We start from the raw sequence: 56,779 nt of genomic DNA, 5'->3' as shown, positions 1-56,779 counted from the left end.
ACCGAAAAGCGGGCGCTCTGGGTTTCACCGTCGGCCCATTGCACGGCTTTCGCTCCGGGGCCGTGTTCCTGCAACAACGCGCGGTAATGGGCGATCAGATCTTTGCTCATGTGCGCACTCCGTCAAACCGGGATTTCAGAACATCGTCATAATGGGTCATGAACGCCAACCGTCCGCGATAGCCAAAGGCGATCCCTGAAATGCGCGGGCTGACGGCGGCGATCATGCCTTGCGTGCGCTCATGCGCGGGGCGCCAGCCGCCCCTGGGCAGGGTGAACGCGACCGGATGCGCCCAGGATGTGGCATCATGGTATTGGGCGTCTGGTTTCACATATCCAACATTTTTCATGGATTCCCACGCCTTTTCGGCGCTTTCCTTGGACAAAACTGATTTCAGGTCTTTCGGATGCCCCGGCACTTCGCAGGTTACATAGGTCTTGCCGTCTGGCTTTGTCTGATTGCTGTAAACCCCCGCCTTGTTATAGCGGAACGGCAGGCGATCAGCCGAATAATCATGAAGATAATCGGGGCCAAGAATGGCGTCCTGATCCATCTCAAAGGCGAAAAACGCGGTCCCGACCGGGATCGCCGCTGCCATCAGATCGACATCAAGATCAAGAACTTTGGCCAATATGGTATCGGGCATGGACCAGAACAGGTGCGCGCCGGTCAGGGTTGCGTCGGGTGTGCTCACCTTGATCCTGTCCGATGAATCGGCAACCTCGGTGACGGGCGCGCCCAGAAACAGATCGACGCCAAGGGCGCGCAGGCGCCGTTCAGCGGCGTCGCAAAAGCCGCTCAGGCCCTTCTTTGCCGGAAAGGCATAGCGTTTGTTGGCATTGCGCCCGATGAACCGGTCATCGCCACAATAAAGCGATACGCCAAGCCGGTCGTCCCAGAACGGATCGGCGGATTTGAGGGCGGACATCTCGGCATCCGACCCCAGCCGCACCCGCGAAAACATGCCAAGCACCCCACGGGCATCCCTTGAAAATTCGCCGGGGTGGCTGCCCACATATTTTTGCATCATCGGGATCACCCGGTCGGCCAATAGCGGCCCGAAACGGTTGCGGTACTCCTCGGCAAAGGTGGTGGCGGGGGCCGGGGCAGGCGCGCGGCGCACCCCGTCAAGCTGCGCCAATGCGGCGGCGCAAAAGGTGGGATCGTCGTCGAACGAGGGCAGTTCAAACCCGCTGACCCATGTTTGATCGTTCGTGGTCGCCCATTGCTGATCTTCAAAGATCAATATGTCGTCACCCAGAATATCGGGATAGAATTCCTGTCCCAATGGCGTGCGCATATCGAAATTATGTGTCCCGTTATCAAGCCAATAGCCATTCCATTGGCGTGAATTCAGATTGCCGCCGACCTGTGGTGCGGCCTCGACCAGGGCAACCTTTGCACCGTCGCGGGCAAGACGCCAGGCGGCATAGATCCCGGCAAAACCCGCCCCCGCGATGATGATGTCATGGTGGCTCATGTCTGTCCTTTCAGATCATCCAGCGTCAGATCATGGCGCACACCCGCACGCACCAGCGGCAAGAACCCGTCCGGCCCGACATTGGCCAGGGCATCAAGCGCCGACAGGTGGCTGGTGAACGGGCCAAAGCGTTGGGGATAGGTGGGGTGGTCATAATTGAGGAACCGCAGGGCGATTTCGGCCTCGTCAAACGTGGTGTCTCCGGCCAGATAGGCCGCTGATCCGATGGGCGAAAGGTAACGGTTGGCATTGCAGGACCGGCACAGACGGATCAGCCGGTCGGTTTTCTCGCCACTGCCAACCCCCAGCGCGGTGGTGGTCTGGCGTGGCGTGTCGATGCCTGTGGCGGCGCAGATGCCCGCGATAATGGTAATGTTCAGGCGGGCAAGGCTGCCCTCGGCCTGCGCAAACCCATCACGCAGAATGGTCAGGGCAAGGGGCGCGTGGGGCGTTTTGGCCAGCAGGTTTTCGGCGCTGGCGATCAGGCCGGTTTCAAACCCGGTATCGGCCAGCCGCGCGTCGCGGATCAGGGGGCGCGATGGTTTGCGCGCCACGGACAGGGGCAGGGTGACTGGCCCCTCTGGCCCTTTCAGGCGGTTACGGCTTTGCCAGCTTTGGCGCGAAAACTGCACATCATCGAGATAAAGAAACTGATCCACCCGGTCGATCAGGGCGAAATAGCCCAGCCATGGCAGAAAGGTGGGCTGCATGATCGCGATGGTGGTCACGCAATATCCTCAGGGGTGATCGGATCGCCGCCCTTTACGGCGCGGGTCAGGGTCGCGCCACGCACCAGATCGGGGCGGTTGGCGGGAATGCCGGCGCCGGGGCGCACAAAGCGGAAATCACCCGCGGTAATTACATGGCCCGCTGGCAAATCGCGCAGGGCAAAGGCCGAGCGGCGCCCGACGGCCTTGCTCACCTCTTCGGCCTTTGTGGTGTGTTTCAATCCGTTGCCCTGTGCGGCGTGAATTTCGGCCACGCCGGTGGCGATTTCGGCCATCACATCGGGGGTGGCGGAAAACCGGTGATCGGGGCCTTTGCGGCTGGGATCGTTGGTGAAATGTTTTTCAATCGCCACAGCCCCCATGGCGGCGGCGGCAAGGGGCGCGCGCGCACCTATGGTGTGGTCGGAAAACCCCACCATCCGGCCAAAGGCATCGCCCATGGCGGTCATGGCGCGCAGGTTGATCTGGTCCAGCGGCGCGGGATAGCTGGAACAGCAATGGAGCAGGACAACCGGCCCCGCATTGCCCCGGTCCAGCACATCGAGCGCATGGGCGACCTCATCCATGGTGGCCATGCCGGTGGACAGGATCACGGGTTTGCCGGTGCCTGCAACGGCGCTCAGCAGATCGTCGAATGTCATCTCGAAACTGGCGATCTTATAGACGGAACAGCCCAAGCCTTCGATGAAATCCAGATCGCGCGGGTCATAGATTGACGTGAACGGCAGCAGGCCGCGTTCGCGGGCGCGGTCAAACAGCGGGCGGTGGAATTCCATCGGCATGCCGGCGGTCTGATACAATTCATACAGGTTTTCACGGCCCCAGACCGGATCAATCGCCATCGAGGGGTGGTTTGACGGGATCGTCAGGGTGTCGGCGTCATAGGTTTGCAGCTTCAGGCAATCCCACCCCGCATCGGCGGCGATATCCACCAGCGCCAGCGCCTGATCAAGGTCACGGTCGTGGTTGGCGCTGATTTCTGCGATCAGCAGAGGCTTGGCCTCGGGGCTGATGGTTTTGCCTTCAAGGGTCAGGTGCATGTTCCGGGTCCGTCATTGCTGCAACACCCGATCAACCACATTTGCGGCGCCATTTCCATGCACGGCGTCCATTGCGGCGGTGTTGAGGGTGAAAAATCTGTCTTGCACCGCCGGATCGGCCAGGGTGGCGAGATGTTGAAGAAAGCGCGCATCGCCATCGGGGGGATCGGCAAAGAACACCTCGGCGAGTCCGGCATGGGCGAAATTCTCAAGATAGGCGCGGTATTGTGGCCCCTCGAACAGGTAAATCCCGTGCCGCCCCAGCACCGCCGCCTGATAGCGCAACAGCCCGATCCGCCCCACCACCAACCCGCAGGTTTCCAGCAGGGCGGTCAGCCCCGGTTGCGGGCCGTGCAGGGCAAGGTTGGGGTGATCTTTGGCCACATCGGCAAGGGCGCTGCGCGTTTCGGCGGGGTAAAGCGGCCCCATCACCAGATCAATCCCAAGGCCGGTGGGTGCCAGATGCCGCGCCACCCGCAGGGAGAGGCCGGTGGGATCAGAGCCGCCGCAACTGACCAGCACCCGCCGGGGCAGGGGCGGGGCAACGCGGGCGCGGGCGGCAAGATAGGCGGCATCCATCACGGCGAATTCGGCCCCTGCCGCCCAATCCGGCGTGCGGGGGGCGGGCGCAGGTGGATAGCGCCCAGATAGGGGGTGATCACACAGGCGGGCGGTGTGGCCCCCGCAGGCGTGACAAAGTGATCGGGGGGCATGGAATCAATCACGGTAACGGGGCGGCCCGTGGCCGTCAGCGTGGCGATTTCCCGCGCCCCGGCCTGCGCATTGCCCGACCACATGATATCGGTCACGATATGGCTGGGCGCGATGCGGGTGGCCCAACCGCTGTCGGCCTGCACGATTTGGTCCGCCACAATCCCCTGAGTGCGCAGGATCGGCGCGGTGTCAGGTAGGCAGGCATAGATGTGGGCAACCCCGCGCCGCGCCAGCTCGCGCCCCAGATCGCGCAGGCGGATCAGGTGGCCCATGCCGATGGCGCGCGAGGCGTCGCCGCGCAGGGCGATCAGCGGCTCAGCCATCGCGCACCCCCAGATCGTGCAGCGCATCGGCGCTGCGCCGGGCTGCGCCAAGGTGGCGTTCGGTCAATCCGGCGGTGCGGGTGCGAAACGCGGCCAGTTCAGCGGGGTCAGAGAACAGCGTAACCAGCGTATCGGCCAGCGCCGGACCATCGGCACAGACCCGCAGCGCGCCACAGGCAATCGCCTCTTGCGCCGGAGTCGGGATGCCATAGACGCTTGGCCCGGTCACGACAGGGCGTTCCAGCGCAAGGGGTTCGTTCACGTTGTGTCCGCCCATATCGGCAAGGGTCGCGCCCACAAATACCACATCGGCCAGGGCATAGGAAAAATCCATCTCGCCCAGGCTGTCGGCCACCAGAATATCCAGATCGTCAGGGGCAGGGCCGTTGAACGCCGCGTCCCAGATCACGCTGCGCCGCCCCACGCGCCAGCCGTCCTGTTCCAATCTGTCGGCCACGGCACCAAAGCGTTGGGGGCTGCGCGGCGCCCAGACGATCAGGGGCGGGGTGGGCAGCCGGTCGTGCAGGGCGCGGATCACGCCGTGCAGCGCGTCTTCCTCGGCCTCGATGGACGACGCGATCATCCAGACCGGGCGGTCACCCGCCAGCGTCAGGCGCAGGGTCAGCGCATGGTCGATCAGATCACGGCGCGGGGGCAGGTCGAATTTCAGCTCGCCCACCAAAACAATGCGCGCCGGATCAACCCCCGCACGGGCATAACGATCAACGTGAACCGGCGTTTTGGTCAGCACCCGCGCCAACCCCTTGAGGAAAAACAACCGCAAACGCCCGGCGCGGGTGGCGCTGTCCCGTTGCAGGGACCGTTCGGTCAGATTGGCGTTGACCTTGGCCACCGGCACCCCGGCGCGCAGGCAGGCGGCGATATGGGCGGGCCAGATTTCGGCCTCGACGATCAGGGCCAGCGCCGGGCGGATGCGGCGCAGGGCAAGGCGCAACGCCCAAAACAGATCGACCGCCATATAGGTCTGGGTCAACCGGCCCGCGGCGATGTCATCGGGAAACTGGCGCCGCCCTTCTTCCAGCCCCGCCGGGGCGCTGTGGGACAGAATGATGTGATGGCCCCGTGCCATCAATTCGCGCAACAGCGGTGTCACCGCGCGGGTTTCGCCCAACGAGGCGGCAAACACCCAGATGCCGCCGGGTGCGACAGGGGGCAGAAACCCGAACCGGTGACGCAGATGGGCGGCATAAAGCGGTTCGCGCCGGGCGCGCAGCAGGACAAGCCCCAGCAGCAGCGGCAACAGCAAATGCGCCGCCACCTGATAGGCGGCATATCCGGCCCGCAAGGGCCAGGTCCACGGAAGGCGGGCGGGGGGCAAGGGAGAAACCTGGCGCATGGGGTCGCTTATGAAATTCGGCGCCACGCCGCAAGATGGCACCTAGGATGCCGCGCCGGGGGCAACCTGAGCAAGATCGTCAAACGACCCGTCCGAAGCGGCACACAACTGGGCATAAAGCCCCCCTGCAACCAGCAATTCATCGTGGGTGCCCTGTTCCACAACTTCGCCGGCCTGCAACACGATGATCCGGTCGGCATCGCGGATGGTGGCCAGACGGTGGGCGATGACAAGGCCGGTGCGCCCCTCAAGCAGCCGCGCCAGCGCCTTTTGGATCAGCATTTCCGTATAGCTGTCGATGCTGGCTGTCGCCTCGTCCAGCACCAGAATCTTGGCATCGGCCACCAGGGCGCGGGCAAAGCTGATCAACTGGCACTGGCCCAGTGACAGTGACCCGCCCCGTTCGCCCATCATCGTACCGTACCCTTCGGGCAGGGCGGTGATAAACCCATGGGCGCCCACCGCTTTGGCCGCTTCCTCAATATCGTGTTGGCTGATGTCGGGGGCGTTATAGCGGATGTTTTCGGCAATGGTGCCGGTGAACAGATAGGGTTCCTGCAACACCATGGCGATGGAACGGCCCAGCGAGGCCTGCGTCACATCCCGCACGTCCTGTCCGCCCAACAGAACGGCACCGCCCTGCACATCGTAAAACCGGTGCAACAGGGCCATGGCGCTGGATTTGCCCGAACCGGTCGGGCCGACAAGGGCAACGGTTTCGCCGGGATTCACCTTGAAATTCACGTCTTTCAGAACCGGATGGGCCGGGTCATAGCCGAACCGCACATCGCGAAATTCAACCGATCCATCCATGTCAGCAGGCAGATCGACCGCATCGTCAGCATCGGTGATATCCACCTTTACCCCCAGCACATCGATCAATCGCTGCCCCGAGGCCATGGCCCGCTGCATCACCGAATATTGCATGGTAAGCGAACGGATCGGATCAAAGAACCGCTGAATATAAAACAGAAAGGCCACCATCACCCCCACATCAAGGGTGCGGCCCAGAACCTTGGCCCCGCCCACCACAACGACAACCGCCATGGCAATGCCGGTAAGGGTGTCGACGATGGGCACCATGGTTTGCGCGTATTTCGCGGCGCGGCGGTGGGCGTTCAGGGTGTTTTGTATCTTGTCGTTGTAAAGCGCCGAATTCACATCCTGACGGTCCATTCCCTGCACTGTGCGCACCCCGTGAATCGCCTCGGCCAGTGCGCCGTTGGCGATGGATGTTGCCTCGTGGGCGGCCATGAAGGCGACGCGCGCCCGGGGCAGCCAGATGATGCGCACGATGGCCAGCACCGGCAAAACGCAGATCGTCAGCAGGCCCAACTGCCAATCCAGCCAGAGCATCGACACCACGATACCCACCAGCAAAACAATGTCACCGATGGACAGCACCGAGGTTTCCAGAAACTCCTGCATCGCGTTCACATCACCCTGAAGGCGCGACATGAGGCGGCCCACCTCGGTTTTGTCCATGAACGACAGGGACACGTCCTGAAGGTGGCTGAACATGGCGGTGCGGATGTCGAACAGTACATTTTCCGCGACCTTGCCCACCACGCTTTCCTGAATGAAACTGGCCCCGAAATTCACCAGAATGATCACGCCGAACACCGCCATGGACAGCAGCATCGACGGGCTGCCGCCAACCTTGGCGGCCAGTTCGCTGTCGATCACATGGCGGATCACCAGCGGAATCGTCAGTTGCGTGGCGGTAAACAGCAGCACGGCGATGACCGCGACGATCAGTTGTTTGCGATAGGGATGAACGAAAACGCCGATCCGGTTGACGATCTTGCGATCAAACACGGCACCGAAGATATCTTCCTCCATGCGGTGCGATCCGACCACCGCACGGGGCGGGCGGCGCCCGTCGTCGCGGATGTCGTTGCGTTCAACTTCGAGTTCGCCGGCTGTCATGCTGTTGCTCCGGTTTTGGCGGTCTTATCGACCGGGGTCATTTGCAGATCATGCAGCGCCTTGTAACGTCCGCCCAATGCCAGCAATTCGGCATGGGTGCCGCGTTCGACGATCCGGCCCTCTTCGATGAACAAAATCCGGTCGGCGTGCATCAGCGAATTCAACCTGTGCGCCACGATGATCGTCACCCGCTCTGACGCCTGCGCCTGAATGGTGCTGCGGATGCGCCGTTCGGTGCCGGCATCCACGGCGGCGGTGGAATCGTCGAATATCAGAACCGAAGGGCGCAGCATCAGGGTGCGTGCGATGGTCATTCTTTGCCGTTGGCCACCCGACAGGGACGCGCCCCGTTCGCCCACCACGGTTTCATATCCGGCGGGCAGGGTCGCGATGAACTGATGCAACTGCGCCGAGGCGCTGGCATCGGTGATCTGGGTTGGCGGCGCCCAGGGGTCGCCATAGGCGATGTTGTTTTCCAGACTGGTGGTGAAAAGATAGGCATCCTGCTGCACCGAAACGACGGCCCGGCGCAGGGATGACACAGTCACATCACGAATATCCTGTCCGTCGATGGTGATCCGTCCGGCGGTGGCGTCGTAAAACCGCGGAATCAGGTGGGCGATCGTGCTTTTGCCGCTGCCGGGGGGCCGACGATGCCCACGGTTTCACCGCGCCGGGCCTCGAACGAAATATCATGCAGGGCGCTGCGGGTGGTGCCGGGATAGGCAAAGCCGACGTTTTCGAATTTCAGCACCGCGTCGCTGACCTCGATATCCCTGGCACCGGGTTTGTCGTCGATGGCCAGATCCAGATCGAGCAGGGCAAAGATCCGTTCACCACAGGTGGCGGTGCGGGCAAGGGAATTGACCAGCATCCCCAACTGGCGCACCGGCATTTGCAGGATGGTCATGAACGTCAGGAACGAGGCCAGCGTGCCGACGGTAATGTCGCCCGAAATCACCTTGTGCCCCCCAACCCAAAGGACAAGCCCCATGGCGGTGAAAAACGACAGCGTCATCGCGCTGGTGTTGCGCACGCGGATGCCCACCCGATCATGGGCCAGCTCCAGCGCGCTTTGCGAGGCGGTGTTGTATTTGCCCAGCTCATGCCGCTTGGCGGTAAAGGCGCGCACCACACGGATACCGGCCAGATTTTCCTCCATCACCCGGCTGAGAACCGACAGCCGGTTCTGAAGCTCAAGCCAGGTGCCGCGCAACCGCATCTGAGTGACCGAAGACCGCCACGCCACGAACGGCACAAAGCTGAGCGCGACAAGCCCGAGGGTGAAATCGGTGGACAGCAGCATCGCACCACCGATGCCGATCAGCACCGTCAACAGCAACAGCCGCACAAGGCCGGTGGAAAAGAACATCCGCACGCCCTCAAGGTCCAGCATCCCGAGAGTGATCAGGTCGCCGGAATGAACCCGGTCGTGAAACCCGAAGCTGAGGGTCTGGATCTTCTGATAATAGGCGCGGCGCAGGGTATAACCCACGTGATGGCCCACGGATTCGCTGAAATAGTTCTGAAACGTGGTGAACAGCCCGCGCAGCGCCGACACCACCAGCACCAGAAGGGCGGTTGCCAACAGCGCATCCGACGCAGCCTGTGGATCGGCCCCGGCCAGTTGCTGGGTCTGGTCGATGGCCCGGCCCAGCAGGATCGGGATGCTCAGTTGCAGCGAGGCGGCGATCAGCGTCGAAACCAGGGCAATGGCCACCGCCCATGGGGTTTTCAGGGTCAGGCGGATCACCCGCCAGATCGTGTTGATCGCACCGGCCCAGCCGACAGTATCGGTCTGGCGCATGATTTCATCGTTCACAGCCATCATGGCCCCATGTCTGTTGGCGCGGAGGAAAATCAGTGTCGGACAGGGCGTGTTTCCCCGACCGGCCGCGCCGGTGATGGTGCGGCATTCTGCACCTTCTGAATGTTGAACACCCTGCACAGCGCCTGACCCTGATGTCGGCGCTTTGCAATGGCAGGCCGGGTGACGGGCGGGAATGGGCAGGATGTTGGCGCAGAGAAATTTGTTTGCGCTAAATCGCGCTCAGCCTATCGGCCTCCTGTCCGGGACGCAAGGCGCCTTTCCGGCGGGGCAAGAACACGCTCAGGCTGCGGCGGCGCGCGCCAAAGTCGCCATGCTGCCCAGATCGACGCCCGGGGTACTCAGGCGCGGATCGCCCAGCCGTGCCAACAGGGCGCCGTGCCGGGGGTGATCGGGCGCGCAGACATCCATTTCCGCAAAGCTGGCAGCATCGAAATGCCCCCAGTTGCGCAGCCGCAGGAAATAAACCCTATCGGCCCCCACCTGCCGGGCCAGATCGGTGAAATCGCCCATTTCATCGAAATTCATATCCTGCACCACGAAATCCAGCCGGAAACTGTCAATCGCGCCGCTGTGGCGCAACCGCCCCAGAAACCGCAGATTGGGCAGCAGGGTTGCCATTTCCCCGCCGCGCCGCACCACCCGATAGGTTTCAGGATCGGCGGCATCAATCGACACCCAGACCGACGATACATGCCCCCAAAGGCCCAGATCGTTCCAGGCGCGTTCATTGGCCAAAAGGGCGTTGGTGTGCAGTTGAATCCGTCGCTCGGGGGGCATGGTATCGGTCAGTTGCTTCATCAGGGTGCGGAAATGGCGGCTGCCAAACGGATCGCCCGAGCCAGTCACCTTGACCACCTCGGCGGCGCGCACCAGCGGCAGCATCTTTTCCTGAAACAGGGTGTTCAGCCGCTCGGTCGCTGCATGATCGAGGGTTATCACCTCGGTGCGGCAACTGGGGCATGAAATGTTGCACGACCGGTCATGGGACAGGATCACCCGGGTGGGTCCATGATCGACCCGCAACGCGCGTTTCGCGGTCGCATCGCGGGCGGGCAGGCGGCGCCCGGCGATGGCGGGGCAATGCCAGCGGCTGCAATGGGAAAAGTCGCCCTCCTGCACCGACCGGCGGATTTCCCTCGCGCTGGGCGAATTCCAGAATCCGTCGTCGCCCGTGGCATTCAATGGCCCGATGGGGGCGGGTTGCCAGGCGGAACAGCAGAAATGCACCTGCCCGTTGGTGCGCGATTCCATCTCGTTGAAGGGTGCCGCGCAGGTTCGACTGGCCAGCCAACGGTCGGTTTCAGTAATCAGATCGGCGGCCTGTTCGGCGGCCGCATCGACCAGACGTTGCGCCAACAGATCGTGGTGATCGCGGTTGATGGTTTCGCGCGCCAACCTGTCGGCCAGCGCCCATTCGCGCCGCTCCAACGCTACCCAGGATGCGGTGTTCAGCGTGACAATGGGGGCGCTGGCACGCGCGCTTTCCACCTGTTCCAGCCAGCCGGCAACCTCCTCCGCCTCGGCCAGAACCCGGGTTTTCAGGGTTTCGACCAAGGCCTGCGCCGTCTGATCCGGCCCTTCCAACAGCCGCCTGCGCCGCAGATAGCTGGCCGATTGGGCGGCGATCTCGGGGGTGGGATCAAAGCCCATTGAGCCGCTGTTCGCTGGCGATTTTCGCGTCGATCCGCGCCACCGCATCCGCCCCCAGATCGGCACGAATACCGGTGATCAGATCATCAATGTCGCGCACCTTGCCGATTTCGGCGCGCCGCGCGTTTTCATAGGCGCGGGGCAGGTCGCGCTTTACCAGTTTACCCTCGGAATAGGCGCGGGCCAATTCGCGGAACCCGTCCAGAAACCCGCGATCCGCCGACAGGCGGAACAGGTCAAGCACGCGGTCGGGGTCATCCTTGGCGGCGCCGCTGGCGATCAGATCCTGCGCGTAAAAGCGCGGCGCAAAGCGATCCCCCGCCGCCACCGCCCGTTCAAACCACAGGTGCGATTTCCCCCGATCCTTTTGCGTGCCCCAGCCATGGGCATAGCTGCGCCCAAGGGCGTTCATCGCCTCGCGCTGGCCATTGGCGGCGGCCAGTTGATACAGCGACAGGGCGGCCTGTTCGTCTTTTTCAACGCCAATCCCCTTGCGATAAAGATCGGCCAGCGCATTCTGTGCATTGGCCCACCCCATCCCAGCGGCCAGACGATACCACAGCACGCCTTCCTCGGGCTGCGCGTCGCGCCCCTGTCCGCGAATATACATGGTGCCCACATTGGTGCGCGCCCGCAGATTGCCCAACGCCGCCGCGCGCCGGTAATAGGTGCCTGCGGCGTCATAGTTCCGCGCGCCGCCGCGCCCCCGGATCGCCATATAACCAAGGTTGGTCAGCGCGGCGGAATAGTCGCGAAACGCGGCGCGGTTGTAATAGGTGCGCGCCCAGTCATACCGCCCGGCCACGTCAAGGATGCGCCCGAACTGAAACAGCAGCCGGGGGTTTTCGGGATCATTGCTGAGCGCCGCCGCACAGGCCCGCGCCGCATTGCGCAGGTTCACCAGCCCGTCACGGGTGGGGGGCGCCACGCGCTGTGGATCGGCGGGGTCCGAGGCCAGAACATCGCATTTGGTCACGATTCCGTTCAATCCCCCGGGCGCATCAGGCAGGGTATCTGGCCAGATCGCGAACAATTCCGCCGGAATTGTGTTGTTCACTTCGGTTTCGCCAATCACTTCGGCGGCCTCCGAGGCGCGGGCCAACCCTTGCAGGGTGGCGGCGGTCACGGCCCCTCCGACCAATGTCAGGCCGCGGGTGCTGTTGTTGTCGGTCGCTTCGGCAATCTCGCCAATCCGGCGGGTGGCGTCGGGGGTGTAACGGCTTTGGGGAAAGATGCTGACGAAATCGCGCAGCCCATCGGTGGTCAGGTCATGTTGCAGAAAATACCACAGCACCTCGTCCAGGCTGGGGCCATCGGCACTGGCCACCTGCACGGCATCGCTGCGTTCGGTGTCGGGGCCGAACGTGGGATCAACCTCGATCGAGCCGACAACCCAGGGGATTTGCAGCCCGTCCGTGGCAACGCGCACATCCCGGCGCACGGCACGCAGGGCCGATGAAATGGTCGTGCCTTCGTTGCGGATGGCGCGCGACAGGGCCAGGGCATAGGGGCCGTTGCCGCCCTTTGGCCCGTCAAAGGCCAATTCGCCCGCGCTGGTGGAATAGGCGATCAGGGTCTGGGCGCCGCCGCTTTCCTGAAACGAAATCCCCCGCGCATAGGATGAATCGAGCGCCGAAAACGGATCGTTCCGGCAGGCATCGACAAACACCACGCGCAGGGCGTCACCCGTTGCGGTTCCGGGGGCGACGGCGACGGCCTGCATGACATCGCTGAGGGGAAACCGCTTGGCGTTGATCTGATCGGCGGTCAGTTCGGTCACATCCACGGCCAAAAGTTGATTCTGGCCGTCGAACTGAAACGCGTGGCCTGCATAGTAAACAACGCCGATCTCGGCACCGTCGAACTGGGCGCGGATTTCATCCAGAACCCGGGGCATATCAGCGCGCTTTATGTCAAAATGGGTGGATACCGCAAACCCCGCCTCGGCCAATGCCTGTGCCACGGTGGTGGCGTCACGCGCGGCGTTGGCCAGCGGTGCGGCGGGATAGCTGACGTTGCCGATCACCGCCGCCTCGAACCGGGCGGCAAGGGCGGGCGCGGCGGCAAGGCACAGCACAAGGGCGGCGGCAAAAAGACGGGGGTGGTTGGCATGGCAGGCACCTCGCGGTTTTGTCAGCATGACCCAAGGTAACATCAAATGGCGGTGGCGGTGATGGAAAATCTGCAAGGGCGGCGCGCGATTGCGACTGCCGGTCAGATCGTTAAGGTCAGAAGCTGACACTCAAAAGGAATATCCCATGTCAGACATCGTTCACGTTATTGCCGTTCTGGAAACCAAACCCGGCGCGCGCGATGCCGTTCTGGCCGCATTTGCCGATCTCGTGGATGAGGTGCGGGCCGAAAAGGGGTGCCTGAAATACATCCCTTCGGTGGATTCAGGGGCGGGCAACGCGCCTTATGGCGCCGATACGATCGTGGTGATCGAAGAATGGGCCACACAGGCCGATCTGGATGCCCACGGCGCCGCACCCCATATGGCGGCGTTCGGAAAGCTGGTGAATGACAAGATGGCCGCGCGCCAGATTCACATCATGACGGCGGCCTGACGCCAAACGAAAATGCGGCGCCCCGGTGCATGGGGTGCCGCCCTGCCGGGCCATGGCGGGCCATATTGCTCTTGCGCTGGACACGCCGCGCGCTCTGTCTCATGATCCACCCGGACAGATGCGAGGATCCCCCCATGACCGCCGGATTTGACGATATTCCCGAAACTGCCCTTGCGTGGCACCGTGCCGGCAAGGGGGCGGCCTTGGCCACTGTGGTTGAAACATGGGGGTCGGCCCCCGCCCGGTGGGCAGCCAGTTGGCCATCTCGGGCGAGGGCGAAATCGCCGGGAGCGTGTCCGGCGGCTGTGTCGAGGGCGCCGTGGTGGTCGAGGCGCTGGAGGCAGTGGAGCAGGGCGGGCCACGGATGTTGGAATTCGGCGTCAGCGATGACGAGGCCTTTGCCGTCGGGCTGGCCTGTGGCGGGCGTATCCGGGTGCTTGTCGAGGCGATAGAGCGGGATATTCCGGTGCCGCTTTTGGCCGATCTGGTGAAACAGCGCGCCGAACGGGCGCAAGTGGCCTATGTGGTGAATACCGCCGATTGGTCGCGCCGTCTGGTGGGGGCAGAGGCATTTCCCGACCGGTTCCGGCTGGATCGTTCGGGGTTTGAAGAAGACGGCGAAACCTTTGTCGGCATTCACAACCCGCCCCTGCGGCTGGTGGTGGTCGGGGGCGTGCATATCGCGCAACCCCTGATGCCCATGGCGGCGATGCTGGGCTATGACGCGGTGCTGGTTGACCCGCGCGAGGCGTTCGCCTCTGCGGCGCGGTTTCCCGGTGAAACGCTGATCCACGACTGGCCCGATGCCGCCCTTGCGGCGCATGGGCTTGATGCGCGCACGGCGGTTGTGACCCTGACCCATGATCCGAAACTGGATGATCCGGCGATCATCACGGCCCTTGGGGCACCGGTATTTTACATCGGGTCGCTGGGGTCGCGCCGCACCCATGAAAAACGCCGCGCCCGTCTGGAACAGGCGGGGTTCGATGCGGCGGCCATTGCCCGGATTCACGCCCCGGTGGGCCTTGATATCGGGGCGCGCAGCCCGGCGGAAATTGCCGTGGCGATCATGGCTGAAATCACCCAGTGCCTGCGGCAAGGCTGATGGAATTTTCAACTGTCCCACTGGATATGGCCGAGGGCGCGATTTTGGCGCATTCGGTGGACCTGCCCAAGGGCCGGCTGCGCAAGGGGCGCTGGCTGAACGCCGAGGATATTGCCGCGTTGCACGGTGCGGGGGTTGATGCGGTAACGGTGGCGCGCCTGACCCCGGGCGATGTTCACGAAGACGTTGCCGCCACCCGGCTGGGGGCGGCGTTGTTGCAGGGGGCGGCGGGGTTGCGGGTTTCAAAGGCGGCGACGGGGCGGGTCAACTTTTACGCGACGGCGGGCGGGATCGTTCAGATTGACGCCGCCGCAATAACCGCCATCAACCGGCTGGACCCGGCCATCACCGTGGCCACCGTGCCCCCCTGGCATTGGGTGGATGACCGGGTGATGATCGCCACGATCAAGATCATCCCCTATGCCGTAGACGAAACGCCCCTGAAACAGGCCGAAACGCTGGCCCCCGGCGCGCTGACCCTGGCCAGTCCGGCCCTGCGCAGCGCCGGTTTCATCGAAACCACAGGCGGGCGCGATCTGGGCGACAAGGGCGCACGGGCGGTTGCCGCGCGCCTGTCGGCGATGGGGGTTTCGATGGAGGATCGCCAAAGGGTGCCCCATGATGAAGCGATGCTGGCCGATGCGATTGCCCGCGCCACGGGCGACATGATTTTGATCCTGACGGCCACGGCCACGTCGGACAGCGATGATGTGGCCCCTGCCGCTCTGCGCCGGGCCGGGGGGCGGGTGCAACATTACGGGATGCCGGTCGATCCGGGCAATCTGTTGTTTCTGGGCGATCTGAACGGGCGCCCGGTGATCGGTCTGCCGGGCTGTGTGCGTTCGCCCGCCCTGAACGGGGCGGATTGGGTGCTGCAACGGGTGATCTGCGGCGTGCCTGTATCGGGGGCCGATATCATGGGCATGGGGGTGGGCGGATTGCTCAAGGAAATTCCCAGCCGCCCACGACCGCGCGAGGGTGGCTAAGCGGCACCGTGCCCGGTGTCGGGGTGCCGGGTGTCAAGTGAAAAGAGAGGTTCTCAATCCCCGGAACCCGTGGTTTAACTCGGCCAAGCAAGATCAGGAGAGCTGTAATGTCCAAGGTATCCATGCGCGTGAATGGCCGCGCCGTCAGCGGTGAGGCCGAAGGGCGCACCCTGCTTGTCGAATTTCTGCGCGGTGATCTCGGGCTGACCGGCACCCATGTGGGATGCGACACCAGCCAATGTGGCGCCTGCGTGGTGCATGTGAATGGTGCGGCGGTGAAATCCTGCTCCATGTTTGCCGCCGAGGCCGAGGGCGCCGAGGTGACCACCATCGAAGGCATGGCCAACGCCGATGGCTCGCTTGGGGTGATTCAACAGGCGTTCCGCGACTATCATGGGCTGCAATGCGGGTTTTGCACCCCCGGCATGGTGATGAGCGCGGCGGCCCTGCTGAAAGACAACCCCAAGCCCAGTGAGCAGGACATCCGCGCCTATCTTGAAGGCAATTTCTGCCGCTGCACCGGCTATCACAACATCGTCAGGGCAATTATGGCCGCCAGTGGTCAGGACGCCGGCGCCATCGCCGCCGAATAGGTTTGTTGACGGCGGTTTTTGAGTATTTGGACCAAGACGAAGCCGGGGCAATCGCCCTTTCTTCGGACACAAGGAAAATGACATGTACGCATTCGAGATCGAGCGCCCGTCGACCATCGCCGAGGCGGTTTCCGCCCTGGCCACAGACGACGCCCAGGCGCTGGGTGGCGGGCAAACCCTGATTCCGACCCTAAAGGCGCGGCTGGCAATGCCGGGCAAGCTGGTGTCGCTGTCGGGCATTGGCGAAATGCAGGGCATCCGCACCGATGATGACGGGCGGCTGTGCATCGGTGGCGGCACCGTTCATCGTGCCATTGCCGAACAAGACGTCTTTCCGGGGCTGGCGGGCATGGCCGCGCGGATCGGTGATCCGGCGGTGCGCAACCGCGGCACCATTGGCGGGTCGGTGGCCAACAATGATCCGTCCGCCTGTTACCCTGCGGCAGTTCTGGGCACCGACGCCACGGTCGTAAGCGACCGGCGCGAAATTGCGGCAGATGATTTCTTTCAGGGCCTGTTCACCACCGCGCTGGACGAGGGTGAAATCGTGACCGAGGTGAAATTTCCGGTGCCTGAGGTGTCGAATTATCAGAAATTCGCCCAGCCCGCATCGCGGTTTGCATTGGTCGGGGTGTTTGTTGCCAGGTTCTTTGATGGGGTGCGTGTTGCGGTGACAGGCGCGTCGGAAAGCGGCGTGTTCCGCTGGTCCGAGGCCGAAGCGGCGCTGTCGGATGATTTCACCGCCGGGGCAATCGCCGGGCTTTCGGTTTCGGCGGCGGGCATGATTGCCGACACCCACGGCAGCGCAGCGTATCGCGCGCATCTGGTCAAGGTGCTGACCGGGCGGGCGGTAGAGGCCGCCGCCTGATTGGCCACAAAAAGACCGCCCACCAAGGTGGGCGGTCCAGTTGGTGCTGTCTGACCCGCTTACTTGGGCAGCAGCACACCGTCGATGACATGGATCACGCCGTTTGACTGATTAACGTCTGCAATCGTAACTTTTGACGCATTCCCGCTTTCATCGAAGATATAAACAGCGCCCGACGGGGTGACCTTGGCCGACAGGGCGTCGCCCGACAGGGTGGTAAAGTTGAAGAACCCGCTGCGTGATGCTTTGGCCTTGGCCACGATATTGGCAGCCGACCATTTACCAGCCACCACATGCGCGGTCAGGATCTTGGTCAGCGTTGCCTTGTTTTCCGGCTTGAGCAGGGTTTCGACCGTGCCATCGGGCAGGGCGGCAAACGCCTCGTTCGTGGGGGCGAACACGGTGAACGGCCCGGGGCCTTTCAGGGCCTCGACCAGACCGGCGGCTTTTACGGCAGCAACCAGAGTAGTGTGATCGGCCGAATTCACCGCGTTGTCGATGATGTCCTTATCGGCAAACATCGCGGCGCCGCCGACCATGGGGTTATCGTTCATGGCCATTTTGCCGTCGGCCATCTTGTCCTTGTCCATGCCGGTTTCCATCGGCATGGTTTCCGCCATCTTGTCATCCGCCATGTCGGTTTCCATCGGCATCGCTTCGGCCTTTTCCTCAGCCGGAAGCAGCACCCTGTCGATCACATGGATCACGCCGTTGGATTGCTTTACATCCGCGATGGTCACATGGGCCACGCCGCCGGTTTCATCGGTCAGGGTGATGGTGTCGCCGTCATACTTGGCCTGAAGCGTGCAACCGCCCAGGGTTGGCACCGGATGAGTGCCGCCGTCGTCCTTGATCATGCCGCGAATGGCATCGGACATGGCATTGGCCCCGACCACGTGGCAGGTCAGGATCTTGGTCAGCATCGCCTTGTTTTCCGGTTTCAGCAGGGTTTCAACCGTGCCATCGGGCAGGGCGGCGAAGGCTTCGTTCGTGGGGGCGAACACGGTAAACGGGCCGGGGCCCATCAAGGTGTCGACCAGGCCGGCGGCCTTGACCGCAGCGACCAGCGTGGTGTGATCGGCCGAGTTCAGGGCGTTTTCGACAATGTTCTTGTCGGCAAACATCGCCGCGCCACCCACCATCGGGTTGTCGGTCTGCGAATGGCTGGCGGCAAAGGCGGGGCCTGCGGCCAGGGCGATGATAAGGGTTGTGGTTTTCAGGATCGAGCGCATGGTGGTCCTCCGGGGGTTGATCTTCTGTGCGAACCCACGGGCAGGGGCGGCGCAAAGTTTCAAACCCTGTCGGTTTTTGTTGGTGGCGCCGATTTATCCCCAGCGCGCCTCGTTCGCTTCGATCGCGGCGATCCGTTCGTGGGTCTTGGGGTGGCTCATCAGCCAGGCGGGTGCGGCGCCCCCCGCGCGCCGGTCAGCGCTTCCAGCTTGGTGAACAGCGTCTTTTGCGGCGTGGTGCCGATGCCCGCGCTGGTCAGCAGCGCCGAGGCATAGGCGTCGGCCTCGTATTCATCCTTGCGCGACAGACGCGCCGCCAAAAGCGATGTCACCATCCCGGCGACCCAAACGCCAATGCCCGGCAGAAACCGCGACAATACCATGGCAAGCGCTGTGCGCAGGGCGTTCTGGCCGGAAAAGTCGATCATCCGCCGCCGGGAATGGCCCAGGGCCACATGACCCAATTCATGGGCGATCACGCTGGCGATTTCTTCGGCGGTCACATCACCGTTGCGATACCGGTCGTAAAACCCCCGGGTGATGAATATCCGCCCGTCCGGCGCGGCCAGCCCGTTGACCGGTTCGATTTCATAGATGTGGACCTTGATCCGCGTCAGATCCAGCGCGGCGGCCATGCGATCACACAACGCGCGCAGGGTGGAATCGGCCAGCTCAGTCGATTTTTCGTTCAGCTCGCGCGCCGTGCGCCAGGCCGAAAAGCGATACATCGCCAGCCCGTAAAGAAGCGCCAGAAGGATCGGGGTAAACTTCAGCATCCCTCAGATATGGGGCAGGGCAGCCGTCAGAGCAAGCGCCGCCTTATCGCAACCAGGCCGCATATTCGGGATGAAGCGCCGCCATATCGTGATAAAGCCACACCATGCGGTCAAGAAACCACAGCTTGCCCAGCACCACGATGACACAGCCACAGACCACCGCCCAGGGCGCCAATATCCATAGCCCCCAGACCAGCGGCACCAAACCCAGCCCCGACAGGATGCTCAGCACGGTTGCAGCCCGGGCGTGATGGGCCGGAATTTCTATCGTTTCGGCGTTCAGCCAGACCCGCTCGCCCATCACCGCCCGCGACATCCAGTGCCGGGTGCTGGCTGGGGGCCAAAGACGCGCGGGTTCACCCATGTCCAGATGATCAGCGCGGCCAGTGGAATCAGGCACCACCACCCGATCCAGATCCGGGCAAATATCGCCAGCGCCATCAATGGCAACACAGGAAGCCGGGTCAGACCTGACCACGGGTTGGCGTGCCGTTCCCAAACCGGGTCGGTCATGGCAAAACTGGCGGCAAGGCGGCCCATCACGGCCATGGCTGCGGCTCTCTCTTTTTCTGACGGTCTTTGGGGGATATGGCCGGTTGAGCGCTGAATTGAAAGTGCCAGCGTGACGCAGAGCGGGCGCATGTTTCAGACCTGCACCGCATACCCGGCGCGCGCCGACCGGCAGACCACCAGCAACGGGCGCCAAACAAAACATGTCGTGGCGCCGTCAGGCGCCTCCGCCGGATCACCGTGACAGCGTGCGCGTGCCCTTGGTCAGCCCCTCTAGTGTCATTGGGACCATGCGCTCAGGGCCAAGGATATCGCGGATGATCGCGGTGCTTTGGGTGTGGGGCCAGTATCGTTCGGGCACGGGGTTGATCCACAGGTGATCGGGCCAGTGATCGCGGGCGCGCTCCAGCCAGGTTTGGCCAGATTCGGGGTTCATATGTTCGTTGGCCCCGCCGGGATACAGGATTTCATAGGGCGACATCGCAGCATCGCCCACAAAGATGCATTTCCAATCGGCGCCATAGGTGCGCAGCACCTCCCACGTTGGGGTTTGCGCGTTCCAGCGGCGGGCGTTGTCGCGCCAAAGACCCTCGTAAAGACAATTATGGAAATAGAAATGTTCAAGGTGTTTGAATTCAGATCGGGCGGCCGAGAATAATTCCTCAACCACTTTGATGTGCGGGTCCATTGATCCGCCCACATCCAGCAACAACAGCACCTTGACCGCATTGCGCCGCTCGGGGCGGGTGCGCACGTCAAGCCAGCCCTGATGCGCCGTGGCGCGGATCGTGTCGTCCAGGTCCAATTCTTCGGCGGCACCATCCCGCGCCCATTTGCGCAGGCGTTTCAGGGCCACCTTGATGTTGCGCGTGCCCAGTTCAACACTGTCGTCCAGATTGCGGAATTCGCGCCGGTCCCAGACCTTGACCGCCCGTTGGTGGCGGCTCTCACTCTGGCCGATGCGCACCCCTTCGGGGTTGTATCCATAGGCGCCAAAGGGCGATGTACCGGCGGTGCCGATCCATTTGTTGCCCCCCTGATGGCGGCCCTTCTGCTCCTCCAATCGCTGTTTCAATGTCTCCATCAGTTTGTCAAAGCCGCCCAGGGCGTCGATTTCAGCCTTTTCCTCGGCGCTCAGATGCTTTTCCGCCATCTTGCGCAGCCAGTCTTCGGGCAGGTCGATGGCGTTCAGCACCTGTTCGGGGGTGATTGTTTCAAGCCCGGAAAACGTGGCGGCAAAGGCACGGTCGAACCGGTCGATGTGGCGTTCGTCCTTGACCAGAATACAGCGGGCGAGAAAATAAAACCCCTCGACATCATAGGTGACAAGACCGGCCTGCATTCCGTCAAGAAACGCCAGAAATTCGCGCAGGGACACCGGAACGCGGTTCTGGCGCAGCTGATCGAAAAAGGGCAGGAACATCGCCTTACAGGGATCGGGCCAGGAAAATGCTGACGAACAGCCCCACAAGGGCGGCGGCGATGGCCAGACTGGCCGCATATTGCAGCATGTCCAACCGGGTGCCGCCGTTTTTGCGCGCGATAAGGGCGCCGGTCACGGCACCGATGATCGCCAGGATAAGAATGATCATGAAGCATCCCTGCTTTTGGCCGCAAGTCTGCGGCGCGGGTTGAGGGCGGCAATTTCTGCGGCCCGTTTGCGCACCTCTGCGTCTGATCCAAACCCATAGCGTGCCCAGCCCAGGCTGTCACGGCGCAGGGCGTCGGCCTCGGCGGTGCGGCCCAACAGATCCAGCGCCTCGACCTTGACCAACATCAGGTTGGCCAGAAGGGCGGCGTTTTCGGCATTGGCCACGGTCGGCAGATGCCGGTCAACCAGATCAATCGCAACCTTGGCCTGCCCTGACGACAGGGCAAAGGCGGCCAGTTGCATGGCGATATGGGCCTCGTGGATTTGGGTGTTGGGATTGGCGGCATAGATCCCCCCGGCCTGAAGGAACGCGGCCAGCGCCAGTTCCGGGTCGCGCCCCAGCGACAGCCGCCCCAGCGCAAACAGTGAAAAGGCAAGCCGGTTGTCGTTCCAATTGGCGGCGCGGGCCAGTTCAACGGCGTGTTTCGCGGCCTCGCGACGCCGCGATTGCGTTGCCCGGGGGCCAAGGGCTGTTTCGATCTCGGTGATCCAGGCGCGGCTGGAACGGGTGCGCGGCGGGGTGGTGATGCGATCACCCGCCGGGTTCAGCCGTGACAGGATCGCGGGCAGGCGGCGCGCCACAGTGGCGCGATCCATCCCCGAGTGCAGCTCTGACGCATAGGTGACACGCAGCATCAGCATATCGAACCCGGTCAGGACAGTGCGGAAGTTATCGTCGTTGAACACCGAATCCGTCAGGCGATACAGATCGTTGAGCGGGCCAAGGGCCTGGGCCACCTCTTCGTGCAGGCAATCGCGCACCTCTTGTGGGGCGACATCGGACGGGATGAACACCGCCATGCGTTCGCGGACCTCAAGGGTGGCCCAATCGGTGACATGGGTGCGGCGGTTGCGTTTGAAATCGCTCCAGTCAGTGACCCGTGGCACGACGAAACAGGCGGCCTGGGGCACGGCACGCTGCAATTCGGCGCGCGGGATCAGTTCGATGGTGATCGAGGCGGCGTTTTTCGGGCGGGCGCGGCTGATGTCGATCCCGGCTTCGCTGCGGAACCGGGCGATCAGGCGGTCCAGATCGCCCTGCATCCCCGGCGGGGTCTGCCCCAGAACGCGGATCGTTACCGGGCCTTCAAAGCGGGTAAGCACAGGCAGCGGACGCCCGGATTCCAGCATGAAGGACAGATCCAGAAAATCGGCGGCAAGGGATGCGTTCGAGCGGTTTGGCGGCGTCACATGGGGCGCGGCAAAGGTTTTCATTGGCGGCAGGGCCGTCAGGTTGGTCTGGGCGCGGTCCGTCTGCGCGCCGGGGGCGCAGGCCGCAAGGGCCACAAAGGCGGTAAGGGCAAGGGGGCGCAACATCATGACCGGGCGTATTTGATGAAAGGTGTCAGGGTCGCGACCCGGTCGTAAAGTTTGCGGGCGGGGGCGTTGAATTCCTGGGTCAGCCAGTAAACCGAAGGCGCGCCTGCGGCATCGGCCGCCGCGTAGACGGCCTTGATCAGTGCGGCCCCCACGCCGGTGCCGCGCACGTCGGGATCGGCATAGAGATCTTGCAGATAGCAGGTGTTTTCCACCTTCCAGCCATGGCGGTGAAACAGGTAATGGGTAAGCCCGACAGGCCGACCATCGACAGCGGCGATCAGCCCGCTGAAATCCTGCGGATCGTCCCCCAGCAACCGCGCGAAGGTGCTGTCAAAAACAGCATCGGGCAGGGCGGTTTCATAAAAGTCCAGATAGGCAGTCCAGAGGCGCGTCCAGTCCGGGCGGTCCGTGGAGGCAAGAGGGCGGATATGCAGCGTCATGAAGGGCGGGCCAATGAATGAGGGGCAAACAGCGGGTCACGTGATTGAGTCGGCCCACACTAGGGCATGCCCCCTGCGAACGCCATGGCAGCGCGGGTGGGTGGCACGACGGTGTGCAGCGGCGGCGGCAGGTGTTGCGCGGCAACACCAGATTGGGCGGTCTGCCGGGCACCCCGGCTGTCCGGCTGCGCCGGTCAGCGGCCCGCCCGCCATCCACGCCCGGTTGATATTATCGTCGGCCCCGCGCCATGAAGGCCAGCCGTTCGAACAATTGCACGTCCTGTTCATTCTTGAGCAATGCGCCGTGCAGTTTCGGCAAGGCATCGGCGCCACGATGTTTCAGATCCTCGGGCGTCAGGTCTTCGGCCAGAAGCAGTTTCAGCCAGTCGAGCACTTCGGAGGTTGAGGGTTTCTTTTTCAACCCCGGCGTATCGCGCACCTCGTAAAACTGCGTGAGGGCCGTGGTCAGCAGTGCGTCTTTGATATCGGGATGATGGACGCGCACGATCTTTCGCAGGGTGTCGGCATCGGGAAAGCGGATATAGTGAAAGAAACAGCGCCGCAGAAAGGCGTCGGGCAATTCCTTTTCGTTGTTCGATGTGATGATGACCACGGGGCGATGATGCGCGCGCACGGTTTCACCGGTTTCGTAAACGTGAAACTCCATCCGGTCGAGTTCTTGCAGCAGATCGTTGGGGAATTCGATGTCGGCCTTGTCGACCTCGTCGATCAGCAGAACCACCCGTTCAGGGGCCGTGAAGGCCTGCCACAATTTACCTTTGCGGATGTAATTGCCCACGTCATGAACCCGGGAATCGCCCAACTGGCTGTCGCGCAACCGGCTGACGGCATCGTATTCATACAGCCCCTGTTGCGCCCGGGTGGTGGATTTGACGTGCCATTCGATCATCTTCATGCCAAGGGCCTGCGCCACCTGACGGGCGAGTTCGGTCTTGCCGGTGCCCGGTTCACCCTTGACCAGCAGGGGCCGTTGCAGGGTTATGGCGGCATTTACGGCAACGGTCAGATCGTCGGTGGCGACATAGGCATCGGTGCCTGTGAATTTCATGGTGTTTTCAAACCTCTGCCTGTCCTTGTTCACGCGCCCGAACCACGCGGTCACAATGCAACATGGTGCCCTGAATGCCTAGTGACAACCGCCCGGTGTTCGGATATTGCACCGCCCAAGGGAGATGCCCATGGCCAATCACACGTATGATGACACCACGGGGCAATGTGAGGGAGAGAAGATGAAGGTAGATTCCTTTTTGCCCGACGATTACCGTCCAGCCGAAGGTGAGCCGTTCATGAACGACCGCCAGGTCGAGTATTTTCGCCGCAAGCTGTTGGCCTGGAAGGCCGACCTGATGGACGACAGCAAGAGTACCGTTCAGGGGCTTCAGGATGGCACGCGCAACATCCCCGATGTGGCGGATCGTGCCTCCGAGGAAACCGACCGGCTCGCTGGAGCTGCGCACCCGGGATCGTCAGCGCAAGCTGGTCACCAAGATTGATGCCGCCCTGCGGCGGATCGAAGATGGTGAATACGGGTACTGCGAATCGACGGGTGAACCAATTTCACTCAAACGTCTGGATGCGCGCCCCATCGCCACCCTGAGCCTTGAGGCGCAGGAGCGGCATGAGCGGCGCGAAAAGGTGCATCGCGACGATTGAGCGCGACAACAGACAGGCATTGAACGCCGGGGTGGCAGCGCCCCGGCGTTTTGTTTTTGACAGGCAGGGCGATGAACGCGGCTGAGATCACAATTCTGGGGGGCGGGATTGCCGGGCTGGCCTGTGCCACTGCGCTGGCGCGGTTCGGCGTTGCGGTTCGGGTGCTGGAACGGGCACCTGCACTGGGCGAGATCGGCGCCGGGCTTCAGGTCAGCCCCAATGGCATGGCGGTGTTGCGCGCGATCGGGGTGGGGGGCGATCACCGAACGCTCGACCCGCAATGATGCCGTGGTGCTGCGGGCGGGCGCGACAGGCGGGCGGTTGATTCGGATGGCGATGACGGGTGATGGATTTCGCTTTGTGCATCGGGCCGATCTGATCGGGGTTTTGGCTGCGGCTGCGCGCGCGGCGGGGGTGCGCATTGAAACCGGGCGCCCGGTGGCGGCTGTAACGCTTGCGCCAGAGGGCGCAGAGCTTACCTTTGGCGATGGTCGGCAAGAGGTTGTGGGGCCGATTATTGGTGCCGATGGCGTGCGCTCGGTGCTGCGCCCGGTGGTGAATGGCCCCGGAGAGCCGTTTTTTACCGGTCAGGTGGCATGGCGCGCGCTGATCCCCGACACCGGGGGCGCCTGCGAAGCCGAGGTGTTCGTCGGCCCCGGTCGGCATCTGGTGCGCTATCCCCTGCGCAATCGTAGGCTGGTCAATCTGGTGGGCGTGCAGGAACGCACCGCCTGGGCCGAGGAAAGCTGGCACAGCGTGGGCGATCCGGCAGAGTTTCGCGCGGTGTTCGATGGGTTCTGCGACCGGGTGCGGCGCGATCTGGCGGCGGTGGAGCAGGTTCACCTCTGGGGGTTGTTCCGCCATCCCGTGGCCGATCATTGGCACAGGGGGCGGCGGCCCTGATCGGGGATGCCGCCCATCCGACCCTGCCATTTCTGGCCCAGGGGGCCAATCTGGCCCTCGAAGATGCCTGGGTGCTGGCCAGATGTCTGGCCGATCACCCCGTGGCGCAGGCTTTGCCGCTGTATCAAAGCAAACGCGCCCAAAGGGTGCGCCGGGCCATCGCGGCGGCCAATGCCAATGCGCGCAATTATCACCTGTCCCATTGGTGGGAAACCGGCCCGGCCCATGCCGCGCTGCGGCTGATGAACCGGACCGCGCCCGGCATGATGCTGCGGCGGTTTCAGTGGTTATATGACCACGACGTGACCGCCTGAGCGAAGAGCGACCGTCAGGAAGCGATGAGCGCGCTCAGGCCTGCTCCAACGCCGCGATGATCCCGCCAAAATCATCGGCCTTGAGCGACGCACCACCAACCAGCGCCCCATCGACATCAGCCACCGCAAAAATCTCGGTGGCATTCGACGGCTTGACCGACCCGCCATACAACAGGCGCATCCCGCTGCCGTCCGCGCCGAACCTCTGTTCCAACGCGGCGCGCAGAAACCCATGCACCTCACGGATCTGCTCCAGCGTCGGAACCTTGCCCGTGCCAATGGCCCAGACCGGCTCATAGGCCACAATCGTATTGGCCGCCGTTGCGCCATCGGGCAGCGATTCCGCAAGCTGCGTGGCACAAATCGCCAGGGTTTCGCCCGCCTCGCGTTGCGCCAGGGTTTCGCCAATGCACACCACCGCGATCAGACCGGCCCCATGGGCGGCTTGGGTCTTGGCCCGTACAATCACATCGGTTTCACCGTGATCGCTGCGCCGTTCGGAATGGCCGGTGATCACATGGCTGGCCCCGGCATCCAGCAGCATCCCGGTTGAAATATCGCCCGTATGGGCGCCATTTTCGGCGGCGTGGCAATCCTGCCCGCCCACGCTCAGCGGTGTCCCTTGTGCCACGTCAGCCATCCGGCTGATCAATGTGGCGGGGGGCACAGGAGAATATCGCACCCCGGGTCTGGGTGGGCGGCCAGCAGGGCGCGCACCTCGGACAGGGCCGAAGCGGTGCCGTTCATCTTCCAGTTTCCAGCGGCCAGTTTGCGTCGGGCGGTCATGGGGGTATCCTTCTTGTGCTGCGCATGTGCTGCCTTGGCTTAGCCCGGAATCGGGGCAGGGGCCAAGGGGGCGGCATCGCGGACATTGTGATTGATCGGCATTTCTGCCAAAGGAAGCCAGCCACGATAGGAAACGACCGACCATGAACATGATGTCCACTTTCGTCAAACCCATGCACCCCGAGGGGCGCAGGTTCGTGGCGATCTTTGCCGCGATCACCCTCGTGCTGTTTTTGCTGTGGGAACCGCTGGGCTGGATCGGGGTTGGCCTGACGGTCTGGTGCTATTATTTCTTCCGCGATCCCAAACGCACGGTGCCAACCCGCGAGGGCCTGATCATCAGCCCCGCCGATGGCGTTGTGTCCTTGATCGAACCGGCCATCCCCCCGGCAGAGCTGGGCATGGCCGACACGCCCCTGACCCGGGTCAGTGTGTTCATGAACGTGTTTAACTGTCATGTGAACCGTGCCCCCATCGCCGGAACCGTGGCCGCCGTTGCCTATCGCCCGGGGAAATTTTTCAACGCCTCGCTGGACAAGGCCAGTGCGGACAATGAACGGATGTCGCTGGCGCTGACCCTCAAGGACGGGCGCCAGATTGCCGTGGTGCAGATTGCCGGCCTCGTGGCGCGGCGCATCCTGTGTTTCGTCGAACGTGATACCGTGCTGCGCACCGGCGAACGGTTCGGATTGATCCGCTTTGGCAGCCGGGTCGATGTGTACCTGCCCGAAGGTGTTTCCCCCTTGTTTCTTTGGGGCAGGGCACGATTGCAGGCGAAACCGTGCTGGCCGATCTGACAACGATCGAGCTGCCCCGCCAGGCCCGGGTGGAGTAAGCCGATGAAAACCCCCAAGGCGCCGAAATCGGAAATGCACATTGTGCAGCTTTTGCCCAACCTTCTGACCCTGGCCGCGATCTGCGCCGGGCTGACGGCGATCCGGTTCGGGATCGAGGGAAATTTTGAACGGGCCGTGCGGCTGATCTTGCTGGCCGGGGTGCTTGATGGCCTTGATGGCCGCGTGGCGCGCCTGTTGAAAAGCGAAAGCCTGATCGGGGCCGAACTGGATCTCGCTGGCCGATTTCGTCAATTTCGGGGTGGCGCCGGTGCTTTTGGTCTATCTCTGGGCCTTGCAGGACATGCGCAACGAAGCATGGATCGCGATCCTGATCTTTTCGGTCTGCTGTGTGACCCGGCTGGCCCGGTTCAATGTCGGTGCGCGGGCCGGGGGGCACGAGGCGCCAAAGGGGTTCTTTACCGGTGTCCCCGCGCCCGCCGGGGCAATTCTGGCGATGTTGCCCATGTATCTGGCGTTCCTTGACGATTACGCCCCCCAGGACACCCCTGCCGAACTGGCGATTTGTGTGTGGATCGTGATCATGGGGTTGCTGATGATCAGCCGCGTGCCGACCTTTTCCCTGAAATCCACCACCATCGCCCGGGAAAAGGTGCGGTATTTCCTGATCGGGTTCGTCTTTTTCATCGCCGCCCTGCTGACCTATACGTGGCTTACGCTGGCAATTTGTTCGCTGCTTTATCTGGCTTCCATCCCGTTCAGCATCCGGGCGGCGCGGCGCACAGCCTGAGCGGGCAGGCCCAATCCCGTGCCAATCTGGCACTGTCGCTGCGGCAGGGGCAACCGTGGCCCAAAGCCAAACCTGCCCGCGCCCGGATATGTTGAAAACCATCGACAGCACCGGCAGGCGAATAGGCGCATCTATAGCGTTCCGACGGATTGAAATCCCTATGCGGCGTTGATTTCGTCAAGCGATTTTGCAAACCGTCTCTGGGGCGATCATAGGATTTCAATGGATTGTACGGGGGCGGTAAACCGGTTCTGGTGCCCCGAAGAGCCGGGCAACGGCCCCATGTCAACGTGCATTCACCGGGCCAATGCGGACCTTCGCCATGATCTCCATGGCTGCAACCCGGCTGCTTTCGAACGCTCTTGCGGGCGGGATCAAGGCCGACAATCTGTCATTTTGTTTTCGCCGTCGCCGCCGATTTCGCCGGACTGCGTCGCGCGCTTTTACACAACGACGACATTGCCGCGTTTATGCCCCGCCTCGACATAGGCGTGGGCCTCGATAAGGTCGGACAGCGGATAAATCCGGCCCATGACCGGGGTAAGGCGGCCCTGGTCGATCTGGGTCAGGATCTCGGCCAGCATGGCCCGCAGACGCTGCGGCTTTTCCAGGCCAACGGCCGCGAACAGGGCGCGTTTCCGTCCCATCAGGCGCGACAGCAGAATCGCGGGCAGGCGCCCCAACGTCAGGACCGGGCAGAGGTAGCGCCCCGCCGTGGCCAGCGCCGGCCTGGCGGCTGAAAAGGACGCGACGCCCAGCGTATCGAAGATTACGTCGTATCCGGCCCCAAGCTGCAAAGCCTCGTCGCTGGTATAGTCGATCACCCGTGCAGCCCCGAGCGAGGCAACGAAACTGGCGTTGCGGGCGCTGCAGGTGGCCGTCACGTCGGCGCCCATGTCGGCGGCAATCTGCACCGCGGCACTGCCAAGACTGCCGGCCCCGCCAAGGATCAGCACGCGATCACCGTTCTGGACCTGGCCGAGGTTGCGCAGAAAGTGCCATGACGTAAGCACGCCGTCACAGAGGACAGCCGCGTCCTCGTGGGGCAGGGCGTCGGGCTTGGGCATCAGAACGCCGTCCTCGTCGACACAAATGTGGCTCGCATTGGCCCCAAAGCGCAGCCCCGCCTCGCCAAAGACCAGATCACCGGAGGCAAAGCGATTCACCTTTTCGCCGACAGCGATTACCTCGCCCGACAGGCCAGTGCCGGACAGCCCGTTGCGCGGACGCCGCAGGCCAAGGAAAGGCCGCGCGAACAGCGGCTCGCCCTTGCGCATCATCCCGTCTGCCCGTGTCACAGCAGAGGCATGGATGCGGATCAGCACCTCGGTCGGGCCGGGTTGCGGCATGGGCAGGGTGATGGGCGTCAGGGTTTCGGGGCGGCCATAGTGCGGGATGTGCCAGGCTGTGCGCGTCGCTGTCATCGGGGGAACCTCCTTGGTCTTTGGGTGTGCGCATCGAGATAGAGGGTTCTTCGTGCTCCAAAGAGTGGCTATAATAGTCCGCAGTGGTTCATTAACGATCCGGGTGCCGATGGATTGGAAATCCCTTCCGGCCTTTTTGGCCGTCGCGCGAAACGGCTCGCTTCGGGCCGCAGCCGAGCAGTCGGGCGGCACCCATGCGACTCTGCGCCGGCAGGTCGAGGCACTGGAGGCGCAGCTTGGCACCCGGCTGTTCCGACGGGGCGCGGATGGCCTCGCCCTGACCGCGGCCGGTCGCAGACTGTTGCCGCAGGCGCTCGAGGCCGAAGCCGCGCTCCTGAAGGGGTTCAACGCGGTGCAGGGCCTCGACCGCGAGGCATCCGGGCGTATCCGACTATCGGCCGATCCGATGACGGCGCATTACCTGCTGGCCCCGGTGCTGGCCGACTTCGCCGCGCTCTATCCCGAGATCGAGATCGAGCTTCGGCTTGCCTACACGCTCGATTCGATCGCCCGGAACGAAACGGATGTCTCGATCCGTCATGCCGCTGTGATCGAGGACGACGCCGTGGGCCGCAAGCTGTTTCCGCTGTCGATCGGGGTGGTGGCGTCGCGCGACTACATCGACAGCGCCCTGCCCAAAGCGGGCCGCAAGGGGCAGGGGCTTTGCTGGGTGGGATATGGTGACGTGCCCGAGCTTGTCACAATGATCGCGGGCTCCGCTTTCCCCGAGGCGCGCGTGCGTCACTGCGTACCCGACCCGGAAATGCATCTGCACCTTGTGCGTGCCGGTGCGGGGATGACGTTCCTTGCAACCTGGGTGACATCGGTGTTCCCCGAGCTGCAACGCGTCCCGGGCACCCAGCTCGACCAGCGCCGCTCGACCTGGGTGCTGCTGCACGGCGAGCTGCGCCGGGTGCGGCGCGTCCGGCTGTTCGTGGATTATCTCTGCGATGCTCTGCTTGAGCGGCGCGCGGCATTTCTGGGAACTTAGCCCCTGTATCTGTCAGGCCGTCGTCCCGGTCCTGACGGCGCTTGCACAGGGCATTCGTGATGATGACGCGCTTTCTGGCGACGGAGGGAATGGTGTTTTTGTTCGGCTTTCCGGCCTTGCAGGATCGATCTGCAAAGGTTCTAGGATTGGATTATAATGTGTCGCAAGGCAGGGGGCGCGGTCCCAGCGGCGTTATGGCACTGGCGTGAGCCGGTTGCGACGATGAGTTTGCAAGCTACAGCCGCCCCACGTCCAATGGCGTGATTATCAAATACGCAGCGGACGCAGGGCATACAATGCGCGGCAGAAGCCTCAGCACGATCAAATCAGTCCAACAAACACGCAAGGAAGAAAGGCCGCGCGCCCTGGAACGCAGCCTTGCTGCGAGATCCTGACCACGCATCCATCGATGGTGAGCTGACCTATCCCCTGGCCGAAGCCGGGAACCTGCATGAGATCAACGATTACGCGGCGGGTTCCAGCCTCGATGTCCGCTCTGTCGTCGCGAGCCTGAAATCGACCGATCTGGGCCAGATGGTATATCGTGAACGGGATGCGCAGGCATCAGAGGATGCCCACATGGGGCGGGTTCTGATCGCCGCGACCGCGACCGGTCTTCGGCCAGCCGACCTCGTGCAGCTCCGCCGGTTCAACGTCGAAACGCTCGCCTCCGGCAACCGCCGTCTGCGCGTCTCAACCGCGAAGCGCGGGGTCTTCGCGCACATCCCGATCACGCAGAAAATGGCGGAGATCATCGACACCGCTCCGGACGGGCAGGAATACATTCTCACGAACCCCTCCGGGGAGGCCTGGACGAAGCGGTATGTGTCGCAGCGCCTCAGCCACTGGAAGAACAAGGCGGGGCTGACGGAAGAAGCGCTGGGCCACAGCCTGCATCTGCACGACTGTCGTGGGACCGCAACCACCAAACTCCTGGAGGCCGGAGCCGATGCGTTCCGACTTGCGACAGTCTTCGGCTGAAATCTGCGCTACGCGACACGGATGATCGAGGTCTACGCGGTCGTCGGAGGCGACAAGACCGACAAGATTTTGGAGCTTGTCGCCAAGGCCGAAAAGAACGCCGCAGGAACGAAATTGTAAAATGCCCTGAAAAATGGGCATCGGTAAATCCACGGATTCTTGGCTAAGCCATTGAAAACAAATGGAGGCGAGTAGGAGAATCGAACTCCTGTTCACGGATTTGCAATCCGCTGCGTAACCACTCCGCCAACTCGCCTAGCCCGTTGTGGTGAAGGGCGTTTAGCGCGTTGGCGGGTGGGCTGCAAGTGGGGTCTCTGCACATTCATTGCTCCCTTTTGCTTTGGGCTGTGATGGGCGGCACCGTCTGATGGCTGCTGTCAGCTATGAAATATCGGCAAAGCAGGGTGGGGGCTGCCTTGGATTTGGCAATACGCACCACGGCGGATTCAGCGCGAACCAGTTCGTCAGGAGAATGCAGAGCTTTGACAGACCTGTTGCAAACGGCGGGCGTGGCCCGAACCCGGAACGGTTGAAGCGACGCAAGGCGGTGAAAACAGGACGTACTTTCAGCTCTGGCACGTTCCGGGAGGATTCCTTGGGAGCGCGTCCATATCACCACACCGGGCGGTTGCCCGCGCCCTGAACGGGGTTGCGGTAGATCGCCCTGTTGCCCAGCCCGGGAATTCGTGTCAAACCGATTTCCAACGAAATGAACGGATGAGTTCAGTCCATGACCGACTTTGCCAAGCGCCGCACCATGATGGTGGACAATCAGATCCGCCCGGCTGATGTGACCAAATTTCCCATAATAGACGCGATGCTGACTGTGCCGCGCGAACTTTATGTGTCGTCCCCACGCAGTGAGGCGGCCTATATGGGCGAAAACATTGATCTGGGGCAGGGGCGTATCATCGCCGAACCGCGGACCCTGGCCAAGATGCTGGATGCCCTGGATGTGCAGCCTGGCGATCTGGCGCTGGATATTGGCTGCACCTACGGCTATTCATCGGCCATTCTGGCCTCTATGGCCGAGGCGGTAATCGCTGTCGAGGAAGACCCTGACATGGCGCGCGAGGCCGCCGATACCCTGAGCGATCAGGGCGTTGATAATGTGGCGGTGGTCGAAGCCGAGCTGATCGCAGGCGCCCCACAGCACGGCCCTTATGACGTGATTATCGTGCAGGGCGGGGTGCAGGAAGTGCCGCAGGCCCTGCTGGATCAGTTGAACGAAGGCGGGCGAATCGCCTGTCTTTTTCAGGAAGGGGCGCTGGGGGTCTGCCGGATCGGTTACCGCGTGGATGGTCAGGTGAACTGGCGGTTTGCGTTCAACGCTTCGGCGCCTGTGTTGCCCGGATTTGCGCGGCAACCCGCGTTTGTACTCTAGCCGCTATATGTCCTGCGGGACGAAACAGGAGATGCTCGGATGTTGACCAAGAGGATTGCCGCGGGCCTGCTGTCGGCCAGTATTCTGGGGGCGTCGCTGATGGCGCCCGTCGCCGTGAACGCCGAAACCTTGCCCGATGCGTTGGTCGAGGCCTATAAACACAGTGGCCTTTTGGAGCAGAATCGCGCCACCCTGCGTGCGGCTGACGAAGATGTGGCCCAGGCCGTCGCCACCCTGCGCCCGGTGATCAGTTACCTTGCCACCAGCACTTACAATTTTTCCCTGTCGTCGAGTGTTGATTATACTGACAGCAGTCTCGCTATTTCGTTGCAACAGTTGCTTTATGATTTCGGCGGCACCCAGCTTGGGGTCGAGATCGCCAAGGAAACCGTTCTGGCGACCCGCGAAGGGCTGATCGGCGTTGAAATGAACGTGTTGCTGGCCACGGTTCAGGCCTATCTTTCGGTGCGCAACGATTCGGCCCAGGTGAATCTGCGCCAAAGCAACATGCGCTTGATCGAACGGGAATTGCGCGCCGCGCGCGACCGGTTCGAGGTGGGCGAGGTGACGCGCACCGATGTGTCCCTTGCCGAATCCCGGCTGGCCGCGGCCCGTTCGGGGCTGGCGGCGGCTCAGGGTGATCTGGCCCGGCTCGCGTGAAGCGTTTCGTCAGGCGGTTGGCCGCTATCCCGGCACGCTCAGCCCGCCGCCGACCCCGCCAAAGACCGCAAAATCCCTTGATGCCGCGCGGAGTGTGGCGCGCCGCAGCCACCCCAACATTCGCCAGGCCATGCGCCAGGTGACCATCGCCGAACTGGCCATTGCACGGGCCACCGCAGCGATGAAACCGACGTTGGAATTGCGTGGCACTGTCGGGGTGAACGAGGATTTCGATAACGCGTCGTCGATCGGTCTGCGCCTCAGTGGCCCGATTTATCAGGGTGGGGCGCTCAGCTCGGGCGTGCGGCAGGCGCAGGCCCGGCGCGATGCAAGCCGCGCCGGCCTGCACGACACCCAATCCCTCGTGGAACAGACAGTTGGCAATGCCTGGGCGTCGCTCACGGTGGCGGTGGCCAGTCTCAAGGCCAGCGATGAACAGGTGCGCGCGGCGACCGTCGCCTTTCGCGGGGTGCAGGAAGAAGCGACCCTCGGCGCCCGGACCACGCTGGATGTTCTGAACGCCGAACAGGAACTTCTGAACGCCCGCGCGGCGCGGATCACATCCGAAACCAACCGGATTACCGCTGTTTACAGTCTGCTGGCCTCCATGGGGTTGTTGACGGTCGAACATCTGGGTCTTGGGGTCGTGTCCTATGATCCGGCGGCCTATTACAACGCCGTGCGCGTCGCACCGACGCGCTTTGTCAGTCCGCAGGGGGAAAAGCTCGACCGGGTGCTGAAATCCCTTGGCAAGAAATAACAGGGCCGGACGGGGTCTTTGCGCTGCCAAGGGTTCTTAAACCACAATTGTCTCTATGAGTTGTGTGTGACGGCAACTCGGTTTACACTTTTGGCAGAGCAGACAGAGGCAGGAACATGTCCGATCCAGTGACCAACGTCGAAATTGAAGATGTGCTGTCGTCCATCCGGCGGCTGGTTTCGGTCGATTCAGGGCGGTCCAGACGCGAACCTGCGGCAGACGACGGCAAGCTGGTTCTCACGCAGGATTACCGCATTTCGCCATCGACTGACCCTGACGAAACCGAGGCCATACCAGCCGCGCAAACGGCCAAACTGGCCGAGGATTACACCAAGACGCTGGAACGCCGCATTTCCGAGCTTGAGGCGGCGGTTACCGCGCAGGCCACAGAATTCGAACCCGACGGCAGCGAAGACACATCGCAACACCGTCCGACGATGGTGCTGTTTCCCGCCCGCAGCGGGGAAGAGCCAGCCGCGGATGGTGTGGTCGATCTGGATGATCTGGTCAGCGATCTGGAGCTTGATGTCGGCCTTGCCGATGCGCCGTCGGACGACGCGACAGTTGACCCTGACCAGATGTTCGAGGCGCCGGTAGAGCCGACGGTCGAAATCCCGGAAACGGACGATGGCGTTGAAATTCTGGACGCGGAACGCCACCGAAACAATCAGCAAACGCCAGACGACACCCAGTTCGCCTTTTCCAACGAGGATGCGGTGATCGACGAAGAGGCGCTGCGCGACATGGTGGCCGAAATCGTGCGCCAGGAATTGCAGGGCGATTTGGGCGAACGGATCACCCGGAACGTGCGCAAATTGGTGCGGCGCGAAATCATGCGCGCCATTTCGATCCGCGATTTCGAATAAAGCAATTTCGCAAAAGCCTGCATCACCTGACACTGCCTGAAATAAAAGATTTCAACGCGTTGGGTGATGCCGAGTGTTCAAGGTATTGCGAGAAGGGCCGGAGGTCAGGCGACCGGCCGGGCCAGTTTCAGCAACTGATCAATGTCCATATGCCGCTCCAGGTGATCGGCCAAGGCATCCAGCGTCTGTTCCACCGTGGCATCATAGCTGATTTCCGTGGCCATCACCCCCAGCCGTTGCAAGAACGCCGTGCGAAACCCGTCAGCGGCGAACAGCCCATGCAGATAGCAGCCACGCACCCGTCCGTCAGGCGAACTGGCGCCTTCGGCACGGCCATCAATATCCAGCCATGCGTGGGCGCAATCCGGCCCCGTGGTGCGTCCAAGGTGGATCTCATAGCCCGCAACCGCCGCGCCGCTGGCCGTGTCGGTGGCATGGGTCAGCGACAGGCGCTTTTCCGGCTCCATATTGGTGGTGACGTCCAGCAGGCCCAGCCCGGCGATGCGGCCCGGCGGCCCCTCGATGCCGGATGCGTCGATAATTTCCCGCCCGAGCATTTGATAGCCGCCGCAAATGCCCAGAACATGCCCGCCCCGGCGGTGGTGGGCGGCGATGTCAATGTCCCACCCCTGCGCCCGCAGATAGGCCATATCGGCCAGCGTCGCCTTGCTGCCCGGGATCAGCACCAGATCGGCATCGCCGGGCAGGGCGCGCCCGGGCTCTATAATGTCGACCGTGATCTGGGGGTCGGCGGACAGGGGATCAAGATCGTCGAAATTCGCAATGCGCGACAGGCGCGGCACGACAACGCGAAAGGCGCCGCCCTTGCGGCTGGCGATGTCCATCACGTCTTCGGCGGGCAGGCGCCAGGCCCCGTCGAACCAGGGCAAAACCCCCAGACTGGGCCAGCCGGTGCGCGCCACGATTTCGGCCAGCCCGTCGTCAAACAGCGCCACATCGCCGCGAAACTTGTTCACCGCAAAGCCGACGATGCGGTCGCGATCAGCGGGCGGCAGCACGGCGTGGGTGCCGACGCATTGGGCAATCACGCCGCCCCGGTCGATGTCGCCAATCAGGATCACCGGCAGATCAGCGGCCTCGGCAAAGCCCATGTTGGCAATATCTCCGGCGCGCAGGTTGATTTCAGCAGGGCTGCCCGCGCCTTCGATCAGGATCAGATCGGCGGTTGTTGCCAGCCGTCGGAAACTGTCCAGAACAGCGGGCAACAGCTCGTGCTTGCGGGCGCCGTATTCCCGCGCGCGCAAGGTGGCAAAGCGTTGTCCCCGCAGAATAATCTGCGCGCCTGTGTCGGTTTCCGGCTTCAGCAAAACGGGGTTCATATCGACCACGGGTTCGCGCCCCGCCGCCCGCGCCTGAAGCGCCTGGGCGCGCCCGATCTCACCGCCATCAACGGTGACAGCGGCGTTGTTGCTCATGTTCTGGGGCTTGAAGGGGGCCACGGAAAGACCCCTGCGCAGACAGGCCCGGGCCAGGCCGGCGACGATCATCGATTTCCCGACGTTCGAACCGGCGCCCTGAATCATGATCGCCCTGGCCATATTCCCCCTCGCCTCGGGTTACGTCACAATCAAAGGCGGCGACGCGCCGGAGGGTGGAAACGCACCGGGGGCGCGTTTGGCGGTGGGGAAAGATCAGGCCGCTTCGGCCTGCGCGGCGTGGCGACGCTCGCTTTCTTCGCGCGACAGGGCGACCGACGTGCGGATCCCCTTTGACACGAAATCCATCAGGCCCGAGACAACACGTTCGTTCGGGTCGATCCCGGCACAGGACAACACTTCGCGCCCATCGCGCGACCGTGCCCAGCGGGCGATTTGTTCGGGGCCATTCCCATATTTCTTGTCGTCGGCAATGGCATCATCCAGTGCGGCCAACACGACGGCAGCAAACAGTTTGCGTGCGCGGTTGCCTTGTTCATGGTTGAAAGCGGTTCCATCAACGAAATCTGACATCTCGTCCTCAATTCTTGCTCTTGCGTTTTCGGCGTGAGGCCCCTTATGGACGCTAACAACCTGATTCTGTGTTTCTCATTTGGAATATCACCTATGCAGTCAGTGCATGACTGATAAACAATCACCCCCAAAACGGCGCCTTGAAAGCCATTCCCTGCCCAGATATAGGGTTTGCCAAAGTCCGATCAACCTTTTGCCATGGTTTTGCCTCAATGCCCAAAGTTAACGGAAACGAAATTCGCCCCGGAAATGTTCTGGAGCATAACGGCGGCCTTTGGGCAGCCGTGAAAGTTGATCATGTGAAACCCGGTAAGGGCGGGGCGTTTGCCCAGGTCGAACTTCGTAACCTTCGTAACGGTTCAAAGCTTAACGAACGGTTTCGTTCCGCCGACAAGGTGGAAAAGGTTCGGCTGGAACAGAAGGATCAACAGTTTCTTTACGAATCTGACGGTATGCTGGTGTTCATGGACACCGAAACCTATGAACAGATTGAACTGCCTGCCGAGCTTTTGGGTGAACGCCGCCCGTTTCTTCAGGATGGGATGACCATCAAGGTTGAATTCTACGATGCCGAGGCGCTGAACGCCTCGCTGCCGCAAAAGGTGACCTGCAAGGTTGTTGAAACAGAACCGGTGGTCAAGGGGCAGACCGCCGCCAACAGTTTCAAACCCGCCATCCTTGATAATGGGGTCAAGGTGATGGTGCCGCCGTTCGTGGGGCAGGATGAAGACATCATCGTAAACACCGATACCATGGATTACGCCGAACGCGCCTGAGCGTTCGGGCATGGCAAAGGGCGCGTCGCACCGCAGGGGGCGCGCGCCTTTCGCGTTTCAAATCCGCGTCACCGTCGCCCCCTCTGCCTGCATCGGCCCGGTTGCCCGGTCGAACCGCAGATGGGCAATGGCCCTGCCGCCCGATTGGGTGAACAGCGTGCCTGCGGGTTTTCCGTCGCGCGTCAAAGGGGTGCCGACGGGCGCGGTGCCGGTGATTGCCACTGTGGCCAATCCCTTTTTCAGCTCGGTCTTGTGCTTCATCCGGGCGTTGATTTCCTGCCCGACATAGCACCCTTTGCGAAAATCCAGCCCGTTCAGCCGTTCGAACCCGGCCTCAAGCAGATAGGTATCGTTGGGGATCAGCTCGATCCCGGCGGCGGGGATGCAATGTTGCACACGCAGGGCATCCCAATCGGTGGCGTCGCTGACAAAGCCTTCGCCATAGCCGCGCCAGCCAAGGGCGGGGTGGCGCGGATCGGGCAGGGCGCCGTCGGGCATCGCGCCAGTGCCACGGGCCACGGGCAGGGCGGTTTCATCGAGGGTGATCTTGCGGCGCAGGCGATACATGGTCAGCCGCTGTTTCAGATCATCGAACAGCGCGGCGGGAATGTCGAGGAACAGGGTATCATCCTGCACGAACATGAAGAAATCGCACAGATATTTCCCCTGAGGCGTCAGCAGCGCGCCATAGCGCAAGACTCCCGGTGTGTCGGGTACATTATTGGTGACCAGCCCTTGCAGAAAATCGTGGGCCTCGGCGCCGGCGATGGCGAGAATGCGTCGCGGATCGGTCGTGTTCATCTTTCGGCTCCTCTTTTGGCGATATATAGGGATGGGGCAATGCAATGACCATGGCCGCCATGCCCGCCCCGCTGACCATCGTAATCCCGACCCTGAACGCCGCGGACAGCTTGCCGCGCTGCGCGGCGGCGCTGATGCCGGGGCTTGAGGCGGGGCTGATCCGGCGGCTGGTGGTGTCGGATGGCGGATCACAGGATGGCACGGTCGCGATGGCCGAGGGGCTGGGCGCCCATGTGGTGCAGGGCGCGCCGGGGCGGGGCGCACAGATCGCACGGGGCGTGGCGGCGGCTGACGCCCCCTGGGTGCTGATCCTGCACGCCGACAGTTGGCCCGGCGATGGTTGGGTCATGGCGGTCGAGGCGCATTTGGCCGGGCAGGTGGACTGCGCCGGGTGGTTCCGTCTGGCGTTTCGGGCCAAGGGGGCGGCGCCGCGCATCGTGGCGGGCTGGGCGAATGTGCGGTCGCGCTGGCTCGGCCTGCCGTATGGCGATCAGGGGCTGTTGGTGTCGCGTGATCTGTTGGCGCGGGTGGGGGGCGTGCCTGACCTGCCGCTGATGGAGGATGTGGCGCTGGCCCGGGCACTGCGCGGCACATTGCGCCCGCTGGATGCGGTGGTGCACACGGGGGCTGAGCGGTATGTCGCGGGCGGCTGGCTGCGGCGGGGGGCGCGCAACCTGTGGACCTTGGCGCGCTATTTCGCCGGGGTATCGCCAGAGCGGGCTCGCGCGGGGTACAACCGCCGTTAGGTGTCGTGTTTCTTGAATTGCAGACGGTAAAGATCGGCATAAAGCCCGCCCTGCGCCAGCAGATCGTCGTGGGTGCCCTGTTCCGCCACGCGGCCCCTGTCCATCACCACGATCAGATCGGCGTTGCGGATGGTGGCCAGACGATGGGCAATGACCAGCGTTGTGCGCCCTTGGCTGAGCCGCTCAAGCGCGCTTTGGATGATCGCCTCGGAGTGGGCGTCGAGGGCGGATGTCGCCTCGTCCAGCAGCAGGATCGGCGTGTCGCGCAACAGGGCGCGGGCAATCGCCACCCTCTGGCGCTGTCCGCCCGACAGGTTTGATCCGCGCGGCCCGGCGTGGCTGTCGATGCCCTGTGGCAAATTGGACAGAAAATCGGAAACATGGGCGGCGTTCAGTACGGCGGCAAGGTGCGCGTCGTCCACATCCTCACGGCCCAAAAGGATGTTTTCGCGGATCGTTTCATCAAACAACAGCGCGTCTTGCGTGACGGTGGAAAACATCCCGCGCAACTCGGACAGGTCCAGTTCCGATACGGGCACATCGCCCAGCTGCACCGCGCCGGATTGTGGATCAACCAACCGCGTCAATACGTTGAAAACAGTGCTTTTCCCCGCACCGGATGCGCCAACCAACGCCGTCGTCTTTCCTGCGGCGGCGGTCAGGGACAGCCCGTTCAGGACCGCCGTATCGCCATAGGCGAAATGCACGTCCCGCAGCACGATGTCCGCGGTTTTCGCGGCCATTTGGCGGGGGCTGGCGGGGCTGGTGATGCCGGGGCGCAGATCAAGGATGCCGTAAAGCCGCTCAAGCGAGGCGGCGGCGATCTGAAAGATACCAGAGAGAGAGCCGAGCCGGCGCAGGGGTTGAAACGCCAGCGCCATCGCGGTGAAGAACGACATGAATTGCCCCACCGTTTTCTCGCCCTCGATGATCTCGCGCCCGCCCAGAACCAGAACGCCGAAAAACCCAAGCCCGGTCATGATGTCGATCATCCCGGGCAGCATGGATTGCCCGGCGGTGGTTTTCACGTTCACCCCGACAATCCGGTGCACCACACTTCGGAACCGGCCCAGTTGATAGGATTCCATCCCGTTCAGTTTGATCGGGTTGATGCCATGGAAGATTTCATCCAGCCGGGTTGAACGCTGGGTGGCGGCATCACGCATCTGGCCGGTCTTGCGCCGCACATAGCGTTGCAGCGCCATCGACGGCAGCACCAGCAGGGGAATGCCGACAAGGGCGGTCAGCGTCCAGCGCCAGTCGACGTTCAGGGCAACCACAAACAGCGAGGCCAGCGCGACCAAATCGCGCCCGACCCCCTGAATAAGCACCTGCCACACCCCCTGAACGGCCAAAGTATCGCCCTGCACCCGTTCAATCAGCATCCCGGGAGAGTTTTTCTGAAAATAGGTGGAATCCAGCGTCATCATATGACCCAGCAGATCAATCTGCATTTCGGTGCTGGATTGTTGTGCCACCCGCACGAGCAGAACCCGCTGCACCACCCCGGTCAGGGCGCGCACCACGAACAGCACCAGAATGCCCACACCCACCCACCACATGGCGTTGGTGTTGCCATTGACGAAAACCATGTCGAACATCGGCTGCAACATATAGCTGAGCAGGCCCACGGTGGAACCTTCGATCACCATCATCGCAAAGGCCACGGTGATCCATGGCCAGTGTTGCGCGACATATTCGCGCCACAGACGGCCCATCAGGGCGCGGGAGGTTTGGGTAACGGGCTGTTTGGGCATCTCGGGCGGCTCCGGCAATTCATTCCCTGCTATCTGTTGGGGCGGGAATTGAAAAGCGCGCTTGGCGTGGGGTTTGCGGGCGTTTGCCCGATTGACGGCCCTTCGCCCGGGGAATACCACAAAGCATCGCTTTTTCCCGGAGAAATCATCATGCTGTCCAACGGTCGTCATTACCTTGCCATTCCCGGTCCGTCGGTCATGCCTGACAGGGTGCTGAACGCCATGCACCGCGCCGCGCCCAATATCTATGCCGGGGAACTGGTGGATATGATGCCGGGGATCGTGGCCGACCTGAAGGCGATCGCGCGCACCGAAGGATATTGCGCGCCCTATATCTGCAACGGCCATGGGGCATGGGAGGCGGCGCTGGCCAATGTTCTGTCGCGTGGTGATCGGGTGCTGGTGCTGGCCACGGGGCGGTTTGCCATCGGCTGGTCCGAGGTGGCCGAACGTATGGGCGCCGAATGCGAGGTGCTGGATTACGGCAAACGCGCCCCCGTCGATATGGCCCGTCTGGCCGAGGCGCTGGCCGCCGACCCGGATCACCGGATCAGGGCGGTGATGGCGGTGCATGTGGATACCTCAACCGGGGTGCGTAACGATATGGCAGCCATTCGCGCCACCCTGGATGCGGCGGGCCATCCGGCCCTGTTGATGGCCGATTGCGTTGCCAGCCTGGGGTGTGATGATTTCCGCATGGATGACTGGGGCGTCGATGTGATGGTTTCGGCCAGCCAGAAAGGGTTGATGACACCGCCGGGATTGGGGTTTGTGTTTTACAACGACCGTGCCGACGCCGTGCGTGAAACGGCCGATTGTGCGACCCATTACTGGGATTGGCGGGTGCGCGGCACCGCTGAAATGCTGTGGCAGTTCTTTGACGGCACCGCGCCGACCCATCACATCTATGGCTTGCGCGCCGCCCTTGATATGATCGCCGAAGAAGGGCTGGATAATGTGCTGGCCCGCCACATCGTATTGGCAGAGGCCGTCTGGGCGGCGTTCGATGCCTGGGGTGCCGGTGGCACGCTGGAGCTGAACATCGCCGATCCGGCCCTGCGCAGTCATTCGGTCACATCCCTGCGGATCGCTGCACCCGACGGGGATCGGTTGCAGGATTGGGTGAAGGAAAACGCCGGCGTGACCCTCGGGATCGGGCTGGGCATGGTATCCAATGATGATCGCGGCTCTGGCGGGTTCTTTCGCCTTGGGCATATGGGCCATGTGAATGCGCATATGGTGCTGGGGGTTCTGGGCTGCATTGATGCGGGGCTGAAGGCGCTGGATATTCCCCATGGCAAGGGCGCGCTTGAGGCGGCCAGCAGTGTTTGCGCCCGGGCCTGCGCCAAGGGCTGAACCTTAACCGGTGATCTGATCGTCTTTGGCGATGCGCCCCTCCTCAAGGGTGATGATCCGGTCGGCCAGTTCCAGAATGCGGTTATCGTGGGTGACCATCACCGTGGTCACCTGCCGTTTCTGGCCCAGCCGTTTCAGCATCTCGACCACCGTATGCCCTGATTCCTTGTCCAATGCGGCGGTGGGTTCATCGGCAAAGATGATTTCAGGGTTGGACACCAGCGCCCGCGCCACCGCCACCCGCTGTTTCTGCCCGCCTGACAGGCTGCCCGGCAGATAATTCAGCCGCTCGGACAACCCCACAAGGCCCAGCATGTAATGGGCCGCGGCCAGTTGTTTTGCCGGATCGCCCCGCCCGTGAACCTGAAGCCCCATCAGAACATTCTGGGCGGCTGTCAGGCTTTCGTGCAGGTTGTGGGCCTGAAAGATGAACCCCAGACGCCGCCGCAGGGCCACCAGCCGGGCGTTGGGCGCGCCGTGCAGTTCGGCCCCGAGCAGGCGCACGCGGCCCTCCTGCACCTCGCGCAAACAGCCCATCAACGTCAGCAGCGTGGTTTTGCCTGACCCGGACGGCCCCATGAGGATGGTCAGCTTGCCGGGGGCGATGTCCAGATTGATGTCAAAGATCGCCTGTTTGCGCGCCTCGCCGGTGCCAAAGTAATGGTTCAGCCCGCTGACCGTGATCGGGGGTTCCATCAGAACAGATCCGCCGGATCGGCGGCGGCCAGACGCCGGGTGGCGATGGCGCCCGACAGCGCGCAGGCGGCAAGGGTGCCGACAAACACCATGACCGCGCGCGCCACATCCATGGCGACAGGCAGGCCGCTGGCCATGGCAATGCCCTGATACATTCCCAAAGCCACAAGAACGCCGGGTATAAAGCCGAATATTGCCAGCACGATCGCCTCTTCCAGCACGATGCCAAGGAAAAACCGCTGATCATACCCCATGGCCTTGAAGGTGGCGTATTCGCGCAGGTGATCGGCCACATCGGTCGACAGCACCTGATAAACGATCACGATTCCCACGATCATGCCGATGAACACCCCAAAGCCAAAGATGATGCCCGTGGGTTTTTCCGTGGTCTGATAGGACAGATCGTCAGCGGCGGCCCTGGCCAAGGTGCGCACCTTTACCGCATCGTCGGGCAGGGTGGCGCGCAGGCGTTCGACCACCGCATTTACCGAGGCGCCCTTATCGACCTGCAACAGAATATGGTTGGGCGCGCTGCTGGTGCGGTTGCGAAAGAACCGCAGGAAGGTTTGGTCGGATACGAACTGGATGCCATCGGCCACAAACCCGCCACCCATGCGGATGGTGCCCACCGCTGTCATCGTCTGACCGTTGATTTCAAACGGAAAGGGCCGGCCCGCCTTCAGCCCGTCGAACAGGGCCGGGTCAACGCCCCGGGTTGCGGTGTCGATCAGGGCGGTGTTTTCATTGGCCAGCCTTGCCAGTTGCGCCGCGACATCGGGCGCAACGAACCCGGTTTGCGCCACGTCGATCCCAAAGGTCAGAAGCGTGGAATTTGACCCGTCCGGCAACAGAAACGACAGATTGCCGACGAACAGGGGGGTGCCCGTGGCCACCCTTGGCACGCTTAGCGCCTGAAACAGCCGGTTGCGCGCCACGTTGCTGCCATCGGTCAGGGTATTGGCATCCTCGGCTGAAATGAGGATGTCGGCGTTGAAAAACCCGTAAGGCGCAGTTGTCGCATCATTCAGCGCGCCAAGGATTCCCAGTTGCAGGAACACCAGAATATTGGCAAAGGCCACGCCCGCGACAGCGGCGGCAAAGCGCGCCTTGTTGTGGGTCAGTTGCAACCAGCCGATCGGCAACCGCCCGAACAGCGCGGCCAAAAGCCGGTTCATTCGCGGTGTCCCGGGGTGATGCGCACGATGGTTTCCAGATTGGTGAACCGCTGTGCCAGCGCGGTTGAGGGGGCATCAAGCCAGATGATCACATCCACAATCCGCGCATCGGTGTTGGCGGCGGGATCGTCCGATGTGATGGATTGGCGCCCGATTTCAAACCCGATGGCATGGACAATGCCCGTCAGATCCTGCGCCAGCGCCGGGGCGGACATGGTAACCGGATCACCGACAGAAACGCGCCCGATCAGGGTTTGATAGACCTCGGCCTGCACCGTCATCTGGCTGGTGTCGCCCATATCGACAATGCCCGCGCTGGTGGGGCGTTCACCGACGCGGGTGTTGATATCAAGAATGGTGCCGTCGATGGGGGCCAGCACCACGCCCTGATCAAGGTCGCGGGTGGCACGGGCCAGATCAACACGGGCGGCGGCCAGATTGGCCTCGGCCAATGCAATATCGGCCTGCACCCCGCCTGCGGCAGGATCGAACCGCGACAGGGTGGCGCGGCTGCGCTCCACGTCGCGCCGGGCCTCGGTTGCGCGGGACACCACAGCGTCAAAATCGGCCCGTGTGGTGACGCCGCGTTCCAGCAATGATGTGGCGCGGTCCAGGTCGGTCTGGGTCTGTTTCGCGGTTGCCTCGGCCCGGTCAAGGGCGGCCTGGGCCTCATCCCGGCTGGCGCGGGTCGCGGCGCGGGTTTGCGACAATGCCGCTTCGCTAATCTTGATCCGGGCCTGGGCGGCGTCCACCGCGCTTTGCAACTGGTGGGTATTGTCCAGTTCGGCCAGAACCGCGCCTTTTGCCACCTGTTGCCCGGTTTTCACGTGCAACTGGCTGACCCGGGCGTCGCCTGCGCCAAAGGGGGCGGCGATGCGGATCACATCGCCGTTGGGGATGATCCGCCCCAGTGCCACGATGCTGCCCTCGCTGACCACGGCAACCTGTTCCTGGCGGGTGACCTGTTGCACGGCCACGGCGATGGGGGTGTTGCTGCCGGCCCCCGGCTCCAACCCGGTAAGGCCAAAAAACACCCGCAGACCGGGGGGCTGAAAATACATCCCCACAACCGCCCCGGTAAACACCGACACCATCACCAGCGGAATCAGCGCCAGCCAGCGGGCGCGCCGGGGTTTGGGCGCGGCGTCGGGCAGGTCGCCGCCTGCCGCGCGCCCGTTGTCGGCCAAAGGCAGGCCGGGGGCTGGTGGCCCTTGGTATCTTTCATCGGATTATATCCACGGTATTTCCAATTACTGACACATGTGTCATTAAGAGGCATGGTGCAAGATGTGTCAACCAATTCAGGCGCGCCAAAACGCCGCCGCCGCAAGAAACACCGCCCCGACGAAATTATCGCCGCGGCATTTCTTGAGCTTGTGGAAAAGGGTTATGCCGGCACCAGTATTGCCAGTGTCGCCGCCCGTTCGGGGATCGCGCGTTCAACGGTCTATCTGTATTTCGCCGACAAGGAATCGCTGATTCACGCAGTGTTCGAGGATCGTCTGGGCGCAGCCCTGAATGATGCCACACAGACCGCAGAGCATGACGCGCCGTTCGAGCAGGTCTTTGCCACCATGATCCGTGACATTCTGCGGGGCGTGGTGAAAACCGATTCCATCCATTTGTTGCGGGTTCTGATCGCTGAAAGCGGGCGTTTCCCCGAATTGGCCGAATTCTACCACCGCCGGGTCATCAGCCGGGTCGAGGCGATGGTGCGGGGCATCTTGCAGCGCGCCCTTCAGCGCGGTGAGGTGCGGGAAGATGCCCTTGATCTGGATTTGCGGGTGATGATCGCACCGCTGATCATGGCGGCGGTCTGGCGTCTGGCCTTTGACAAGGTCGCGCCGCTTGAGGCCGATCATCTGGCCGACAGCGCCGTGTCGATCATCTGTCGTGGTCTTGCGCCGCTGACGGGGCAGCAAGCGCGGGCAGATTGATCAATCGGGGTGCCGGATAAAAGGCGTGTGTGCGGGGGCGTCGGGGCGCAACCGGCCGGTATCGTCAAAATCAGTGTCCGGATTGAACATTAGATTGGGGCGGTCGGCCCAGCCAGCGATGATGTCGCTTTGCTGGTCCAGCGTGGCGCGCAGGCGCGCCTGCAAGGCCTCCTGCGCCGCGCCGGTGTGATAGCCATGCACGCCATGCACCGCCACGGGGGTTTTTACCGTCGCGCCAAGATAACGAAACGTCTGTGCCAGCGGCCAGAGCAACATTTGCCAATTCCCCTCGCGCCCGTCCGGCCCGCTTTCATTGGCCCTGGAACCGGTGGTGACACAGAACAACACTTCAAGCTGGCGGAACCGCCCGGTGTCAAACCGGTTGGCCACATCGTGCAAATGCCCGTGGGCCAGCACCCGCTCGGTCCAGCCTTTGACCATGGCAGGGGGCGCAAACCACCACATGGGAAAATGCAGGATCAACCGGTCGGCGGCGCGCAGGCGGTCCGCCTCGCGCAGGACATGGGCGGGCAGGGGGCCTTCCTGTGCCTTCAGCGGATCAAAGGGGCGGGGCGGATCGCTGTAATGATCAGCGTGTTCAGCCGCATCGAACCCTTCGTCATGGGGTGCGCTGAACAGCACATCATGGCCCTGCGCACGGGCGGCATCGGCGCTGGCCTCGGCCCAGGCCCCGTTGAACGACGCCCGTTCAGGGTGGCCCAGCAGAACAAGGGTGGTTGGCATGGCTCAGCGCACCAGACCGACGATGTCATAGACGTCGCGCAGGATCGGCGCGGAAATCTCGCGCGCCCGTTCGGCCCCGCGCGCCAGAATCGCGTCGATTTCATCGGGCTGTTCCATGAGGCGGGCCATTTCCCCCGAAATCGGCGCCAGTTTTTCCACGGCCAGATCGGCCAGCATCGGTTTGAACTGACCAAACTGTTGACCACCCACCTGGGCCATTGCCGCCTCGGCGGTGATGTCGGACAGGGCGGCATACATGTTGATCAGATTGCGCGCCTCGGGGCGGCCTTCCAAACCCTCAAGGGTTTCGGGCAGTGGCTCGGGGTCGGTCTTGGCCTTGCGGATCTTTTTGGCGATCGTGTCGGCGTCGTCGGTCATGTTGATGCGCGAGGCATCGGATGGATCGGATTTGCTCATCTTTTTGGTGCCGTCGCGGAATGACATCACACGCGTGGCGGCGCCTTCGATCACGGGTTCAGTCATCGGAAAGAAATCGACGCCGAAATCATTGTTGAACTTGGCGGCAATGTCGCGGGTCAGCTCAAGATGCTGTTTCTGATCCTCGCCCACTGGCACATGGGTGGCGTGGTAAATCAGGATGTCGGCCGCCATCAGCGCCGGATAGGCAAACAGGCCCAGCGAGGCGTTTTGCGTATTCTTGCCGGCCTTGTCCTTCCACTGGGTCATCCGCTGCATCCAGCCCATGCGCGCCACACAGTTGAAAATCCACGCCAGTTGCGCGTGTTCGGGCACCTGGGATTGATTGATCAGCACCGATTTTTCCGGGTCGATTCCGCTGGCGATGAAGCCGGCGCAGAGTTCGCGGGTGTTGCGGCGCAGGGTTGCGGGATCTTGCCAGACGGTGATGGCGTGCAGATCGACCATGCAATAGATGGTTTCAAACGACTGACCGTTCAATCCGTCATTCTGCATATCGACAAACCGTTTGATCGCGCCAAGGTAATTGCCCAGATGCAACCCGCCCGAGGGCTGAATGCCCGAAAAGACGCGCGGCGTGAAGGATGTGGCAGCCATGGTCGATACTCCGTCTGGATATTCCCGTTCCGCTCGCTTACCCATGGGGGCAATCGCCGTCAAGGAAGGGCCGCCATGCGCAGTGACCACAACATCACCCCGATCAATCCCCTGCCGCCTGTCGTTGTCGCGCTGGCGGTGGTGCTGGTGGGGATCGAACTGGTGTTTCAGGCGGGGGCCTATGGATTTGCCGGTGGCCCGCAGGGGGTGGGATGGCGGATCGCGGCGTTCAATTCCTATGCCTTCCTGCCCGATGTGTTTGACCGGGCAGTGGCCACGGGGCAATGGCACCTGTCCGATGTGATGCGCATGGTGACATATGTGTTTGTCCATCAGGGGTTTGCCCATCTGGCGTTCGTTCTGGTGTTTCTTCTGGCCATGGGAAAATACGTGGGCGAATTGTTCCACCCCATTGCCCTGCTGGTGATCTTTTTCGGATCGGCCATCGTGGGGGCGGCGTGCTATGGGCTGTTTCTGAATGACCGGGTGGCGCTGATTGGCGGCTATCCGGCTGTTTACGGGCTGATCGGGGCCTATACATTCGTGTTGTGGACAGGCCTTGGGGCGATCCACCAGAACCGCGCCAAGGCGTTTACGCTGATCGGGTTTCTGATGGCGTTTCAACTGTTGTTCGGGCTGCTGTTTGGCGGGGGCAATTATTGGGTGGCAGAGCTGGGCGGGTTTTGCGCCGGGTTCATCCTGTCATTTCTGGTCAGCCCCGGCGGCTGGGGCCGGGTGATGGACAAGCTGCGGCAGCGGTAAGGAGAATAGGTGTGAAACAGACATGGCGTTGGTTCGGCCCGGCAGACACGGTCAGCACGGGTGAAATGCGGCAGGCGGGGGTGCAGGGCGTGGTTTCGGCGCTGCACCAGTTCAAGCCGGGCATCGTCTGGCCCGCAGATGAGATTGCGGCGCGTCAGGCGTTGATTGGCACGCTGCCGGGTGGCGGGGCGTCGGGGCTGACGTGGGATGTGGTGGAAAGCCTGCCGGTGAGCGAGGCGATCAAGACCAAGGCCGAAGGATATGACGCGCATATCGCCAATTATATCACCAGCATGGAACATCTGGCCGCTGCCGGGATTTCGGTGATCTGCTACAACTTCATGCCGGTGCTGGACTGGACCCGTACGGTGCTGCGCGCGCCCATGCCCCATGGGGGCACGGCGATGCTGTTCGATCTGGTGGATTTCGCCGCCTTCGATCTGTTCATTCTGGAACGGCCGGCGGCGTTTGACGATTACCCCGAGGAGTGTATTGCCGCCGCGCGGGACCGCAACGCAGGGATGGATGATGGCGCGCGGCTGGCCTTGCAGAACAATATCGTTGCGGGCCTGCCCGGGGCCAATGATAACTGGACGCTGGACGACATAAAGGGCCATCTGGCCCGCTATGCCCCCATCGACGCACCGACCTTGCGGCAAAATCTGGTGGATTTTCTGGCGCAGGTGGTGCCGGTGGCCGAACGGTTGGGCCTGCGGCTGTGTTGCCACCCGGACGATCCGCCGTTTCCGTTGCTGGGGCTGCCGCGGATCATGTCATCGCTGGGTGATTATCGCGCGGTCCTGGGCGCGGTGGAAAGCCCGGCCAATGGCGCGACGCTGTGTACCGGGTCATTGGGGATTGATCCGGCGTTTGATCCGGTGGAATTCATCACGGCACTGGGGCCGAAAATCCACTTTGCCCATTTGCGCAACACCAAGCGGATTGCGCCCGCTTTTGGCGCCCGCAGCAGCTTTTTCGAGGCGGCGCATCTGGAGGGCGACACCGATATCGTTGCCACCCTGCGCGCCCTGCTGGCCGAGGAAGACCGGCGCAAGGGTGAGGGGCGCGCCGATTGGCAGATCCCGTTCCGCCCCGACCATGGGCAGGATTTGCTGAGCGATCTGGCGTCGCAGGGCATGCCCGGTTATCCGCTGATCGGGCGGATGCGCGGGCTGGCCGAATTGCGCGGTGTCATCGCGGGCCTTGGCGGCGCGGTCTGATCCAGCGGAGGCGCGCGTTGCGCGCCACGACATTATTTGTTTGGCGCCCGTGTCCGGCGGAGCGGGGCCTATGGCCGCGTGTTCACCGTGATGAGGGGGATCGGTGACAGCGGTGCGAACGGGGTGGGCGTGCCATCCACCGTGAGCGGACCGTCGAAATCAAGCGTGACCGCCTGACCTTTGCTGTGTGTTTGCAGGCGGCGGGTTTCAGGAACGAACCGGGGCGTGGGGGGCAGATCATCATCGATCGTGACCACCCAAGCCATGCGCCGCCCTTGCGCACGCCACAGGCTGCCTTGGTATTGGCCACGGGGGATGGTGGCCGGGGGCGCGCTGCACCAGATGGCGATGCGCGCGTCGCCGCAATGCAGGATCATCCAGCCGTCTTTGTGTTCGATGCTTGTGAAAGCATCGGCGGGGGCGAACATTTGTGTAAAGGCAAGGGGCGCATCGTGGGGCAGATCATAGATCAGCATCGCCATGGCCCCATGTTGGGCGACCCGGGGCAGATGCCCGTTTCCGGCCAACAGCGAGGGGCGCCGTTCGCCCCATTCCTTCAGCTCGCCGGGGTGGTTGATCCAGAGGCGCGCCATGGGGTGGGCCGCGCATTGCACATCAATGACATGTTGCTGATGGCCGGGTTGGCCAGTCTTGTGATCGCTGACCGTGGAAAGCTGGGCATCGGTGGTTTTATAAAGGCTGAGGCGGCCCAGATGATCGAGACCCTGAGTATAGCGCGCCTCGATGCTTTGGCCTTGCGCAGGGCGGGCATAGGGGGCGGCATCGGCGGGCGGGGTATAATCGGACAGGCAAAACAGCGCCGTTGCGCGGTCAAACCCGGGCACGAAGGGGCCGCCAAAGGCCACGGCGGCCACGCTGCCCAATTCGGTGGCAGGCCCGGCGAGAAGCTCTTTTTCGTAAGCGCGCCCCTGCGACCCGGCGGGAACGCCGCCGAGGGTGTGCAGCCCGGTCATGATGAAAATCCGGTCCATCAGGGCGGCGGCGCGGCGGCGCAATTCGGGGTCATTCCCCATGTCGTGCAGGGACAGCAGCGCCAGAAGGTCGATCGGGTAATAGGCGGCAGAGTTCCACTCGCCCAGCCCGTGCGCCTCGATCCCGTCAAACCAGCGGTGCAGGCGCGCGGTGGCCATGCGGTGCAGTTCGGCCCCGGTCAGCCCGCTGTTGGAGAAGGTTTCAGCGGGAAACATCCCGCCCGCCACCAGCTGGCAGACGTGAAAGCAGGCCACATGGTTTTCCGACCAGAACCACATGACATCATTGCCCGGCTGATCCAGCCAATAGCGAAACCCCTGCACCGCCTCTTGCAGTCGTGTGACCAACGCCAGGGGGACATGGGCGGTGTGATCGCGCAGGATGCGCAGCAGCGGCAGGAGCGAGAAATCGCAGCAATCCCAACGCTGTTCAACGGTCGTTATCGCCTGTTCAAGGATGGCGCAGGCCCGGGGCGTGGCTTGCCCAGCGGCAAACAGGGCGAGGGCGACGGCGGGGTCAAAGGCGGCCTCGGCCCGGATCAGGGCGAGGGCGGCGGATTTGCGCGCGCCAAGGTCGGGTTGGTCCAGCGGTGTTGTGCGCGCAAGGATCGTGGTGCCCAGATGGCGGGTGATTTCGCCCGTGCCGATCCGGGTGCGCAGGGTGAGGGTGACACAGCCCTGCGGCGCGTCGTGCGCATCGAACAACAGCGCGCCGGGCGCGTCGGTTGAAAGGGTGAGGGCCACATCGGGGCAGGGCGACCCGGCCACAGCGATGCCGCCACGGGGAAATTGGGCGATGTCGGTGGCGGTCAGATGCAGGGGGGCCGGGGGCGGATCATCGCAGATCAGCGATACGGTGCCACCGGTGTAAAACACCCGGTCCGTGCGCAGGCTGGCCATGGCCGCAAGGATCGGGGCAAGGCCGGGTGTCGCCTGCCCCTTGGGCAGGGCGGCCTGCACCCCGGTGCCCTCAAGCAGGATCAGCGAGACAAAACAGGTGGTGTCACGTTCGTGCAGATCCTCAAGTTCCACCGTGAGCATGCCGCCATCGGGGGTGAGGGGCAGGGTTATCTCGGTGAATTGCTTTTGATTGCGCTGAAAGGGCTGAAACCGGGCGATCAGGTGATCATCCAGCCAAATCCGCACACCGCCACAGGTCGACAGGGCGAACCGCGCGGCACCATCGCCCGCCATTGTGCAACGCAGCAGATGCCGGATCAGGGTGGGGCGGTGGCAGAATTGCGAGAAATCGGCATCGGGGCTGTCGCCACTCAGGTGGATACTGTCAAAATCGGCCACAGGGCAGGTATCGGGGCGTGGATCATTGGCACCGCGAATGGCGTGAATCGCCTCGCGGCAGGGCAAATCGCCGGTGTCGACCCGGCCATTCACAAAGCGGTAATCAATCCGGTCTTCCAAAGGCCGTGCCGTGCCGGGGAAATATTCACCTTGCGGGGCGGCCATGGCCCAGCGGGTGATCCCTTCGCCGGGGGCGAGTGGGGTCTTGTTGTCGTGCTGTGTCATCGGACTCTCGCGTGATGTTGCCCAGACAATGTTTGCCCGGGGGCCTGTCTGCGCGCAAGGTGGCATTGATTGGGTTGGGGAAGGATGCGTCATGACGATTGAACGGCAGGAAATTCTGCGGCTGTTGGGCGGTGAGGTTGGCGAGCGTCGCTTTGTGGCCTGCGCGCAGGAACAGGCGGGCGCGGTGCAACACCTGCGGTTTACCACTGACACGGGGCAGGCGGTGCCGGGGCTGTTCATTCCGCCACGGGGGTGGGCCTGCGCCGGCGCTGCTGTACTGTCACGCCCATGGTGGGCGGTACGATATCGGTATGGCCGAACTGACCGGCGGGCGCCCGGCCCTGACCGGCCCCTATGCGCCGGCGCTTGGCGATGCCGGGTTTGCGGTGCTGTGTCTTGAAATGCCGTGTTTCGGCGCCCGCGCGAATGACGCGGAAAACGCCACCGCCAAGGCGCGGCTTTGGCAGGGGCGCACCTTGTTTGGGCAGATGCTGGCCGAACAGGTGGCGGGGCTGGTGTGGCTTGCCGAACAGCCGGGTGTTGATCTCGACCCGGATCGGGGCGATGGGCATTTCCATGGGCGGCACCCTGGCCTGGTGGCTGGCGGCGATCGAGCCGCAGATCGCGGCGGCGGTCTCCATGTGCTGTTTCGCTGATATGGGATTGCTGATTGAAACCGGCGCCCATGATGGGCATGGCAACTACATGACCGTGCCGGGGCTTTTGGCGCTGGGGCGCACGGGGCAGGTGGCCGCGCTTTCGGCACCGCGGCCGGTGTTGCACTGTGCCGGGATGCAGGATTGGAGCACACCGCCCGCCGCATTCGCGCGGGCGCGCGATGATCTTGTGGCGGCCTATGATGTTGCCGGGGCGGGCGATATGGCCGCGTTTCATGTGGAAACTGCGCTGGGCCATGCCGAAACCCCGGCCATGCGCGATGCCGTTATGGGGTTTCTGACCCGGGCTTTGCGACCCGGTGCTGAAGATCACAATTGATACTCAATTGATACAGTCTATTGACGCAGTGATATTTGCTGCGCAGTATCGGGGCAATGCTGGAAAACACAGTATCAATCCTCGGGAGGACTCATGTTCAACACTACCAGACTTGCCCATCGCGCCATCGCTTTCGGAACTGCTTCGGTTCTGGCGATGTCTGTTGCCAACGCTGCATTTGCCGTCGATCTGAATCTGATGATCAACGCCAACGACAACGAGGCGGAAGTCATTGAAAGCTTCATCAAGCGGTACAAGGAAATTGAACCGGACGTGAATATCTCGCTGAATGTGGTGGGATACGACGTTGTGCGTGAACAGCTTCCGGTGCAGCTTGAGGCCGGGGCCGGCCCCGATCTGGCGCTGGTCACAAACCTTGGCGGGCTTAACCCCTATTACGTTGATCTGACCCCCTATGTGGATGCCGACGCATGGGAGGCGGCCTATGGTGCCGTGCTGCCGTGGTATCGTGCGGGCAAACCTGACGGGATCTATGGTTTTCACACCGAAATGACGGTGACCGGCCCCTATGTAAACCTGACCATGTTCGAAGAGGCGGGCGTGGATCTGCCCGAACCGGGTGCCACCTGGGACGATTGGGCCGATGCGACGCAACAGGTGATGGACGAACTTGGCCTGTATTCGGGGATGGTGATGGACCGGTCAGGCCACCGCATGGCCGGGCCTGCGATGTCTTACGGCGCCAAGTATTTCGATGCCGATGGCCGGCTGATCGTCGATGAAGGGTTCAAGACCTTCGCCCAGATGATGCTTGACTGGCATGCCTCGGGTCTGATGCCGGCCGATATCTGGCCTGCGGTGTCGGGCGGTAAATATGCCAACGGCAACGAAATGTTCTTTAATCAGGATACCGCCTTTTACATGTCCGGGTCCTGGAACGTCGGCAATGTCGAAGCCAACGTCGGAGACAAGTTCGACTGGGAGGTGGTGCCGGTGCCCTGTGGGCCTGCCGGATGCGGGATCATGCCCGGTGGTGCCGGACTCGTGGCGTTCAAGGGCGGCGCGGATGATGCGGCTGCGGCCAAGTTCGTGGCCTGGATGGGCGAAAAAGAGCAGGCAAAGGAATATTACACCAAAACCTTCGCCATTCCCGCCCATGCCGAGCTTCAGAAAGAGGGGCTTGATTATCAGTCCGCCGGAGCAAGCGAACGGGTGGCGGACAGCCTGAACAAATTCGCCGCCATGGCCGTTGTGACCGCAGAAGAATTGCCGCAAGCCTATGAATTGCAGGGCAATCCAAACAACTTTGTCGTGTTCAACGCCACCGTTCAATATCTGGGCGCGGCGATGAACGGCGAACTGACCCTGGACGAGGCGATGGCCAAGATTCAGGAAGAAATCGACAAGAACGCGAACTGAGCCTGACGAATATGTGTGGGGGCGGCCATGAACGGTCGCCCTGCATTTTTTAATTTTCGCCTGACCAAGGATCGCGCCCCATGAGCATCGCCGCAATTGCGAGTCTGATCATCGGTATTCTGTGGATCGGAGGCGGCACATGGTGGCTGCTGGCCCGCCGCAAATACCGTTTGGCCCAGATCCCGAATTTTGCCATGGATCTTGTCGGATTTCCTGTCGAGCTAAGCCAGAGCCTGTTTGGCCGCCGCGGTGTGCCCTATGCGTTGCTGTTGCCCAACATGTTGATCTTTGGGTGTTTTACCTTCCTGCCGATGATCCTGAATTTCTATGTCAGTTTCACCGGCGGGTCGTCGATCGCCCTGTTTGACCGCCCCTGGGTGGGCAGCGAAAATTACAGCGCGATCTTCGATTGCGAAAGCTACTTTGACCTCAGAACCTGTTCCAACGAAGGGTTCGGGTTCTGGCGGGGCATGACCAATACCCTGGTCTTTGTCGCCGTGCAGGTGCCGATCCTGTGCATCGCCGCATTGGCCACGGCATTGGTTGTAAACAAGAATATCGTCGGGCGCGGGTTCTGGCGGGCAATGTTTTTCTATCCCGTCATGCTGTCGCCCGTGGTGATCGCCAATATCTGGAACTGGGTCTTGCACCGCAAGGGCATCCTGAACGAGGCGCTGGGCGGCGCATCTGACGGGGTGACAGCGTTGGCGGGGATGACCGGGTTTGATATTGCCGCGACCGTCACCTTTGGCATCCTGCTCATGCTGGCCAGTGAACGGGCGATCCGCGCCAGTTCCGATCCGTCGCTGCCCTGGACGGCCGTGTTCGGCGCGTTGTTCCTGGCGATATTCAGTTGGGCCAGCCCCCTGCGGATGATCGGTTTCGAAGCGATTTCAAGTTTCTGGTTGGGTCTGGTTCTGGTCGCCGGTCTGCTCTGGTTTGTGTCCACGGCGCATCCCCGGGCGCGCTGGGGGATCATTGGGTTTGGCATCGTCGCCATCATTCTGCTGCTGTCGATCCAGTTCGATTCGGTGTTCGATTTCGGCCGCTTCCGGCCCATCAACTGGCTGGTGACGCCAAACACCAACTGGCCGTTTTTCTGGTTGGTCTTCGTGTTCTGCTGGGCACACATGGGGTTTTACATGCTGATCCTGCTGGCCGGGTTGCAGGCGATTCCGCGCGATCTGTACGAAGCCGCCAAGATGGACGCGACCAAACCGGCGCGCGCCTTTTATCGTATCACCCTGCCGCTGGTCATGCCGACCCTCACCGTGGTTCTGGTGCTGTCCCTTGTGCGCAGTTTCCAGATTTTCGATGAGGTCTGGTTGCTGACTGGCGGTGGCCCGGGGCGCGAAACCTTTATGATCGTGCAGAATATTTATGAAACCGCGTTTACCGGTGACAGGCCCGCCTATGGCGAGGCGGCGGCGGGATCGGTTTTGATGGCGATTGTGATTGCGGTTTTCACCTTTTTTCAACTGTTCATCA

At 62.9% G+C, this 56,779-nt stretch carries 48 protein-coding genes, 1 tRNA gene and 10 pseudogenes (2 of these 59 cut by a window edge); 25 read left to right on the top strand and 34 right to left on the bottom strand.

From position 1 onward, the window contains the following. From AC0L7P_RS15260 to AC0L7P_RS15205, 12 genes are all read right to left on the bottom strand, one after another. Window positions 1–110, bottom strand: partial view of a class I SAM-dependent methyltransferase gene (locus tag AC0L7P_RS15260; RefSeq protein WP_473433499.1) — the 5' portion only. It extends 517 nt beyond the left edge of the window; 110 of the gene's 627 nt are visible here — the first part of the coding sequence; the start codon lies at window positions 108–110; the stop codon falls past the left edge of the window. Beyond that, complete coding sequence (locus AC0L7P_RS15255; protein ID WP_473433498.1) at window positions 107–1,480, bottom strand: protoporphyrinogen/coproporphyrinogen oxidase; 1,374 nt, start codon at window positions 1,478–1,480, stop codon at window positions 107–109. Before AC0L7P_RS15255 ends, AC0L7P_RS15260 begins: the two co-directional genes overlap by 4 nt. After that, on the bottom strand, window positions 1,477–2,208 hold the full coding sequence (locus AC0L7P_RS15250; protein WP_473433497.1) for a WbqC family protein: 732 nt from the start codon (window positions 2,206–2,208) through the stop codon (window positions 1,477–1,479). The genes AC0L7P_RS15255 and AC0L7P_RS15250 overlap by 4 nt, the downstream gene beginning before the upstream one ends. Next, entirely contained in the window at window positions 2,205–3,248 is a 1,044-nt protein-coding gene (locus tag AC0L7P_RS15245) for an N-acetylneuraminate synthase family protein (RefSeq protein ID WP_473433496.1), read from the bottom strand. Before AC0L7P_RS15245 ends, AC0L7P_RS15250 begins: the two co-directional genes overlap by 4 nt. A gap of 12 nt (window positions 3,249–3,260) precedes the next feature. Beyond that, the gene (locus AC0L7P_RS15240; protein ID WP_473433495.1) at window positions 3,261–3,830 is read right to left on the bottom strand and encodes a hypothetical protein; all 570 of its coding nucleotides are present in this window, start codon (window positions 3,828–3,830) and stop codon (window positions 3,261–3,263) included. Then, window positions 3,827–4,285, bottom strand: coding sequence for a hypothetical protein (locus AC0L7P_RS15235; protein WP_473433494.1), 459 nt, complete (start codon window positions 4,283–4,285; stop codon window positions 3,827–3,829). Before AC0L7P_RS15235 ends, AC0L7P_RS15240 begins: the two co-directional genes overlap by 4 nt. Then, a complete protein-coding gene (locus tag AC0L7P_RS15230) occupies window positions 4,278–5,642 on the bottom strand; it encodes a 3-deoxy-D-manno-octulosonic acid transferase (RefSeq protein ID WP_473433493.1) in 1,365 nt (454 codons plus the stop codon). Before AC0L7P_RS15230 ends, AC0L7P_RS15235 begins: the two co-directional genes overlap by 8 nt. 42 nt (window positions 5,643–5,684) lie before the next feature. After that, complete coding sequence (locus AC0L7P_RS15225) at window positions 5,685–7,571, bottom strand: ABC transporter ATP-binding protein (protein ID WP_473433492.1); 1,887 nt, start codon at window positions 7,569–7,571, stop codon at window positions 5,685–5,687. Beyond that, window positions 7,568–8,182, bottom strand: a complete 615-nt coding sequence (locus AC0L7P_RS15220) for an ATP-binding cassette domain-containing protein (protein WP_473435479.1) — start codon at window positions 8,180–8,182, stop codon at window positions 7,568–7,570. The genes AC0L7P_RS15225 and AC0L7P_RS15220 overlap by 4 nt, the downstream gene beginning before the upstream one ends. Beyond that, entirely contained in the window at window positions 8,182–9,399 is a 1,218-nt protein-coding gene (locus AC0L7P_RS15215; protein WP_473433491.1) for an ABC transporter transmembrane domain-containing protein, read from the bottom strand. Before AC0L7P_RS15215 ends, AC0L7P_RS15220 begins: the two co-directional genes overlap by 1 nt. A 282-nt stretch (window positions 9,400–9,681) precedes the next feature. Beyond that, on the bottom strand, window positions 9,682–11,052 hold the full coding sequence (locus AC0L7P_RS15210) for a radical SAM/SPASM domain-containing protein (protein WP_473433490.1): 1,371 nt from the start codon (window positions 11,050–11,052) through the stop codon (window positions 9,682–9,684). Next, window positions 11,042–13,192 (bottom strand): caspase family protein, encoded by a 2,151-nt coding sequence (locus tag AC0L7P_RS15205; protein ID WP_473433489.1) that lies wholly within the window; start codon window positions 13,190–13,192, stop codon window positions 11,042–11,044. The genes AC0L7P_RS15210 and AC0L7P_RS15205 overlap by 11 nt, the downstream gene beginning before the upstream one ends. A 118-nt stretch (window positions 13,193–13,310) precedes the next feature. On the opposite strand from AC0L7P_RS15205, the gene AC0L7P_RS15200 reads away from it, so the two are divergent. From AC0L7P_RS15200 to AC0L7P_RS15180, 5 genes and pseudogenes are all read left to right on the top strand, one after another. Continuing rightward, window positions 13,311–13,619, top strand: coding sequence for a putative quinol monooxygenase (locus AC0L7P_RS15200; protein ID WP_473433488.1), 309 nt, complete (start codon window positions 13,311–13,313; stop codon window positions 13,617–13,619). A gap of 134 nt (window positions 13,620–13,753) precedes the next feature. Further along, window positions 13,754–14,724: pseudogene (locus tag AC0L7P_RS15195) on the top strand (XdhC family protein). Then, window positions 14,724–15,710, top strand: coding sequence for a molybdopterin-binding protein (locus AC0L7P_RS15190; RefSeq protein WP_473433487.1), 987 nt, complete (start codon window positions 14,724–14,726; stop codon window positions 15,708–15,710). The pseudogene AC0L7P_RS15195 and the gene AC0L7P_RS15190 overlap by 1 nt, the downstream one beginning before the upstream one ends. Window positions 15,711–15,817: 107 nt before the next feature. Beyond that, on the top strand, window positions 15,818–16,303 hold the full coding sequence (locus AC0L7P_RS15185) for a (2Fe-2S)-binding protein (protein ID WP_473433486.1): 486 nt from the start codon (window positions 15,818–15,820) through the stop codon (window positions 16,301–16,303). An 82-nt stretch (window positions 16,304–16,385) separates the two neighbouring features. After that, a complete protein-coding gene (locus AC0L7P_RS15180; RefSeq protein WP_473433485.1) occupies window positions 16,386–17,171 on the top strand; it encodes an FAD binding domain-containing protein in 786 nt (261 codons plus the stop codon). Between the two features lie 59 nt (window positions 17,172–17,230). Here AC0L7P_RS15180 and AC0L7P_RS15175 read toward each other — a convergent pair whose 3' ends face one another. From AC0L7P_RS15175 to AC0L7P_RS15135, 9 genes and pseudogenes are all read right to left on the bottom strand, one after another. Further along, window positions 17,231–17,773 (bottom strand): fasciclin domain-containing protein, encoded by a 543-nt coding sequence (locus AC0L7P_RS15175; protein ID WP_473435478.1) that lies wholly within the window; start codon window positions 17,771–17,773, stop codon window positions 17,231–17,233. 69 nt (window positions 17,774–17,842) lie between these two features. Beyond that, window positions 17,843–18,403: pseudogene (locus AC0L7P_RS15170) on the bottom strand (fasciclin domain-containing protein); the annotation flags it as partial. A 93-nt stretch (window positions 18,404–18,496) separates the two neighbouring features. Further along, window positions 18,497–19,176 (bottom strand): annotated as a pseudogene (locus tag AC0L7P_RS15165) (M48 family metallopeptidase). A 43-nt stretch (window positions 19,177–19,219) separates the two neighbouring features. Then, a pseudogene (locus tag AC0L7P_RS15160) lies at window positions 19,220–19,689 on the bottom strand (DUF6653 family protein). 232 nt (window positions 19,690–19,921) lie between these two features. Beyond that, on the bottom strand, window positions 19,922–21,109 hold the full coding sequence (locus tag AC0L7P_RS15155; protein ID WP_473433484.1) for a vWA domain-containing protein: 1,188 nt from the start codon (window positions 21,107–21,109) through the stop codon (window positions 19,922–19,924). Between the two features lie 4 nt (window positions 21,110–21,113). Continuing rightward, on the bottom strand, window positions 21,114–21,278 hold the full coding sequence (locus AC0L7P_RS15150; RefSeq protein ID WP_473433483.1) for a hypothetical protein: 165 nt from the start codon (window positions 21,276–21,278) through the stop codon (window positions 21,114–21,116). Next, entirely contained in the window at window positions 21,275–22,654 is a 1,380-nt protein-coding gene (locus tag AC0L7P_RS15145; protein WP_473435477.1) for a DUF2927 domain-containing protein, read from the bottom strand. The genes AC0L7P_RS15150 and AC0L7P_RS15145 overlap by 4 nt, the downstream gene beginning before the upstream one ends. Beyond that, window positions 22,654–23,097, bottom strand: coding sequence for a GNAT family N-acetyltransferase (locus AC0L7P_RS15140; protein ID WP_473433482.1), 444 nt, complete (start codon window positions 23,095–23,097; stop codon window positions 22,654–22,656). Before AC0L7P_RS15140 ends, AC0L7P_RS15145 begins: the two co-directional genes overlap by 1 nt. A 229-nt stretch (window positions 23,098–23,326) precedes the next feature. After that, window positions 23,327–24,166, bottom strand: a complete 840-nt coding sequence (locus AC0L7P_RS15135; RefSeq protein WP_473433481.1) for an AAA family ATPase — start codon at window positions 24,164–24,166, stop codon at window positions 23,327–23,329. A gap of 181 nt (window positions 24,167–24,347) precedes the next feature. Between AC0L7P_RS15135 and dksA the strand changes: the two are divergent. Continuing rightward, window positions 24,348–24,771, top strand: a pseudogene (gene dksA / locus AC0L7P_RS15130) (RNA polymerase-binding protein DksA). A 50-nt stretch (window positions 24,772–24,821) separates the two neighbouring features. Further along, window positions 24,822–25,988: pseudogene (locus tag AC0L7P_RS15125) on the top strand (FAD-dependent monooxygenase). 34 nt (window positions 25,989–26,022) lie between these two features. Here AC0L7P_RS15125 and tpiA read toward each other — a convergent pair. Continuing rightward, window positions 26,023–26,774, bottom strand: a pseudogene (gene tpiA / locus AC0L7P_RS15120) (triose-phosphate isomerase). A gap of 143 nt (window positions 26,775–26,917) precedes the next feature. Between tpiA and AC0L7P_RS15115 the strand changes: the two are divergent. The 3 genes and pseudogenes from AC0L7P_RS15115 to AC0L7P_RS15105 all read left to right on the top strand — a co-directional run bounded on the left by AC0L7P_RS15115 (window position 26,918) and on the right by AC0L7P_RS15105 (window position 28,358). Next, a pseudogene (locus tag AC0L7P_RS15115) lies at window positions 26,918–27,609 on the top strand (phosphatidylserine decarboxylase). Between the two features lie 4 nt (window positions 27,610–27,613). Next, window positions 27,614–27,781, top strand: a pseudogene (locus tag AC0L7P_RS15110) (CDP-diacylglycerol--serine O-phosphatidyltransferase); the annotation flags it as partial. Between the two features lie 97 nt (window positions 27,782–27,878). After that, window positions 27,879–28,358: a CDP-alcohol phosphatidyltransferase family protein gene (locus tag AC0L7P_RS15105; protein ID WP_473435476.1), complete on the top strand. Its 480-nt coding sequence runs from the start codon at window positions 27,879–27,881 to the stop codon at window positions 28,356–28,358. A 443-nt stretch (window positions 28,359–28,801) separates the two neighbouring features. Here AC0L7P_RS15105 and AC0L7P_RS15100 read toward each other — a convergent pair whose 3' ends face one another. Next, entirely contained in the window at window positions 28,802–29,782 is a 981-nt protein-coding gene (locus AC0L7P_RS15100) for an NAD(P)-dependent alcohol dehydrogenase (RefSeq protein ID WP_473433480.1), read from the bottom strand. A 109-nt stretch (window positions 29,783–29,891) separates the two neighbouring features. On the opposite strand from AC0L7P_RS15100, the gene AC0L7P_RS15095 reads away from it, so the two are divergent. Both AC0L7P_RS15095 and AC0L7P_RS15090 read left to right on the top strand, forming a co-directional pair. Continuing rightward, complete coding sequence (locus AC0L7P_RS15095) at window positions 29,892–30,773, top strand: LysR family transcriptional regulator (protein ID WP_473433479.1); 882 nt, start codon at window positions 29,892–29,894, stop codon at window positions 30,771–30,773. A gap of 378 nt (window positions 30,774–31,151) precedes the next feature. Next, window positions 31,152–31,754 (top strand): tyrosine-type recombinase/integrase, encoded by a 603-nt coding sequence (locus AC0L7P_RS15090; RefSeq protein ID WP_473433478.1) that lies wholly within the window; start codon window positions 31,152–31,154, stop codon window positions 31,752–31,754. A 182-nt stretch (window positions 31,755–31,936) separates the two neighbouring features. Here AC0L7P_RS15090 and AC0L7P_RS15085 read toward each other — a convergent pair. Further along, window positions 31,937–32,010: transfer RNA gene (locus AC0L7P_RS15085), tRNA-Cys, on the bottom strand. Between the two features lie 474 nt (window positions 32,011–32,484). On the opposite strand from AC0L7P_RS15085, the gene AC0L7P_RS15080 reads away from it, so the two are divergent. The 3 genes and pseudogenes from AC0L7P_RS15080 (at window position 32,485) to AC0L7P_RS15070 (ending at window position 35,424) form a co-directional block, all read left to right on the top strand. Beyond that, complete coding sequence (locus AC0L7P_RS15080; protein WP_473433477.1) at window positions 32,485–33,138, top strand: protein-L-isoaspartate O-methyltransferase family protein; 654 nt, start codon at window positions 32,485–32,487, stop codon at window positions 33,136–33,138. Window positions 33,139–33,177: 39 nt separating this feature from the next. Continuing rightward, window positions 33,178–34,558 (top strand): annotated as a pseudogene (locus AC0L7P_RS15075) (TolC family outer membrane protein). Between the two features lie 116 nt (window positions 34,559–34,674). Further along, window positions 34,675–35,424 carry a hypothetical protein gene (locus AC0L7P_RS15070; protein ID WP_473433476.1) on the top strand — a complete coding sequence of 250 codons (750 nt, stop codon included), beginning with the start codon at window positions 34,675–34,677 and terminating at the stop codon, window positions 35,422–35,424. Between the two features lie 104 nt (window positions 35,425–35,528). Here AC0L7P_RS15070 and AC0L7P_RS15065 read toward each other — a convergent pair whose 3' ends face one another. Beyond that, window positions 35,529–36,983: a cobyric acid synthase gene (locus AC0L7P_RS15065; RefSeq protein WP_473433475.1), complete on the bottom strand. Its 1,455-nt coding sequence runs from the start codon at window positions 36,981–36,983 to the stop codon at window positions 35,529–35,531. Window positions 36,984–37,076: 93 nt separating this feature from the next. Continuing rightward, complete coding sequence (locus AC0L7P_RS15060; protein WP_473433474.1) at window positions 37,077–37,394, bottom strand: DUF6280 family protein; 318 nt, start codon at window positions 37,392–37,394, stop codon at window positions 37,077–37,079. A gap of 212 nt (window positions 37,395–37,606) precedes the next feature. Here AC0L7P_RS15060 and efp point away from each other — a divergent pair, with 212 nt between their 5' ends. Next, window positions 37,607–38,170, top strand: coding sequence for an elongation factor P (efp, locus tag AC0L7P_RS15055; protein ID WP_473433473.1), 564 nt, complete (start codon window positions 37,607–37,609; stop codon window positions 38,168–38,170). A 57-nt stretch (window positions 38,171–38,227) separates the two neighbouring features. Here the strand turns inward: efp and ygfZ are convergent, their stop codons facing one another. Next, complete coding sequence (gene ygfZ, locus AC0L7P_RS15050; RefSeq protein ID WP_473433472.1) at window positions 38,228–38,971, bottom strand: CAF17-like 4Fe-4S cluster assembly/insertion protein YgfZ; 744 nt, start codon at window positions 38,969–38,971, stop codon at window positions 38,228–38,230. 59 nt (window positions 38,972–39,030) lie between these two features. Here ygfZ and AC0L7P_RS15045 point away from each other — a divergent pair, with 59 nt between their 5' ends. Continuing rightward, on the top strand, window positions 39,031–39,717 hold the full coding sequence (locus AC0L7P_RS15045) for a TIGR04283 family arsenosugar biosynthesis glycosyltransferase (protein ID WP_473435475.1): 687 nt from the start codon (window positions 39,031–39,033) through the stop codon (window positions 39,715–39,717). Here the strand turns inward: AC0L7P_RS15045 and AC0L7P_RS15040 are convergent. Then, window positions 39,714–41,474, bottom strand: a complete 1,761-nt coding sequence (locus AC0L7P_RS15040) for an ABC transporter ATP-binding protein (protein WP_473433471.1) — start codon at window positions 41,472–41,474, stop codon at window positions 39,714–39,716. The genes AC0L7P_RS15045 and AC0L7P_RS15040 overlap by 4 nt on opposite strands. A gap of 150 nt (window positions 41,475–41,624) precedes the next feature. Between AC0L7P_RS15040 and AC0L7P_RS15035 the strand changes: the two genes are divergently transcribed. Further along, entirely contained in the window at window positions 41,625–42,830 is a 1,206-nt protein-coding gene (locus AC0L7P_RS15035; protein WP_473435474.1) for a pyridoxal-phosphate-dependent aminotransferase family protein, read from the top strand. 3 nt (window positions 42,831–42,833) lie between these two features. Here the strand turns inward: AC0L7P_RS15035 and AC0L7P_RS15030 are convergent, their stop codons facing one another. Genes AC0L7P_RS15030 through AC0L7P_RS15020 form a run of 3 tightly spaced genes read right to left on the bottom strand, consistent with a single transcriptional unit; the run spans window position 42,834 to window position 45,888 of the window. Then, window positions 42,834–43,526, bottom strand: coding sequence for an ATP-binding cassette domain-containing protein (locus AC0L7P_RS15030; RefSeq protein ID WP_473433470.1), 693 nt, complete (start codon window positions 43,524–43,526; stop codon window positions 42,834–42,836). After that, the gene (locus AC0L7P_RS15025; RefSeq protein ID WP_473433469.1) at window positions 43,526–44,701 is read right to left on the bottom strand and encodes an FtsX-like permease family protein; all 1,176 of its coding nucleotides are present in this window, start codon (window positions 44,699–44,701) and stop codon (window positions 43,526–43,528) included. Before AC0L7P_RS15025 ends, AC0L7P_RS15030 begins: the two co-directional genes overlap by 1 nt. Further along, window positions 44,698–45,888, bottom strand: a complete 1,191-nt coding sequence (locus tag AC0L7P_RS15020; protein WP_473433468.1) for a hypothetical protein — start codon at window positions 45,886–45,888, stop codon at window positions 44,698–44,700. Before AC0L7P_RS15020 ends, AC0L7P_RS15025 begins: the two co-directional genes overlap by 4 nt. A gap of 102 nt (window positions 45,889–45,990) precedes the next feature. On the opposite strand from AC0L7P_RS15020, the gene AC0L7P_RS15015 reads away from it, so the two are divergent. Further along, window positions 45,991–46,638 (top strand): TetR/AcrR family transcriptional regulator, encoded by a 648-nt coding sequence (locus AC0L7P_RS15015; RefSeq protein WP_473433467.1) that lies wholly within the window; start codon window positions 45,991–45,993, stop codon window positions 46,636–46,638. Here AC0L7P_RS15015 and AC0L7P_RS15010 read toward each other — a convergent pair whose 3' ends face one another. Beyond that, on the bottom strand, window positions 46,639–47,382 hold the full coding sequence (locus AC0L7P_RS15010) for an NAD(P)H-dependent oxidoreductase (RefSeq protein WP_473433466.1): 744 nt from the start codon (window positions 47,380–47,382) through the stop codon (window positions 46,639–46,641). A 3-nt stretch (window positions 47,383–47,385) separates the two neighbouring features. After that, the gene (gene trpS / locus AC0L7P_RS15005; protein ID WP_473433465.1) at window positions 47,386–48,417 is read right to left on the bottom strand and encodes a tryptophan--tRNA ligase; all 1,032 of its coding nucleotides are present in this window, start codon (window positions 48,415–48,417) and stop codon (window positions 47,386–47,388) included. 75 nt (window positions 48,418–48,492) lie between these two features. On the opposite strand from trpS, the gene AC0L7P_RS15000 reads away from it, so the two are divergent. Continuing rightward, entirely contained in the window at window positions 48,493–49,179 is a 687-nt protein-coding gene (locus AC0L7P_RS15000) for a rhomboid family intramembrane serine protease (RefSeq protein ID WP_473433464.1), read from the top strand. Window positions 49,180–49,190: 11 nt separating this feature from the next. After that, complete coding sequence (uxuA, locus tag AC0L7P_RS14995) at window positions 49,191–50,399, top strand: mannonate dehydratase (RefSeq protein WP_473433463.1); 1,209 nt, start codon at window positions 49,191–49,193, stop codon at window positions 50,397–50,399. A 68-nt stretch (window positions 50,400–50,467) separates the two neighbouring features. Here uxuA and AC0L7P_RS14990 read toward each other — a convergent pair whose 3' ends face one another. Next, window positions 50,468–52,915, bottom strand: a complete 2,448-nt coding sequence (locus tag AC0L7P_RS14990) for a hypothetical protein (protein ID WP_473433462.1) — start codon at window positions 52,913–52,915, stop codon at window positions 50,468–50,470. 311 nt (window positions 52,916–53,226) lie between these two features. Between AC0L7P_RS14990 and AC0L7P_RS14985 the strand changes: the two genes are divergently transcribed. The 4 genes from AC0L7P_RS14985 to AC0L7P_RS14970 form a co-directional block, all read left to right on the top strand. Next, window positions 53,227–53,571, top strand: a complete 345-nt coding sequence (locus AC0L7P_RS14985; RefSeq protein WP_473433461.1) for a hypothetical protein — start codon at window positions 53,227–53,229, stop codon at window positions 53,569–53,571. Continuing rightward, window positions 53,555–53,911: a hypothetical protein gene (locus tag AC0L7P_RS14980; protein WP_473433460.1), complete on the top strand. Its 357-nt coding sequence runs from the start codon at window positions 53,555–53,557 to the stop codon at window positions 53,909–53,911. Before AC0L7P_RS14985 ends, AC0L7P_RS14980 begins: the two co-directional genes overlap by 17 nt. A gap of 93 nt (window positions 53,912–54,004) precedes the next feature. Next, window positions 54,005–55,291 carry an ABC transporter substrate-binding protein gene (locus AC0L7P_RS14975; protein WP_473433459.1) on the top strand — a complete coding sequence of 429 codons (1,287 nt, stop codon included), beginning with the start codon at window positions 54,005–54,007 and terminating at the stop codon, window positions 55,289–55,291. 80 nt (window positions 55,292–55,371) lie between these two features. Then, window positions 55,372–56,779, top strand: the 5' portion of a protein-coding gene (locus AC0L7P_RS14970; protein ID WP_473433458.1) for a carbohydrate ABC transporter permease. Its footprint extends 23 nt past the window's final position; only the first 1,408 of its 1,431 coding nucleotides appear in the window; its start codon is at window positions 55,372–55,374; the stop codon falls past the right edge of the window.

The sequence above is a fragment of the Oceaniglobus sp. K40-3 genome (genome assembly GCF_055808395.1).
This window is presented reverse-complemented; position numbering and strand designations above follow the sequence as displayed.

Coding starts and splice junctions, on each gene's coding strand:
- AC0L7P_RS15065 (WP_473433475.1), bottom strand. CDS start 36,983: ATGGCCAGGGCGATCATGATTCAGGGCGCCGGTTCGAACGTCGGGAAA.
- AC0L7P_RS15070 (WP_473433476.1), top strand. CDS start 34,675: ATGTCCGATCCAGTGACCAACGTCGAAATTGAAGATGTGCTGTCGTCC.
- AC0L7P_RS15000 (WP_473433464.1), top strand. CDS start 48,493: ATGCGCAGTGACCACAACATCACCCCGATCAATCCCCTGCCGCCTGTC.
- AC0L7P_RS15180 (WP_473433485.1), top strand. CDS start 16,386: ATGTACGCATTCGAGATCGAGCGCCCGTCGACCATCGCCGAGGCGGTT.
- AC0L7P_RS15230 (WP_473433493.1), bottom strand. CDS start 5,642: ATGCGCCAGGTTTCTCCCTTGCCCCCCGCCCGCCTTCCGTGGACCTGG.
- AC0L7P_RS15190 (WP_473433487.1), top strand. CDS start 14,724: ATGGAATTTTCAACTGTCCCACTGGATATGGCCGAGGGCGCGATTTTG.
- AC0L7P_RS14980 (WP_473433460.1), top strand. CDS start 53,555: ATGTGCTGTTTCGCTGATATGGGATTGCTGATTGAAACCGGCGCCCAT.
- AC0L7P_RS15200 (WP_473433488.1), top strand. CDS start 13,311: ATGTCAGACATCGTTCACGTTATTGCCGTTCTGGAAACCAAACCCGGC.
- AC0L7P_RS15045 (WP_473435475.1), top strand. CDS start 39,031: ATGCCCGCCCCGCTGACCATCGTAATCCCGACCCTGAACGCCGCGGAC.
- AC0L7P_RS15245 (WP_473433496.1), bottom strand. CDS start 3,248: ATGCACCTGACCCTTGAAGGCAAAACCATCAGCCCCGAGGCCAAGCCT.
- trpS (WP_473433465.1), bottom strand. CDS start 48,417: ATGGCTGCCACATCCTTCACGCCGCGCGTCTTTTCGGGCATTCAGCCC.
- AC0L7P_RS15205 (WP_473433489.1), bottom strand. CDS start 13,192: ATGCTGACAAAACCGCGAGGTGCCTGCCATGCCAACCACCCCCGTCTT.
- AC0L7P_RS14985 (WP_473433461.1), top strand. CDS start 53,227: ATGGCCGAACTGACCGGCGGGCGCCCGGCCCTGACCGGCCCCTATGCG.
- AC0L7P_RS15095 (WP_473433479.1), top strand. CDS start 29,892: ATGGATTGGAAATCCCTTCCGGCCTTTTTGGCCGTCGCGCGAAACGGC.
- efp (WP_473433473.1), top strand. CDS start 37,607: ATGCCCAAAGTTAACGGAAACGAAATTCGCCCCGGAAATGTTCTGGAG.
- AC0L7P_RS15175 (WP_473435478.1), bottom strand. CDS start 17,773: ATGGAAACCGGCATGGACAAGGACAAGATGGCCGACGGCAAAATGGCC.
- AC0L7P_RS15140 (WP_473433482.1), bottom strand. CDS start 23,097: ATGACGCTGCATATCCGCCCTCTTGCCTCCACGGACCGCCCGGACTGG.
- AC0L7P_RS15145 (WP_473435477.1), bottom strand. CDS start 22,654: ATGTTGCGCCCCCTTGCCCTTACCGCCTTTGTGGCCCTTGCGGCCTGC.
- AC0L7P_RS14990 (WP_473433462.1), bottom strand. CDS start 52,915: ATGACACAGCACGACAACAAGACCCCACTCGCCCCCGGCGAAGGGATC.
- AC0L7P_RS15010 (WP_473433466.1), bottom strand. CDS start 47,382: ATGCCAACCACCCTTGTTCTGCTGGGCCACCCTGAACGGGCGTCGTTC.
- AC0L7P_RS15215 (WP_473433491.1), bottom strand. CDS start 9,399: ATGGCTGTGAACGATGAAATCATGCGCCAGACCGATACTGTCGGCTGG.
- AC0L7P_RS14975 (WP_473433459.1), top strand. CDS start 54,005: ATGTTCAACACTACCAGACTTGCCCATCGCGCCATCGCTTTCGGAACT.
- AC0L7P_RS15100 (WP_473433480.1), bottom strand. CDS start 29,782: ATGACAGCGACGCGCACAGCCTGGCACATCCCGCACTATGGCCGCCCC.
- AC0L7P_RS15185 (WP_473433486.1), top strand. CDS start 15,818: ATGTCCAAGGTATCCATGCGCGTGAATGGCCGCGCCGTCAGCGGTGAG.
- AC0L7P_RS15255 (WP_473433498.1), bottom strand. CDS start 1,480: ATGAGCCACCATGACATCATCATCGCGGGGGCGGGTTTTGCCGGGATC.
- AC0L7P_RS15135 (WP_473433481.1), bottom strand. CDS start 24,166: ATGAAATTCACAGGCACCGATGCCTATGTCGCCACCGACGATCTGACC.
- AC0L7P_RS15060 (WP_473433474.1), bottom strand. CDS start 37,394: ATGTCAGATTTCGTTGATGGAACCGCTTTCAACCATGAACAAGGCAAC.
- AC0L7P_RS15035 (WP_473435474.1), top strand. CDS start 41,625: ATGCTGTCCAACGGTCGTCATTACCTTGCCATTCCCGGTCCGTCGGTC.
- AC0L7P_RS15235 (WP_473433494.1), bottom strand. CDS start 4,285: ATGGCTGAGCCGCTGATCGCCCTGCGCGGCGACGCCTCGCGCGCCATC.
- ygfZ (WP_473433472.1), bottom strand. CDS start 38,971: ATGAACACGACCGATCCGCGACGCATTCTCGCCATCGCCGGCGCCGAG.
- AC0L7P_RS15030 (WP_473433470.1), bottom strand. CDS start 43,526: ATGGAACCCCCGATCACGGTCAGCGGGCTGAACCATTACTTTGGCACC.
- AC0L7P_RS15210 (WP_473433490.1), bottom strand. CDS start 11,052: ATGGGCTTTGATCCCACCCCCGAGATCGCCGCCCAATCGGCCAGCTAT.
- AC0L7P_RS15155 (WP_473433484.1), bottom strand. CDS start 21,109: ATGTTCCTGCCCTTTTTCGATCAGCTGCGCCAGAACCGCGTTCCGGTG.
- AC0L7P_RS15080 (WP_473433477.1), top strand. CDS start 32,485: ATGACCGACTTTGCCAAGCGCCGCACCATGATGGTGGACAATCAGATC.
- AC0L7P_RS15150 (WP_473433483.1), bottom strand. CDS start 21,278: ATGATCATTCTTATCCTGGCGATCATCGGTGCCGTGACCGGCGCCCTT.
- AC0L7P_RS15040 (WP_473433471.1), bottom strand. CDS start 41,474: ATGCCCAAACAGCCCGTTACCCAAACCTCCCGCGCCCTGATGGGCCGT.
- AC0L7P_RS15225 (WP_473433492.1), bottom strand. CDS start 7,571: ATGACAGCCGGCGAACTCGAAGTTGAACGCAACGACATCCGCGACGAC.
- AC0L7P_RS15025 (WP_473433469.1), bottom strand. CDS start 44,701: ATGAACCGGCTTTTGGCCGCGCTGTTCGGGCGGTTGCCGATCGGCTGG.